General features: G+C 72.2%; 49 protein-coding genes and 1 pseudogene (1 of these 50 running past the window's edge). 16 read left to right on the top strand and 34 right to left on the bottom strand.

The features are described 5' to 3' along the window. Positions 1-135: 135 nt before the first annotated feature. A complete protein-coding gene (locus tag ACIRRU_RS25145; RefSeq protein WP_403684104.1) occupies positions 136-1089 on the bottom strand; it encodes a heme o synthase in 954 nt (317 codons plus the stop codon). Positions 1090-1375: 286 nt separating this feature from the next. Here ACIRRU_RS25145 and tkt point away from each other — a divergent pair, with 286 nt between their 5' ends. From tkt to pgl, 5 genes are read left to right on the top strand one after another with little or no spacing between them, the layout of a single operon-like run. Next, positions 1376-3478, top strand: a complete 2103-nt coding sequence (tkt, locus tag ACIRRU_RS25150; RefSeq protein WP_403684106.1) for a transketolase — start codon at positions 1376-1378, stop codon at positions 3476-3478. A 36-nt stretch (positions 3479-3514) separates the two neighbouring features. After that, positions 3515-4633 (top strand): transaldolase, encoded by a 1119-nt coding sequence (gene tal / locus ACIRRU_RS25155; RefSeq protein ID WP_403684108.1) that lies wholly within the window; start codon positions 3515-3517, stop codon positions 4631-4633. A gap of 5 nt (positions 4634-4638) precedes the next feature. After that, positions 4639-6171 carry a glucose-6-phosphate dehydrogenase gene (gene zwf, locus ACIRRU_RS25160; protein ID WP_363203241.1) on the top strand — a complete coding sequence of 511 codons (1533 nt, stop codon included), beginning with the start codon at positions 4639-4641 and terminating at the stop codon, positions 6169-6171. Beyond that, positions 6168-7208: a glucose-6-phosphate dehydrogenase assembly protein OpcA gene (gene opcA / locus ACIRRU_RS25165; RefSeq protein WP_403684111.1), complete on the top strand. Its 1041-nt coding sequence runs from the start codon at positions 6168-6170 to the stop codon at positions 7206-7208. The genes zwf and opcA overlap by 4 nt, the downstream gene beginning before the upstream one ends. Beyond that, entirely contained in the window at positions 7205-7987 is a 783-nt protein-coding gene (gene pgl, locus ACIRRU_RS25170) for a 6-phosphogluconolactonase (RefSeq protein WP_403684113.1), read from the top strand. The genes opcA and pgl overlap by 4 nt, the downstream gene beginning before the upstream one ends. Positions 7988-8078: 91 nt before the next feature. Here the strand turns inward: pgl and ACIRRU_RS25175 are convergent, their stop codons facing one another. The 15 genes from ACIRRU_RS25175 to ACIRRU_RS25245 all read right to left on the bottom strand — a co-directional run bounded on the left by ACIRRU_RS25175 (position 8079) and on the right by ACIRRU_RS25245 (position 23887). Continuing rightward, positions 8079-8861, bottom strand: a complete 783-nt coding sequence (locus tag ACIRRU_RS25175) for a barstar family protein (protein WP_403684115.1) — start codon at positions 8859-8861, stop codon at positions 8079-8081. Between the two features lie 113 nt (positions 8862-8974). Continuing rightward, complete coding sequence (locus ACIRRU_RS25180) at positions 8975-10528, bottom strand: PH domain-containing protein (RefSeq protein WP_403684117.1); 1554 nt, start codon at positions 10526-10528, stop codon at positions 8975-8977. Further along, a complete protein-coding gene (locus ACIRRU_RS25185; RefSeq protein WP_403684119.1) occupies positions 10525-11034 on the bottom strand; it encodes a PH domain-containing protein in 510 nt (169 codons plus the stop codon). Before ACIRRU_RS25185 ends, ACIRRU_RS25180 begins: the two co-directional genes overlap by 4 nt. Positions 11035-11038: 4 nt before the next feature. Next, entirely contained in the window at positions 11039-12697 is a 1659-nt protein-coding gene (gene pgi, locus ACIRRU_RS25190) for a glucose-6-phosphate isomerase (protein ID WP_403684121.1), read from the bottom strand. A 175-nt stretch (positions 12698-12872) separates the two neighbouring features. Further along, positions 12873-13208, bottom strand: coding sequence for an RNA polymerase-binding protein RbpA (locus ACIRRU_RS25195; protein ID WP_403684123.1), 336 nt, complete (start codon positions 13206-13208; stop codon positions 12873-12875). 111 nt (positions 13209-13319) lie between these two features. Next, entirely contained in the window at positions 13320-13553 is a 234-nt protein-coding gene (gene secG, locus ACIRRU_RS25200) for a preprotein translocase subunit SecG (RefSeq protein WP_363203234.1), read from the bottom strand. Positions 13554-13668: 115 nt separating this feature from the next. Continuing rightward, positions 13669-14445 (bottom strand): triose-phosphate isomerase, encoded by a 777-nt coding sequence (gene tpiA, locus ACIRRU_RS25205; protein ID WP_363203233.1) that lies wholly within the window; start codon positions 14443-14445, stop codon positions 13669-13671. 6 nt (positions 14446-14451) lie between these two features. Then, positions 14452-15663, bottom strand: coding sequence for a phosphoglycerate kinase (locus tag ACIRRU_RS25210; protein WP_403684126.1), 1212 nt, complete (start codon positions 15661-15663; stop codon positions 14452-14454). Between the two features lie 114 nt (positions 15664-15777). After that, positions 15778-16788, bottom strand: a complete 1011-nt coding sequence (gene gap, locus ACIRRU_RS25215; protein ID WP_403684128.1) for a type I glyceraldehyde-3-phosphate dehydrogenase — start codon at positions 16786-16788, stop codon at positions 15778-15780. A 237-nt stretch (positions 16789-17025) separates the two neighbouring features. Continuing rightward, positions 17026-18015, bottom strand: a complete 990-nt coding sequence (gene whiA / locus ACIRRU_RS25220) for a DNA-binding protein WhiA (RefSeq protein WP_363203230.1) — start codon at positions 18013-18015, stop codon at positions 17026-17028. After that, the gene (gene yvcK, locus ACIRRU_RS25225) at positions 18006-19040 is read right to left on the bottom strand and encodes a uridine diphosphate-N-acetylglucosamine-binding protein YvcK (RefSeq protein ID WP_363203229.1); all 1035 of its coding nucleotides are present in this window, start codon (positions 19038-19040) and stop codon (positions 18006-18008) included. Before yvcK ends, whiA begins: the two co-directional genes overlap by 10 nt. Continuing rightward, the gene (gene rapZ / locus ACIRRU_RS25230) at positions 19037-20113 is read right to left on the bottom strand and encodes an RNase adapter RapZ (protein WP_403684131.1); all 1077 of its coding nucleotides are present in this window, start codon (positions 20111-20113) and stop codon (positions 19037-19039) included. Before rapZ ends, yvcK begins: the two co-directional genes overlap by 4 nt. Further along, a complete protein-coding gene (uvrC, locus tag ACIRRU_RS25235; RefSeq protein WP_403684133.1) occupies positions 20110-22248 on the bottom strand; it encodes an excinuclease ABC subunit UvrC in 2139 nt (712 codons plus the stop codon). The genes rapZ and uvrC overlap by 4 nt, the downstream gene beginning before the upstream one ends. 119 nt (positions 22249-22367) lie before the next feature. Next, complete coding sequence (locus ACIRRU_RS25240) at positions 22368-23297, bottom strand: hypothetical protein (RefSeq protein WP_403684135.1); 930 nt, start codon at positions 23295-23297, stop codon at positions 22368-22370. Positions 23298-23302: 5 nt separating this feature from the next. Next, positions 23303-23887 carry a papain-like cysteine protease family protein gene (locus ACIRRU_RS25245; RefSeq protein WP_403684260.1) on the bottom strand — a complete coding sequence of 195 codons (585 nt, stop codon included), beginning with the start codon at positions 23885-23887 and terminating at the stop codon, positions 23303-23305. 366 nt (positions 23888-24253) lie between these two features. Here ACIRRU_RS25245 and ACIRRU_RS25250 point away from each other — a divergent pair, with 366 nt between their 5' ends. Next, positions 24254-25180, top strand: a complete 927-nt coding sequence (locus ACIRRU_RS25250) for a hypothetical protein (RefSeq protein ID WP_403684137.1) — start codon at positions 24254-24256, stop codon at positions 25178-25180. 88 nt (positions 25181-25268) lie between these two features. Here the strand turns inward: ACIRRU_RS25250 and ACIRRU_RS25255 are convergent, their stop codons facing one another. Then, on the bottom strand, positions 25269-25697 hold the full coding sequence (locus ACIRRU_RS25255) for a Rieske (2Fe-2S) protein (RefSeq protein ID WP_403684139.1): 429 nt from the start codon (positions 25695-25697) through the stop codon (positions 25269-25271). 323 nt (positions 25698-26020) lie between these two features. After that, a complete protein-coding gene (uvrA, locus tag ACIRRU_RS25260; protein WP_403684141.1) occupies positions 26021-29059 on the bottom strand; it encodes an excinuclease ABC subunit UvrA in 3039 nt (1012 codons plus the stop codon). 306 nt (positions 29060-29365) lie between these two features. Here uvrA and ACIRRU_RS25265 point away from each other — a divergent pair, with 306 nt between their 5' ends. Together ACIRRU_RS25265 and ACIRRU_RS25270 are read left to right on the top strand one after the other, a co-directional pair. After that, the gene (locus ACIRRU_RS25265; protein WP_403684143.1) at positions 29366-30055 is read left to right on the top strand and encodes a maleylpyruvate isomerase family mycothiol-dependent enzyme; all 690 of its coding nucleotides are present in this window, start codon (positions 29366-29368) and stop codon (positions 30053-30055) included. 23 nt (positions 30056-30078) lie between these two features. Beyond that, positions 30079-30735, top strand: coding sequence for an MBL fold metallo-hydrolase (locus ACIRRU_RS25270; protein ID WP_403684144.1), 657 nt, complete (start codon positions 30079-30081; stop codon positions 30733-30735). A 191-nt stretch (positions 30736-30926) separates the two neighbouring features. Here ACIRRU_RS25270 and ACIRRU_RS25275 read toward each other — a convergent pair whose 3' ends face one another. From ACIRRU_RS25275 to ACIRRU_RS25295, 5 genes are all read right to left on the bottom strand, one after another. Then, on the bottom strand, positions 30927-31955 hold the full coding sequence (locus ACIRRU_RS25275) for a TerC family protein (protein ID WP_403684145.1): 1029 nt from the start codon (positions 31953-31955) through the stop codon (positions 30927-30929). A 242-nt stretch (positions 31956-32197) separates the two neighbouring features. Then, positions 32198-34255 (bottom strand): TerD family protein, encoded by a 2058-nt coding sequence (locus tag ACIRRU_RS25280; RefSeq protein WP_403684147.1) that lies wholly within the window; start codon positions 34253-34255, stop codon positions 32198-32200. Between the two features lie 213 nt (positions 34256-34468). After that, positions 34469-35047: a TerD family protein gene (locus ACIRRU_RS25285; RefSeq protein ID WP_363203217.1), complete on the bottom strand. Its 579-nt coding sequence runs from the start codon at positions 35045-35047 to the stop codon at positions 34469-34471. 148 nt (positions 35048-35195) lie between these two features. Beyond that, positions 35196-37325, bottom strand: a complete 2130-nt coding sequence (gene uvrB, locus ACIRRU_RS25290) for an excinuclease ABC subunit UvrB (protein WP_403684149.1) — start codon at positions 37323-37325, stop codon at positions 35196-35198. Between the two features lie 60 nt (positions 37326-37385). After that, entirely contained in the window at positions 37386-38228 is an 843-nt protein-coding gene (locus ACIRRU_RS25295) for an MHYT domain-containing protein (RefSeq protein WP_403684151.1), read from the bottom strand. A 302-nt stretch (positions 38229-38530) separates the two neighbouring features. Between ACIRRU_RS25295 and ACIRRU_RS25300 the strand changes: the two genes are divergently transcribed. From ACIRRU_RS25300 to ACIRRU_RS25310, 3 genes are all read left to right on the top strand, one after another. Next, positions 38531-39409 carry a glycerophosphodiester phosphodiesterase gene (locus tag ACIRRU_RS25300; RefSeq protein WP_403684152.1) on the top strand — a complete coding sequence of 293 codons (879 nt, stop codon included), beginning with the start codon at positions 38531-38533 and terminating at the stop codon, positions 39407-39409. 142 nt (positions 39410-39551) lie between these two features. Then, positions 39552-40166 (top strand): methylated-DNA--[protein]-cysteine S-methyltransferase, encoded by a 615-nt coding sequence (locus tag ACIRRU_RS25305; protein ID WP_403684154.1) that lies wholly within the window; start codon positions 39552-39554, stop codon positions 40164-40166. 280 nt (positions 40167-40446) lie between these two features. Beyond that, complete coding sequence (locus tag ACIRRU_RS25310) at positions 40447-41646, top strand: MFS transporter (RefSeq protein WP_403684262.1); 1200 nt, start codon at positions 40447-40449, stop codon at positions 41644-41646. A 94-nt stretch (positions 41647-41740) separates the two neighbouring features. Here the strand turns inward: ACIRRU_RS25310 and ACIRRU_RS25315 are convergent, their stop codons facing one another. After that, a complete protein-coding gene (locus ACIRRU_RS25315) occupies positions 41741-42103 on the bottom strand; it encodes a cupin domain-containing protein (RefSeq protein WP_403684156.1) in 363 nt (120 codons plus the stop codon). Positions 42104-42404: 301 nt separating this feature from the next. Here ACIRRU_RS25315 and ACIRRU_RS25320 point away from each other — a divergent pair, with 301 nt between their 5' ends. Together ACIRRU_RS25320 and ACIRRU_RS25325 are read left to right on the top strand one after the other, a co-directional pair. Beyond that, entirely contained in the window at positions 42405-43304 is a 900-nt protein-coding gene (locus ACIRRU_RS25320) for a pseudouridine-5'-phosphate glycosidase (protein ID WP_403684264.1), read from the top strand. Then, entirely contained in the window at positions 43301-44221 is a 921-nt protein-coding gene (locus ACIRRU_RS25325) for a carbohydrate kinase family protein (protein WP_403684158.1), read from the top strand. The genes ACIRRU_RS25320 and ACIRRU_RS25325 overlap by 4 nt, the downstream gene beginning before the upstream one ends. 169 nt (positions 44222-44390) lie before the next feature. Here ACIRRU_RS25325 and ACIRRU_RS25330 read toward each other — a convergent pair whose 3' ends face one another. Then, a complete protein-coding gene (locus ACIRRU_RS25330) occupies positions 44391-45029 on the bottom strand; it encodes a uridine kinase (RefSeq protein ID WP_403684160.1) in 639 nt (212 codons plus the stop codon). Positions 45030-45054: 25 nt separating this feature from the next. Further along, positions 45055-45732: a winged helix-turn-helix transcriptional regulator gene (locus ACIRRU_RS25335; RefSeq protein WP_403684162.1), complete on the bottom strand. Its 678-nt coding sequence runs from the start codon at positions 45730-45732 to the stop codon at positions 45055-45057. Between the two features lie 86 nt (positions 45733-45818). On the opposite strand from ACIRRU_RS25335, the gene ACIRRU_RS25340 reads away from it, so the two are divergent. Further along, positions 45819-47030, top strand: a complete 1212-nt coding sequence (locus ACIRRU_RS25340) for a pyridoxal phosphate-dependent aminotransferase (RefSeq protein WP_403684164.1) — start codon at positions 45819-45821, stop codon at positions 47028-47030. 328 nt (positions 47031-47358) lie between these two features. Here ACIRRU_RS25340 and ACIRRU_RS25345 read toward each other — a convergent pair. The 4 genes and pseudogenes from ACIRRU_RS25345 to ACIRRU_RS25360 form a co-directional block, all read right to left on the bottom strand. Beyond that, positions 47359-47444, bottom strand: a pseudogene (locus ACIRRU_RS25345). Positions 47445-47478: 34 nt separating this feature from the next. Then, the gene (locus ACIRRU_RS25350) at positions 47479-48210 is read right to left on the bottom strand and encodes a hypothetical protein (protein ID WP_403684166.1); all 732 of its coding nucleotides are present in this window, start codon (positions 48208-48210) and stop codon (positions 47479-47481) included. An 80-nt stretch (positions 48211-48290) separates the two neighbouring features. Continuing rightward, positions 48291-49649, bottom strand: coding sequence for an SWIM zinc finger family protein (locus tag ACIRRU_RS25355; RefSeq protein ID WP_403684167.1), 1359 nt, complete (start codon positions 49647-49649; stop codon positions 48291-48293). Then, positions 49646-52744 (bottom strand): SNF2-related protein, encoded by a 3099-nt coding sequence (locus ACIRRU_RS25360; RefSeq protein ID WP_403684168.1) that lies wholly within the window; start codon positions 52742-52744, stop codon positions 49646-49648. The genes ACIRRU_RS25355 and ACIRRU_RS25360 overlap by 4 nt, the downstream gene beginning before the upstream one ends. A 276-nt stretch (positions 52745-53020) precedes the next feature. On the opposite strand from ACIRRU_RS25360, the gene ACIRRU_RS25365 reads away from it, so the two are divergent. Continuing rightward, on the top strand, positions 53021-53374 hold the full coding sequence (locus ACIRRU_RS25365; protein ID WP_403684169.1) for a hypothetical protein: 354 nt from the start codon (positions 53021-53023) through the stop codon (positions 53372-53374). Positions 53375-53481: 107 nt separating this feature from the next. Further along, the gene (locus ACIRRU_RS25370) at positions 53482-53820 is read left to right on the top strand and encodes a DUF6343 family protein (RefSeq protein ID WP_403684171.1); all 339 of its coding nucleotides are present in this window, start codon (positions 53482-53484) and stop codon (positions 53818-53820) included. 30 nt (positions 53821-53850) lie between these two features. Here ACIRRU_RS25370 and ACIRRU_RS25375 read toward each other — a convergent pair whose 3' ends face one another. The 4 genes from ACIRRU_RS25375 to rpsA form a co-directional block, all read right to left on the bottom strand. Then, positions 53851-54303 (bottom strand): tetratricopeptide repeat protein, encoded by a 453-nt coding sequence (locus ACIRRU_RS25375; RefSeq protein WP_403684173.1) that lies wholly within the window; start codon positions 54301-54303, stop codon positions 53851-53853. Positions 54304-54385: 82 nt separating this feature from the next. After that, on the bottom strand, positions 54386-54991 hold the full coding sequence (coaE, locus tag ACIRRU_RS25380) for a dephospho-CoA kinase (RefSeq protein WP_403684175.1): 606 nt from the start codon (positions 54989-54991) through the stop codon (positions 54386-54388). Positions 54992-55022: 31 nt separating this feature from the next. After that, positions 55023-55961 (bottom strand): PAC2 family protein, encoded by a 939-nt coding sequence (locus tag ACIRRU_RS25385; RefSeq protein WP_363203200.1) that lies wholly within the window; start codon positions 55959-55961, stop codon positions 55023-55025. Between the two features lie 303 nt (positions 55962-56264). After that, positions 56265-57671, bottom strand: the 3' portion of a protein-coding gene (gene rpsA, locus ACIRRU_RS25390) for a 30S ribosomal protein S1 (RefSeq protein ID WP_018512105.1). It continues 105 nt past the right edge of the window; the window shows 1407 of its 1512 coding nt (coding positions 106-1512); the start codon falls outside the window, past its right edge — the gene reads right to left on this strand; it ends in the stop codon at positions 56265-56267.

Consider the following 57671-nt stretch of genomic DNA (forward strand, 5'->3'; position numbering starts at 1 on the left):
GGGGGGGGGGGGGTGGGCGGGGTGGGGGGGCGTCGGGCCCGTTGCCGTGGGGCGGGGGGGGGGTTCCCCGGGGGGGGGGGGGGGGGGGGGGGGGCCCGCCCCCCCCCCCCCCGCCCGTCGGCGCTCGCGGAGTGCTCAGCGGAGGAAGGGGTCCACCGCCACGGCGAGGAAGAGCAGGGAGACGTAGGTGATGGACCAGTGGAAGAGCCGCATCTCCTTCAGCTTGCCGCCGGTCACCCCGGCCCTGGCCCGGTTCTGGAGGCCGTGGGCCTCCCAGAGCCAGAAACCGCCCGACAGCAGGGCCACCGCGGTGTAGAACCAGCCGGTGTAGCCGAGCGGGGTGAGCAGCAGGGACACGCCGACCATCACCCAGCTGTAGAGGACGATCTGCCGGGCGACCACCCGGTTGGAGGCGACGACCGGGAGCATCGGGACACCGACCCGGGCGTAGTCGTCCTTGACCTTCATCGACAGCGGCCAGTAGTGCGGCGGCGTCCAGAAGAAGATCACGGCGAAGAGGATGACGGCGGCCCAGGAGAGCGAGTTCGTCACGGAGGACCAGCCGATGAGCACCGGCAGGCAGCCCGCGATGCCGCCCCAGATGATGTTCTGCGAGGTGCGGCGCTTCAGCAGCATCGTGTAGACGACGACGTAGAAGAGGAGCGCCCCGAGGGCGAGGGCGGCGGACAGCCAGTTGACGAGGAGTCCGAACCAGAGGGTGGAGACCGCCCCGAGGGAGATGCCGAACACCAGGCATTCGCGCGGGCTGACCATGCCGGTGACCAGCGGGCGCTGCGAGGTGCGGTCCATCAGCGCGTCGATGTCGCGGTCGATGTACATGTTGAGCGCGTTCGCGCCGCCGGCGGAGAGGTACCCGCCGAGCGTGGTGGCGAGCACGAGCCACAGGTCGGGTACGCCCTGGGCGGCGAGGAACATCACCGGAACGGTGGTGATGAGCAGCAGCTCGATGATCCGTGGCTTGGTCAGCGCCACGAACGCCTTGACACGGGCCCCGAACGGGCGGTGGCCCCCTGGGCTGGGAGTCAAGGCGACCCCTGCGGGTCGGGACTCGACGGCCGTCACGCACACCCCTGACAGAGAAATCCCAGCAAGCTCCGGGGCAGAAGGCCCTTGTGAAGACTTGCGCGAACTCGACCACTCTAGACGTTGGGGATACACCGCCCTTCGCGGGGGTGGGGTCGTGTTGAGGGTGACTGTTCGCCTGATGTGCATTCCGCCGGGAGGCGAACTCGACGGGTCGCCCACACCCTGGAAAGTGCTCGGAAAGCGTCCCCGGCGACGGGGGTAGGCTCGACAGCGCCCGGTGCGGTAACAGCCACCGGTTTACAACAGTGGAGAGGAGCCCTGACTCAGGGTGAGCATCAAGCCGACCACCACAGACCTCCAGTGGACCGATTTGGACCAGCGGGCCGTGGACACCGTCCGCGTCCTCGCCGCGGACGCCGTACAGAAAGTCGGAAACGGCCACCCGGGCACGGCGATGAGCCTGGCTCCCGCCGCGTACACCCTCTTCCAGAAGGTGATGCGGCACGACCCGGCCGACGCCGAGTGGACCGGTCGCGACCGGTTCGTCCTCTCCGTGGGCCACTCCAGCCTGACCCTCTACATCCAGCTCTACCTCGCCGGTTACGGCCTGGAGCTGGACGACCTCAAGGCCTTCCGCACCTGGGGCTCCAAGACCCCGGGGCACCCGGAGTACGGCCACACCACCGGCGTGGAGACGACGACCGGGCCGCTCGGCCAGGGCGTCGCCAACGCGGTGGGCATGGCGATGGCCGCCCGCTACGAGCGCGGCCTCTTCGACCCGGACGCGGCTCCGGGCACCTCCCCGTTCGACCACATGGTGTGGGCCGTGGCGGGTGACGGCTGCCTCCAGGAGGGCATCTCGTCGGAGGCGTCCTCGCTGGCCGGACACCAGAAGCTCGGCAACCTGGTCCTGCTCTGGGACGACAACCACATCTCCATCGAGGGCGACACGGAGACCGCGGTCTCCGAGGACACCCTCAAGCGGTACGAGGCGTACGGCTGGCACGTCCAGCGCGTCGAGCAGCTGCCCAGCGGCGACCTGGACCCGGCGGGTCTGTACGCGGCGCTCCAGGCGGCCAGGGCGGAGACGGAGCGCCCCTCCTTCATCGCCGCCCGCTCGATCATCGCCTGGCCCGCCCCGAACGCCCAGAACACCGAGGCCGCGCACGGCTCGGCGCTCGGCGACGACGAGGTCGCGGCGACCAAGCGGGTCCTCGGCTTCGACCCGGAGAAGTCCTTCGAGGTGGCCGACGAGGTCATCGGCCACACCCGTCAGGCCCTGGACCGCGGCCGGGAGATCCGCGCCGAGTGGGACAAGACGTTCGCCGCGTGGCGCACCGCCAACCCGGAGCGCGCCGCCGCCTTCGACCGGATCTCCGCGGGCGAGCTGCCCGAGGGCTGGGAGGACAAGCTCCCGGTGTTCGAGGCGGGCACCTCCCTGGCCACCCGCGCCGCCTCCGGCAAGGTGCTCCAGGCGGTCGGCGAGGTCGTGCCCGAGCTGTGGGGCGGCTCCGCCGACCTCGCCGGCTCGAACAACACCACGATCGACAAGACGTCGTCGTTCCTCCCGGCGGGCAACCCGCTGCCGGAGGCCGACCCGTACGGCCGGACGGTCCACTTCGGCATCCGCGAGCACGCCATGGCCGCCGCCATGAACGGCATCGCGCTGCACGGCAACACCCGTATCTACGGCGGCACCTTCCTGGTGTTCTCCGACTACATGCGCAACGCGGTGCGGCTCTCCGCGCTGATGCACGCGCCGGTGACGTACGTGTGGACGCACGACTCCATCGGTCTCGGCGAGGACGGCCCGACGCACCAGCCGGTCGAGCACCTGGCCTCGCTGCGCGCCATCCCGGGCCTGAACATCGTGCGCCCGGCCGACGCCAACGAGACGGTCATCGCCTGGCGCGAGATCCTGCGCCGCTACACCAAGGTCTTCGGCGAGGGCACCCCGCACGGTCTGGCGCTCAGCCGGCAGGGCCTGCCGGTCTACGAGGCCAACGAGGACGCGGCCAAGGGCGGTTACGTCATGGCCGAGGCCGAGGACGCCTCCGGGCGGAGCACGACGCCGCAGGCGCTGCTGATCGCCACCGGTTCCGAGGTCCACGTCGCCGTCGAGGCGCGCGAGCAGCTCCAGGCGGCCGGAGTGCCGACCCGGGTGGTCTCGATGCCGTCGGTCGAGTGGTTCGAGGAGCAGGACCAGGCGTACAAGGAGAGCGTGCTGCCGCCCTCGGTGAGGGCGCGGGTCGCCGTCGAGGCGGGCATCGGGCTGACCTGGTACCGCTACGTGGGCGACGCGGGCCGGATCGTGTCGCTGGAGCACTTCGGGGCCTCGGCCGACGCGAAGGTGCTGTTCCGCGAGTTCGGTTTCACTCCGGAGAACGTGGCCGCCGCCGCGCGGGAATCTCTCGACGCCGCCGCGCGCTGACGCCGGTAGACACCACTAGTAGGAGTTGCAAACCACATGACAGACGCATTGAAGCGCCTCTCCGACGAGGGCGTGGCGATCTGGCTCGACGACCTGTCGCGCAAGCGGATCACCTCGGGGAACCTGGCCGAGCTGATCGACGAGAGCCACGTCGTCGGCGTCACCACCAACCCGTCGATCTTCCAGAAGGCGATCTCCTCGGGCGACGGTTACGAGCAGCAGCTCACCGACCTCGCCGCCCGCAAGGTGACCGTCGAGGAAGCGCTGCGGATGATCACGACGGCGGACGTCCGCGACGCCGCGGACATCCTGCGCCCGGTCTTCGACGCGACGGACGGCCAGGACGGCCGGGTCTCCATCGAGGTCGACCCGCGCCTGGCCCACGACACCGTGGCGACGGTCGCCGAGGCCAAGCAGCTGGCCTGGCTGGTGGATCGCCCCAACACCCTGATCAAGATCCCGGCGACGCGGGCCGGTCTGCCGGCCATCACCGAGGTCATCGGCCGGGGCATCAGCGTGAACGTGACGCTGATCTTCTCGCTGGAGCGCTACCGCGCGGTGATGGACGCCTACCTGGCGGGCCTGGAGAAGGCGAAGGCCGCGGGCCTGGACCTCTCCACGATCCACTCGGTGGCCTCGTTCTTCGTCTCCCGGGTGGACACCGAGATCGACAAGCGGCTGGACGCGGTCGGCTCGGACGAGGCGAAGGCGGCCAAAGGCAAGTCCGCGCTGGCCAACGCGCGCCTGGCCTACGAGGCGTACGAGGAGGTCTTCTCCTCGGACCGCTGGAGCGCGCTCGACAAGGCGCAGGCCAACAAGCAGCGTCCGCTGTGGGCCTCGACCGGCGTCAAGGACCCGTCCCTCAAGGACACCCTGTACGTCGACGACCTGGTCGCCCCCAACACGGTCAACACCATGCCGGAGGCGACCCTGGAGGCCGTGGCCGACCACGGCGAGATCACCGGCGACACCGTCTCCGGCGGCTACGACCAGGCGCGCGCGGACCTGGACGCGATCAAGAAGCTCGGCATCTCGTACGACGACGTCGTACAGGTGCTGGAGGACGAGGGCGTCGAGAAGTTCGAGGCGTCCTGGAACGACCTGCTCAAGTCGACCGAGGCGGAGCTCAAGCGCCTCGCCCCTTCGGAGGGCTGACCACTTTGTCTGGTGTTCCCGGAGCCAACCCGCTCCGTGACGCCCAGGACCGACGGCTCCCGCGTATTGCGGGGCCGTCGGGCCTGGTCATCTTTGGCGTCACGGGCGATTTGTCCCGTAAGAAGCTGATGCCCGCCGTCTACGACCTGGCCAATCGCGGCCTGCTGCCGCCGGGCTTCTCGCTCATCGGCTTCGCGCGCCGCGACTGGGAGGACGAGGACTTCGCCCAGGTCGTGCACGACGCGGTCAAGGAGCACGCCCGTACGCCGTTCCGCGAGGAGGTCTGGCAGCAGCTCATCCAGGGGATGCGCTTCGTCCAGGGCGACTTCGACGACGACGCGGCGTTCGAGACCCTGAAGTCGACCATCGAGGACCTCGACAAGGCGCAGGGTACGGGCGGCAACTTCGCCTTCTACCTGTCGGTGCCGCCGAAGTTCTTCCCCAAGGTCGTCGAGCAGCTCAAGAAGCACGGCCTGGCCGACCAGACCGAGGGATCCTGGCGGCGCGCCGTCATCGAGAAGCCGTTCGGCCACGACCTGGCCAGCGCGCAGGAGCTGAACCGGCTCGTGCACGCCGTCTTCCCGCCCAACGAGGTCTTCCGGATCGACCACTACCTGGGCAAGGAAACGGTCCAGAACATCCTGGCGCTGCGGTTCGCCAACACGATGTTCGAGCCGATCTGGAACCGGTCCTACGTCGACCACGTACAGATCACGATGGCCGAGGACATCGGCATCGGCGGCCGGGCCGGCTACTACGACGGCATCGGCGCGGCCCGTGACGTCATCCAGAACCACCTGCTCCAGCTGCTGGCGCTGACCGCGATGGAGGAGCCCGGCTCCTTCCACCCGAAGGCCCTGGTCGCCGAGAAGCTCAAGGTCCTCACCGCCGTCGAGCTGCCCGAGGACCTGGGCAAGCACACGGTGCGCGGCCAGTACGCGCACGCCTGGCAGGGCGGCGAGGAGGTCCTCGGCTATCTGGAGGAGGACGGCATCGACGCCAAGTCGAAGACCGACACCTTCGCCGCGATCAAGCTGACGATCAACAACCGCCGGTGGGCGGGCGTGCCCTTCTACCTGCGCACCGGCAAGCGGCTCGGCCGCCGGGTCACGGAGATCGCGGTCGTCTTCAAGCGCGCCCCCTATCTCCCCTTCGAGTCCGGCGCCACCGAGGAGCTGGGCGGCAACGCCCTGGTCATCCGGGTTCAGCCGGACGAGGGCGTGACCGTGCGCTTCGGCTCCAAGGTCCCGGGCACCTCGATGGAGGTCCGGGACGTCACGATGGACTTCGCGTACGGGGAGTCCTTCACGGAGTCCAGCCCGGAGGCGTACGAGCGGCTCCTCCTGGACGTCCTGCTCGGCGACGCCAACCTGTTCCCCCGGCACCAGGAGGTCGAGCTCTCCTGGAACATCCTCGACCCGATCGAGGAGTACTGGGACAAGCACGGCAAGCCCGCGCAGTACACGGCCGGGACCTGGGGCCCGGCCGAGGCGGACGAGATGCTCGCACGGGACGGACGGAGCTGGCGGCGGCCATGAAGATCGATCTCACGGAAACCACATCCAGCAAGATCAACCAGGCGCTGGTGTCGGCCCGCCGGGCCATCGGCACCCCCGCCATCGGCATGGTGCTCACGCTGGTCATCGTCACCGACGAGGAGAACGCCTACGACGCGCTCAAGTCGGCCGGCGACGCCTCCCGCGAGCACCCCTCGCGGCTCATCGCCGTGATCAAGCGGGTCAGCCGCTCGCCGCGGGCCCGCCGGGACGCCCGGCTCGACGCGGAGGTCCGGGTCGGTTCCGACGCGGGCACCGGCGAGACGGTCGTCCTGCGGCTCCACGGCGAGCTGGCCAACCACGCCCAGTCGGTGGTCCTGCCGCTGCTGCTGCCGGACGCCCCGGTCGTCGTGTGGTGGCCGCAGGACTCCCCCGCCGACCCGGCGAAGGACCCGCTCGGGGCCCTCGCCCAGCGCCGGATCACCGACACCTACGCCGCCGAGCACCCGCTGGAGGAGCTGGCGGTGCGCGCGGAGACGTACGCCCCGGGCGACACCGACCTGTCCTGGACCCGGATCACCCCGTGGCGTTCGATGCTGGCCGCGGCCCTGGACCAGCAGCCCGCCGAGGTGATCGGTGCGACCGTCGAGGGCGAGAGCGACAACCCGAGCTGCGAGCTGCTGGCCATGTGGCTCGCCGACCGCCTCGGCGTGCCGGTGGAACGGACGTACTCCGAGGGGCCGGGGCTCACCGCGGTCCGGCTGGAGACGAAGAACGGCGTCATCGTCCTGGACCGGGCCGACGGCGGCCTGGCGACGCTCTCCATGCAGAACCAGCCGGACCGCGCGGTGGCCCTCAAGCGGCGCGACACCGCGGAGCTGCTGGCGGAGGAGCTGCGCCGGCTCGACCCGGACAACACCTACGAGTCCGCGGTGAAGTTCGGCGTCGACAGGCTGCACCAGGGCGCCGAGGTCACGGCCACGCCGGCCGACGGTCCGGCGGAGAAGGCGGGCGGTGCCGCGGGCTCCAAGGCGCCCGCGGCGAAGAAGGCCCCGGCCAAGAAGGCGGCCGCCAAGTGACGCCTCCTCAGCTGGTCGTGCACCGCGACAAGGAGCTGATGGCACAGGCCGCGGCGGCCCGGCTGATCACGAGGATCGTGGACGCCCAGGCCGCCCGGGGCCACGCCTCGGTGGTGCTGACCGGCGGGCGCAACGGCAACGGCCTGCTGGCCGCGCTCGCCGAGGCGCCCGCACGGGACGCGATCGACTGGGCGCGGCTGGACCTGTGGTGGGGCGACGAGCGGTTCCTGCCCGAGGGCGACCCCGAGCGGAACGTCACCCAGGCCCGTGAGGCGCTGCTGGACTCGGTGCCGCTCGACCCGGCCCGGGTGCACGCGATGCCCGCGTCCGACGGCCCGCACGGCGAGGACGTGGACGACGCGGCGGCGGCGTACGCGGCCGAACTGGCCGCCGCCGCGGGGCCGGAGGACCACGGGCCGGTCCCCACGTTCGACGTGCTGATGCTGGGCGTCGGCCCGGACACCCACGTGGCCTCGCTCTTCCCGGAGCTGCCCGCGGTACGGGAGACCGAGCGCACCGTCGTCGGTGTGCACGGCGCGCCCAAGCCCCCGCCGGTCCGGGTCTCCCTCACCCTGCCCGCGATCCGCGCGGCGCGTGAGGTGTGGCTGCTGGCGGCCGGCGAGGACAAGGCGGAGGCGGCGGCCATCGCGCTGTCCGGCGCCGGGGAGATCCAGGCCCCGGCGGCGGGCGCGTACGGCCGCGGCCGCACCCTCTGGCTGCTGGACGCGCCGGCGGCCTCGCAACTGCCGCGCGCGCTGTACCCTCCGGCATCGGCCTGACTGTGAACGCCCTGAAGGCCCGGCCCGCTTTTCCCGAGCGGTCCGGGCCTTCGGCGTGACCGCCGCGCCGCTCGAAGAGCGGCGCGGAACATCACCCCGGGGACAGCTCGGTCTCCACACCGCACTCCTCGAACAGTGCGAGAACTCTTTCGGTGAAATCGCTGCCCAGTGCATCGCGGGAGACGGAAAAGTTCCACCACACCAGACGGAACGGAGGCACGTCGTCGCGCCGCATGGTCCGAAGGCAGTCGAAGACCGCGTCGAGGTTGGAACCGAAGTAACCACCGGGTCCGTTGACGGCTTCCCCCAGGGCGCAGTAGAAGCCGTGCTTCGTGGTGATCCCGGTGCCGTCGATGACCGCCGTCCGGCCGGTCTCGTAGCGGGTCGCCTCCCGCCCGGACTCGAACCAGGCGGTCTGCACGACGTGCAGCCAGCTCTCGTGCCAGTCGGACGGGTGGCGGGTCCATTCCCCGCGCTCCACGGGTGGCCCCGTGGCCCACTTCCGCCAGATCTCTCCGGCCCGGGGGTATTCGCAGGTATACCCGAAGGCGTAGTCGAGGTCGGGGCGGTCGGCGCCGGACGCCCCCGGCTCGTGCTGGAAAGCGGCGGACGCCCTCCCGATGAAGTACGTCCCGATCGTTCGCCCCTGCCGGTCGACGACCTGCAGCTCGGCGCGCTCGGTCTTCCGCCGGGCGCGGTCGACCTGGTGCGCTCGGACAAAGGTGACTGTGGCGGTCTCCGGCGGCTCCGGGTCCTCCTCCACGAAGTAGCCGAGAAGATCCTCGGCAGCCAGCAGAACCTCTCCGGACTCCTGATCGACAAGTCGATACAGAATGTCAGGTGAGTCGCCAAGGTCTTCGCTCTGGGGGCTCATGCGCATCCGTTTCCGTAAGAAGGGGGAAGGTCGAAGCGGTGGGCCGCCTGCGCCGGAACTGCCGACACCGGTCACACGGCTTCACCCCTGTCGGCGGCCGTCCGGCCCGCCGGTCACCCGGCTCTGGATGTCGGGCGCTTCGGGGCGGTCTCCGGGGAACGCTCCAGGAAGGGCTCCAGCAGCCCCGGGACCGCCTCGGCGGCGAAGGCCAGGCCCTCGGACGCGTCGGTGTCGTACGCCGTGTACGCGCCGCCCCCGGCGGCCGTGGTGGCCGTGATGCTCAGGAGTCCGGCGCGGCGCTGGAACACCGACTGCCTGACCGTCCAGCCGATCACCCCGGTCCTCTCCAGGACGGCCGTGGAGCGGCGGAGCGTGCCGGAGCGGGTGACCAGATAGCGGCCGGAAAGCGCGTGCCCGAGGCCCCGGTACGCGTCCAGGGCCAGCACCACCGCCAGCGGGACGGCCACCACCGCGCAGCCGAGCGCGATCCACAGCAGTACGGGCGTGAGCAGCGCCCCGAGGAGGGTCAGGACCAGGACCGGGCCGAGGGCGGCCGCGAGCGACCAGCGCAGTCGGCGGCCCTGGGCAGCACGCGGGTGCGGGGTGAGCGCGGCGCCGGTCGGGGTGTCCGTCTCGCGCAGCACGTCGGCGGCGACGGCGTCGGCCCGGGTGCGGGGGACGACCGGGAGCAGGGTGTTGTGGTCGGCGTTCCTCGCCTCGTGGTCCTGGGCGAGACCGGTGGTGATGGCGTCCAGGCGGGCCGCGCCGAGCAGCCGCACGCCGAGCGGTTCGACCAGGTCGACGCCGCGCAGCCGGGCCTCCTCGACGGAGATGGACCGGGAGGTGAACAGCCCGCGCCGCACCCGCAGCGTGCCGCCCGGCTCGCGCTCCAGGCGGTAGTTCCACCACATCTCGATCCAGAACCCGAGCGCCCCGACGACCCCCGCGACCAGGGCGGCCACCACCAGGGCGACGACCGTCCAGAGCAGCGGGGTCTGACGGAATCGGTCCCCGACCCAGGCGATGACCTCCCCCTGGGCCCCGACCCATTCGCTGACCTGCATGACGGCCCCGGCCGCCGCGCCCCCGAGCATCGGGGCGACGAAGGAGACCGGCGCGTAGCGGATCCAGCGCGGGTCCAGCACGGCCAGCTCGCCCTCGCGGTGGACGCCCGGGGACGGGGTGCGGGCGCGCTCCAGCAGGAGGCGGCGCAGCCGCTCGCCCTCGGCGCGGGAGACCGACTCCAGTTCGAGGGTGGAGTCGTTGCCGTGTTCGCCGGTGCCGATCCTGACGGTGACCAGGCCGAGGAGGCGCAGCAGCAGGTTGGCGGTGAGGTCGACGGTGCGGATGCGCTCCCGGGCCAGGGAGCGGCGCTTGACGAGGACGAGGCCGGTGTGGAGGTCGACGCGCTCCTCACCGATCCGGTAGCGGGTGCGGTGCCAGCGGACCCGGTCGGCGCCCGCCGCGACTCCGACGACCAGGACGCCCCCGGCCAGTACCCACAGCGCGGCCGGGGGAAGGCCGAGCCGGCTCGCCAGCCCGAGGGTCGCGGGGACGGCCGCGCCCGCGACGACGCCCGCCACGACGAGCGCGGTGACCAGGACCGTACGGGGGTCGAGGCGGCGCCAGTGCGGGGCGGGGGCGCCGTCGTCGTCCGGGGTACTCATGTGGCGTCGCCCGGGGTGTCGCGGGTGATGCGGGTGAGCCGTTGGGCGAGGTCGGCGGCGACCTCGTGGTCCAGCCCCTCGATCCGTACCGCGCCCTTGGCGGAGGCGGTGGTGACCGTGACCGTGGCGAGCCGGAAGAGCTGTTCCAGCGGGCCCCGCACGGTGTCGACGGTCTGGATGCGGGACATCGGGGCGATCCGCCACTCCTGCCAGAAGAAGCCGGTGCGGACGTACACCGCGTCCTCGGTGACCTCCCAGCGGTGCGTACGGAACCACCACAGGGGGAGGAGGACGGCGGCCGCCCCGCCCGCCGCGCCCAGGAGCGCGGCGGGCAGCAGCAGCCAGAGGCGGGCGGGCTCGATCAGCGTGCCCAGCACCACGAGCGGCACCACGGGCACGGCCGCCGTCAGCAGCAGCTGGACCCGCCACCAGCCGACGGTCCGCTCGTTCAGCGTGTTGCGCGGCGGCCGCAGCCGTATCGCCGTCCCCTCCTCCCCCCGTGGCACCGGCTCAGCGCCCGCGCAGCGAGCGGTAGGCGTCGACCAGGGCGGCGGTCGAGCTGTCGAGCTGACCGTCCTGCGCGCCGCCGTCACCGGTCAGCAGCGGCTCGATCTTCTTGGCGAGGACCTTGCCGAGTTCGACGCCCCACTGGTCGAAGGAGTCGATGTTCCAGACCGCGCCCTGGACGAAGACCTTGTGCTCGTAGAGCGCGATGAGCTGGCCGAGGACCGAGGGGGTCAGCCGGTCGGCGAGGATCGTCGTCGTGGGGTGGTTGCCCCGGAACGTCTTGTGCGGGACCAGCTCCTCGGGCACTCCCTCGGCGCGGACCTCCTCGGGCGTCCTGCCGAAGGCGAGCGCCTGGGTCTGGGCGAAGAAGTTGGCCATCAGCAGGTCGTGCTGGGCGATCAGGCCGGGCAGCAGGTCGTGCACCGGGGCGGCGAAGCCGATGAAGTCCGCCGGGATCATCTTCGTGCCCTGGTGGATCAACTGGTAGTACGCGTGCTGCCCGTTGGTGCCGGGGGTGCCCCAGACCACCGGTCCGGTCTGCCACTGGACCGGGTCGCCGTCGCGGTCGACGGACTTGCCGTTGGACTCCATGTCGAGCTGCTGGAGATACGCGGTGAACTTGGAGAGGTAGTGGCTGTAGGGCAGCACCGCGTGCGACTGGGCGTCGAAGAACGCCCCGTACCAGACACCGAGCAGGCCGAGCATGAGCGGGACGTTCTCCTCGGCCGGGGCGGTGCGGAAGTGCTCGTCGACGAGGTGGAAGCCGTCGAGCATCTCGCGGAACCGCTCGGGGCCCACCGCGATCATCAGCGAGAGGCCGATCGCGGAGTCGAACGAGTAGCGGCCGCCGACCCAGTCCCAGAACTCGAACATGTTGTCCGTGTCGATGCCGAACTCCTCGACCTTCTCGGCGTTGGTCGACAGGGCGACGAAGTGCTTGGCGACGGCGTCCTGGCCGGCCCTCAGCTCGGTCAGCAGCCAGTCCCGGGCGGAGGTGGCGTTGGTGATGGTCTCGATCGTGGTGAACGTCTTCGACGCGATGACGAAGAGCGTCTCGGCCGGATCGAGGTCACGGACCGCCTCGTGCAGATCGGCACCGTCCACGTTGGAGACGAAGCGGAGGGTGAGCGCGCGGTCCGTGTAGGAACGCAGCACCTCGTACGCCATGGCGGGGCCGAGGTCGGAGCCGCCGATGCCGATGTTGACGATGTTCCTGATGGGACGGCCGGTGTGGCCGGTCCACTCCCCCGCCCGGACCTTCTCGGAGAAGGCCGCCATCTTGTCGAGGACGGCGTGCACGGCCGGGACGACGTTCTCGCCGTCTACCTCGATCACCGCGTCGCGCGGGGCGCGGAGCGCGGTGTGCAGGACGGCCCGGTCCTCGGTGGTGTTGATCTTCTCGCCGCGGAACATGGCGTCCCGCAGCTCGGCGACGCCGGTCGCGACGGCCAGCTCGCGCAGCAGGCGCAGCGTCTCGTCGGTGACCAGGTTCTTGGAGTAGTCGACGGAGAGCTCGCCGACCCGCAAGGTGTAGGCGGCGGCGCGGTCCGGCTGCCGCGCGAACAGGTCGCGCAGCCGGGTCGCGGCGAACTCCTCACGGTGCTTGGCGAGAGCCGCCCACTCCGGCGTCTGGTTGAGCTTGGTTCGGCTTGCTGCGTTCATCCGGGACATCAGCCCACTTCTTCTCGTACCTCGGCATCCCCACTGCCTCTCCAACCTAATTGATCGAGGGGGCGGGTGACGTGGAGGCGGGGGGAACGCGAGCGGCCGGGCACCCGTGAGGCGGGTGCCCGGCCGGTGACGACTGGGTTCGTGGAGCGGTGCGGAGGGGGCGGGGTCAGATCTCGCCGCGGAGCTTGGCCAGCGCCTCGGCGAGGATCGCCTCGCCGTCGGCGTCGCTGCGCCGCTCGCGCACGTACGCGAGGTGCGTCTTGTACGGCTCGGTGCGCGGCGGGTCGGGCGGGCTGTCCTTGTCCTGGCCCGCGGGGAAGCCGCAGCGCGGGCAGTCCCAGGTGTCCGGCACCTGCGCGTCATGGGCGAAGCTCGGCTGCGTCTCGTGCCCGTTGGCGCACCAGAAGGAGATGCGCAGGCGCGGCGCGGACTCGCCGCGCTCGGCCTCGCCCATCGGGCCCGCTCCGACCCGGCTTCCCCGGATCGCGTTGCCACTTGCCACGGTCGTAACTCCCTGCGTGATGGTGCTCGGAGGATGCCCCAGTCTACGTAAGGCCCAACGCGCGTCCAGTGGAAGGAGTTACACCGTTACCGGAATCGCGGAACGGCTGGTTCAGTCCAGCTTGATGAGCAGACCGAGGACGACGATGCAGGCGAACCAGACCAGCCCGACCACGACGGTGATCCGGTCGAGGTTGCGCTCGGCGACCGAGGAGCCGCCGACGGAGGACTGCATTCCGCCACCGAACATGTCGGAGAGGCCGCCGCCCTTGCCCTTGTGCATGAGCACCAGCAGCATCAGCAGCAGGCTGAAGACGATCAGAGCGATCTGGAACGCCAAAACCACGGCTGGTCCCTACTTTCCGGAATTCTTGACTACTGCGTGTACGTACACCGGGGGCCGAAGGGCGTCCGCCCCTCCGGCCCCCGCAAGACTACGACGGATCGGCGCTACCGCATACTCACTGGTCGCGGAAGCGGACGATCTTGACGAACTCGTCGGCGTCCAGCGCCGCGCCGCCGATCAGGGCCCCGTCCACGTCGGGCTGCGCCATGATCGCCGCGACGTTCCCGGACTTCACCGAGCCGCCGTACTGGATACGGACGGCGTCGGCGAGCTCCGGCGAGTACAGCTCGGCCAGCCGGCGGCGGATCGCACCGCAGACCTCCTGGGCGTCCTCGGGGGTGGCGACCTCGCCGGTCCCGATGGCCCAGACCGGCTCGTAGGCGATGACGATGGTCTCGGCCTGCTCGGCCGGGACGTCCTTCAGGGCGCCGTCGAGCTGGGCCAGCGTGTAGGAGACCTGGTCACCGGCCTTGCGGATGTCCAGGCCCTCGCCGACGCAGAGGATCGGGGTCAGGCCGTGCTTGAAGGCGGCCTTCACCTTGCCGTTGCAGATCTCGTCGCTCTCGCCGTGGTACTGGCGGCGCTCGCTGTGGCCGACGGCCACGTACGTGCAGCGCAGCTTGGCGAGCATCGGGCCGGAGATCTCACCGGTGTACGCGCCGGAGTCGTGCGCCGAGATGTCCTGGGCGCCGTACTTGATCTTCAGCTTGTCGCCGTCGACCAGGGTCTGCACCGTGCGCAGGTCGGTGAACGGCGCGAGGACGGCGACCTCGACGTCCTCGAAGTCCTTGTCGGCCAGTGCGAAGGCGAGCTTCTGGACGTGGGCGATGGCCTCCAGGTGGTTGAGGTTCATCTTCCAGTTGCCCGCCATCAGCGGGGTGCGGGTGGTCATGAAAGGTCAGTCCTCCAGTGCGGCGAGCCCGGGAAGCGTCTTGCCTTCGAGGTATTCGAGGCTCGCGCCACCACCGGTCGAGATATGTCCGAAAGCATTCTCGTCGAAGCCCAGGATGCGGACGGCCGCGGCGGAGTCACCGCCGCCGACGACGCTGAAGGCCGGGGAGTCGACGAGCGCCTGGGCGACCGCGCGGGTGCCGTCGGCGAAGTCGGGGTGTTCGAAGACGCCCATCGGGCCGTTCCAGAAGACGGTGGCGGCGTCGGCGAGCTTCGAGGCGTAGAGCTTGTTGGTCTCGGGCCCGTTGTCCAGCCCCATCTGCCCCTCCGGCATGGCGTCGGCGGCGACGGTGGCGGGGTGGGCCGGGGCCTTGGTCTTCAGGTCGGGGAAGGCGGGGGCGACGACGACGTCGACGGGCAGGACGAACTCGACGCCCTTCTCCTCGGCCCGCCGCAGGTACTCCCGCACGGCGGGGATCTGGTCCTCCTGGAGCAGCGAGGTGCCGACCTCGTGGCCCTGGGCCTTGAGGAAGGTGTACGCCATGCCGCCGCCGATGAGGATGCGGTCGGCCCGCTCCAGCAGGTGGTCGATCACGCCGAGCTTGTCGGAGACCTTGGCGCCGCCGAGGACGACCGCGTACGGGCGCCGGACGTCGGTGGTGAGCTTCTTCAGGACGCCGACCTCGGTGGCGATGAGGTAGCCGGCGTAGTGCGGCAGCCGGGCCGGGAGGTCGAAGACCGAGGCGTGCTTGCGGTGGACCGCGCCGAAGCCGTCGCCCACGTAGACGTCGGCGAGTTCGGCCAGCCGGTCGGCGAAGGCGCCGCGCTCGGCGTCGTCCTTGGAGGTCTCACCGGCGTTGAAGCGGAGGTTCTCCACGACGGCGACCTGGCCGTCGGCGAGGCCGGTGACCGTGGCGCGGGCGGACTCGCCGACCGTGTCGGTGGCGAAGGCGACGTCGGCGCCGAGGAGTTCGCCGAGCCGGGCTGCGGCCGGGGCCAGCGAGAACGCCGGGTCGGGGGCGCCCTTGGGGCGGCCGAGGTGCGAGGCGACGACGACGCGCGCACCGGCTTCGGCGAGCTTGGCGACCGTCGGGAGGACGGCGCGGATGCGGCCGTCGTCGGTGATCGTGGTGCCGTCCAGCGGCACGTTGAGGTCGGCGCGGACGAATACCCGCTTGCCCGCGACCCCTTCGGCGAGAAGTTCGTCGATCGTCTTCATCTGGTCTTCCGTTGCTCCTTGCGAGGACGGGTGAACACGCCGAGAGGCCCGGCCGGCGCGTCGTTGCGCCGGCCGAGCCTCCCGCTCACATCGATGTGCCTGCCGACCCGAGGGTCAGAGCTGCTCGCCGACGAAGACCGTGAGGTCGACGAGGCGGTTGGAGTAGCCCCACTCGTTGTCGTACCAGCCGAGGATCTTCACCGTCGTGCCCTCCTGGACCATGGTCAGGGAGGAGTCGAAGGTGCAGGACGCCGGGTCGCCGACGATGTCCGAGGAGACGATCGGGTCCTCGGTGTAGGTCAGGATGCCCTTGAGGGCGCCGTCGTCGGCGGCCTTCTTGAACGCGGCGTTGACCTCGTCCTTGGTGACCTCGCGCGACAGCGTGACGACGAGGTCGGTGGCGGAGCCGGTCGGGACCGGGACGCGCATCGCGATGCCGTCGAGCTTGCCCTTGAGCTGGGGCAGGACCAGCGCGGTGGCCTTCGCGGCACCGGTGGTGGTGGGGATGATGTTCTCGGCGGCGGCGCGGGCGCGGCGCAGGTCCGAGTGCGGGAAGTCCAGGATGCGCTGGTCGTTGGTGTACGCGTGGACCGTCGTCATCAGGCCCTTGACGATGCCGAAGTTCTCGTCGAGGACCTTCGCCATCGGCGCCACGCAGTTGGTGGTGCAGGAGGCGTTGGAGATGACGTGGTGGCCGGCCGGGTCGTACTTGTCCTGGTTGACGCCCATCACGATGGTGATGTCCTCTTCCTTGGCCGGAGCCGAGATGAGGACCTTCTTGGCGCCGCCCGCGATGTGCTTCTCGGCGTCGGCCTTCTTGGTGAAGATGCCGGTCGACTCGATGACGATGTCGACGCCCAGCTCGCCCCAGGGGATGTCGGCCGGGTTGCGCTCGGAGAGCACCTTGATGGTGTGACCATCGACGGTGATGGTGTCGGCGGTGTGGCTGACCTCTGCCTTGAGGCGGCCCAGGATGGTGTCGTACTTCAGCAGGTGGGCCGTGGTCGCAGTGTCACCCAGGTCGTTGACAGCCACGATCTCGATGTCCGCACCCTGCTCCAGCAGCGCGCGGAAGTAGTTGCGACCGATGCGGCCGAAGCCGTTGATGCCTACGCGGATCGTCACGAACCGATCTCCTCGTTAGGTACGCCGGTTTTCGACGCCGGCGAGTTGTATAGGGATGTCCCCGACCGCTCTCGACCCTACCTCTCCACGGGCGCGGGAGTGACATCGAGAGGCCCCGTAAGCGCCGACGGACACGACCGGAGGCCCGTACTCACCAGTAGGGGTACGGGCCTCCGGTCGTGTCCGCCGGGCGTGCGGGCCGTCAGGCCGTCGGGCCCCGGGGGGGGGGGACGGCTCTCAGCCGACCAGGCCGTCGGCCATCTCGTCACTGAGGTTGGACTCCGTGCCCGGGATGCCCAGGTCCTGGGCCCGCTTGTCGGCCATGGCGAGCAGACGGCGGATCCGGCCCGCGACCGCGTCCTTGGTCAGCGGCGGGTCGGCCAGCGCGCCCAGCTCCTCCAGGGAGGCCTGCTTGTGCTCCATGCGCAGGCGTCCCGCGGCGGCGAGGTGCTCGGGCACCTCCTCGCCGAGGATCTCCAGCGCGCGGCCCACCCGGGCCCCGGCGGCGACGGCGGCGCGGGCCGAGCGGCGCAGGTTGGCGTCGTCGAAGTTGGCGAGCCGGTTGGCCGTGGCGCGGACCTCGCGCCGCATCCGGCGCTCCTCCCAGGCCAGCACCGACTCGTGTGCGCCGAGCCGGGTCAGCAGGGCGCCGATCGCGTCACCGTCGCGGACGACGACCCGGTCCACCCCGCGCACCTCGCGGGCCTTGGCCGCGATGGAGAGCCTGCGGGCCGCGCCGACCAGGGCGAGCGCCGCCTCCGGCCCGGGGCAGGTGACCTCCAGCGAGGAGGAGCGGCCGGGCTCGGTGAGCGAGCCGTGCGCCAGGAAGGCCCCGCGCCAGGCGGCCTCGGCGTCGCAGGTGGCCCCCGAGACCACCTGCGGGGGCAGCCCGCGGATGGGGCGGCCGCGGCCGTCCACCAGACCGGTCTGCCGGGCCAGCTGGTCCCCGCCCGCCACCACGCGCACCACGTAGCGCGAGCCGCGCCGCAGTCCGCCGGGGGCCATCACGATCAGCTCCGAGCTGTGCCCGAAGATCTCCAGGATGTCGCGCTTGAGCCGGCGCGCCGCCATCGCGGTGTCCAGCTCCGCCTCGATCACAATCCGGCCGCTCACCAGGTGCAGCCCGCCCGCGAACCGAAGAATCGCCGAGACCTCCGCTTTTCTGCAGCAGGTCCGGGTGACGGGAAGCCGAGAGATTTCGTCCTTCACCGCTGGCGTCATCGCCATGGGCCGATCCTTCCATGCATCCGAAAAATACGGTCGTACGCGGCGGCCAACAGCTCCTGGTCATGGACCGGAGCACCGTCGGGCGAGGCCACCGGCGCCAGCTCGACCGTGGCTCCGAGCCGCTTGGCGGCGTCGGCGAGGGACTCACGATCGGGCACGGCGGCCTCGTCGGCCAGCACCACGTCCAAGGCGAGTTTAGGGGCGTGTCGTCCCAAAACCTCCACATGACGCTGCGGTGAGAAGCCTTCGGTTTCACCGGGCTGCGGCGCGAGGTTCAGCGAGAGGACCTTGCGGGCCTTGGTGGTGACGAGCGCGTCGAGCAGCTCGGGCACCAGCAGGTGCGGGATCACCGAGGAGAACCAGGAGCCGGGACCGACCACCACCCAGTCGGCGTCGAGGACCGCTTCCACGGCCTCGGGGACGGCGGGCGGGTCCGGCGGGACGACGTGCACGGACTGCACCTCGCCCGGGGTGAGCGCGACGGTGGCCTGACCGCGCACGGTGACGATCGCGTCGGGCAGCTCCGGGTCGTGGCCCTTCACCAGCGCCTGGAGCTCCAAGGGCACGGCGGACATCGGCAGCACCCGGCCGTGCGCGCCGAGCAGCCTGCCGACCAGGTCGAGCGCCTGGACGTGGTCGCCCAGCTGCTCCCACAGGGCGACGATCAGCAGGTTGCCGACCGCGTGCTCGTGCAGGTCGCCCTTGGACTCGAAGCGGTGCTGGATGACCCGGGACCAGGTGCGGCCCCAGTCGTCGTCGCCGCACAGCGCGGCGAGCGCCTTGCGCAGGTCGCCGGGGGGCAGCACCCCCAGCTCCTCGCGCAGCCGTCCGCTGGAGCCGCCGTCGTCGGCGACGGTGACCACGGCCGTGAGGTCGCCGGTGATCCGGCGCAGCGCCGCCAGGGACGCCGAGAGTCCCATGCCGCCGCCGAGGGCGACGACCTTGGGCTGGGCACCGCGTTTGCGGCCCGAGAGCGCCGAGGTGGCGCGGCTCAGGCGCCGCATCCGCAGGTTGCGTCCGGTCACTCTCGCCCCATGTCCCGGTGCACGAGGACGGTCTCGATGCCTTCGCCCGCGAGCCGGGCCGAGAGCTTCTCCGACATGGCGACGGAGCGGTGCTTGCCGCCCGTGCAGCCCACGGCGATGGTCACGTACCGCTTGCCCTCGCGGCGGTAACCGGCGGCGATCAGCTGGAGCAGCTCGGTGTACTGGTTGAGGAACTCCTTCGCGCCCGGCTGGTCGAAGACGTAGTCGGACACCTCCTCGTTGACGCCGGTGAAGGGGCGCAGCTCGGGGACCCAGTGGGGGTTGGGCAGGAAACGGCAGTCGACGACCAGGTCGGCGTCGACGGGCAGGCCGTACTTGTAGCCGAAGGACATCACCGTGGCGCGCAGCTCCGGCTCCGACTCCCCCGCGAACTGGGCGTCCATCTTGGCCCGCAGCTCGTGCACGTTGAGGCTGGAGGTGTCGATGACCAGGTCGGCGTCGCCGCGCAGCTCGCGCAGCAGGTCGCGCTCGGCGGAGATGCCGTCGACGATCCGGCCGTCGCCCTGGAGGGGGTGGGGGCGGCGGACGGACTCGAAGCGGCGCACCAGGGCGTCGTCGGACGACTCCAGGAAGACGATCCGCCGGGTGACGTGCTTGGCCTCCAGGTCGGCGAGGGACTCGCGGAGGTTGTCGAAGAAGCGCCGCCCGCGCACGTCGACGACGACGGCGATCCGGGCGACGTTGCCCTGCGAGCGGGCGCCCAGCTCGACCATGGTGGGGATCAGGGCGGGCGGGAGGTTGTCGACGACGAACCAGCCGAGGTCCTCCAGACACTTGGCGGCGGTGCTGCGGCCCGCGCCCGACATCCCGGAGATGATCACCAGCTCGGGGATGGCCGCCTCACCCGTCTCGTTCGGGGTGTTCGTACTCACGTCTGCTGCTCCGTCTGCTCGGTGTGCTGGGTCCGTGCGGTCTGCCCGGACCGGGACGGCCGCGCTGCCCGGGGTGGCCCCGGGGTCCGCGGCGCCGGTGGGGTCCGTGATGTCGCTGGGGTCCCCGGTGGCCGCGGGGCCGGTGGGGTCGCGTGGGGTGTCGTGGGTGTGGTCGGTCATGAGCCGGCCCCGTCGTCCTCTTCCATGATCTCTCCTGTGGCCATGTTCACCGCAGGCGCGGCGGGAGCGGTCGTGGCGAGGGCGGCGGCCACCGATTCCGCCGTCCTGCGCCCTATCCCGGGGACCTCGCAGATCTGGTCGATCGTCGCCTGCCGGAGCTTCTTCACCGAGCCGAAATGCTTGATCAGAGCCTGCTTGCGGGTCTCGCCGAGGCCCGCCACGTCGTCAAGGGGGCTGGAGCGGATGCGCTTGGCCCGCTTGGCCCGCTGGTAGGTGATGGCGAAGCGGTGGGCCTCGTCGCGGACGCGCTGGAGAAGGTAGAGGCCCTCGCTGGAGCGGGGCAGGACGACCGGGTCGTCGTCATCGGGCAGCCAGACCTCTTCGAGCCGCTTGGCGAGACCGCAGACGGCGACGTCATCGATGCCCAGCTCGTCCAGGGCGCGCCGGGCGGCGGCGACCTGGGGCTGCCCGCCGTCCACGACCACGAGCTGCGGCGGGTAGGCGAACCGCTTCGGCCGGCCGTCGTCCTCCCGGGCCCCCTCGTCCTCCCGGGGCCCGTCCTCGTCCCGGGCCCCCTGGCCATCCCGGGCCCCGGTGCTCCCGGGGGGCGCGCCCGCGGCCGCTCCCAGCGGCTCGGCGTCACCGGCCGGCCCTGCGGGGACCGGTCCCGGCGGTCCGGCGTCGGAGGGCGCCCCTCCGGTCGTCTCCCGGGACTCCTCCCACTCCCCCGTGCGCTCCTTGTCCTGGAGGTAGCGCCTGAAGCGGCGGCCGATGACCTCGTGCATCGACCGGACGTCGTCCTGGCCCTCGAAGCCCTTGATCTGGAAGCGGCGGTATTCGCTCTTGCGGGCGAGACCGTCCTCGAAGACCACCATGGAGGCCACCACGTCGTCGCCCTGGAGGTGGGAGACGTCGTAGCACTCGATGCGCAGGGGGGCGGTGTCCAGGCCCAGCGCCTCGGCGATCTCCTCCAGGGCCCTGGAGCGGGTGGTCAGGTCGGAGGCGCGCTTGGTCTTGTGCAGGCCGAGGGCCTGCTGGGCGTTGCGCTGGACCGTGACCATCAGGTCCTTCTTGTCGCCGCGCTGCGGGATGCGCAGGCTGACCTGGGAGCCCCGGCGCTCGGCGAGCCACTGGGAGACCGCCTCGGTGTCCTCGGGCAGGGCGGGCACCAGGACCTCCTTGGGGACGGCTTCGCCGCGCTCCTCCCCGTACAGCTGCTGGAGGGCGTGCTCGACCAGGCCGGAGGTGTCGACCGCCTCGACCTTGTCGGTGACCCAGCCGCGCTGGCCGCGCACCCGGCCGCCGCGCACGTGGAAGATCTGGAGGGCGGCTTCCAGTTCGTCCTCCGCGACGGCGATCAGGTCGGCGTCGGTGGCGTCGGCGAGGACGACGGCGCTCTTCTCCATGGCCCGCCTGAGGGCCCCGGCGTCGTCGCGGAGGCGGGCGGCCCGCTCGTACTCCATCTCCTCGGCCGCCTGCGCCATGTCCTTCTCCAGGCGGCGGATGTAGGTGCCGGTGCGCCCGGCCATGAAGTCGCAGAAGTCCTCGGCCAGTTCCCGGTGTTCCTCCGGGGTGACCCGGCCGACGCAGGGGGCCGAGCACTTGCCGATGTAGCCGAGCAGGCAGGGGCGGCCGGTGCGCTCGGCGTTCTTGAAGACCCCGGCGGAACAGGTGCGGACGGGGAAGACCCGCAGCATCAGGTCGACGGTCTCGCGGATCGCCCAGGCGTGTCCGTACGGACCGAAGTAGCGCACGCCCTTCTTCTTGGCGCCGCGCATCACCTGGACGCGGGGGAACTCCTCGTTGAGGGTGACCGCGAGATACGGGTAGCTCTTGTCGTCCCGGTACTTGACGTTGAACCGGGGGTCGAACTCCTTGATCCAGGAATACTCCAGCTGGAGCGCCTCGACCTCGGTGGAGACGACCGTCCACTCGACGGAGGCGGCCGTCGTGACCATCGTGCGCGTGCGCGGGTGGAGTCCGGCGAGGTCCTGGAAGTAGTTCGCCACGCGCTGGCGGAGGTTCTTGGCCTTGCCGACGTAGATCACCCGGCGGTGCTCGTCGCGGAATCTGTAGACCCCCGGGGAGTCGGGGATCTGTCCCGGCTTGGGGCGGTAGCTGGAGGGGTCTGCCATGTCTCACACCCTACTTGCGGGCAGTGACAGTGCGTCGCCCTCGGGTGGTCCCGCGCCCCGGGACGCCGTGCGGTGACGGCGTTCCGGGGCGCGGGCCGACGGGCCGGTGCGGGGCCCGCTCAGGCGTCCGCGGCCGGGGTGTGCCGGGTGCGGTTCCGGCGGCGCAGGGCGGTGGCCGCGCACAGAGCGAGGGCGAGCAGCGCGCCGGATCCGGCGACCGCGGAGACGGCGGTCAGGGCGGTGCCGGGTGTCCGGGACGCCGCTCCGGCGAGCGCGGGGGACGCGGTGGGTTCCGCGGCCGGGCCGGGGACCCGCGGGTCCGTCGCCGCCCCGGGCGGGGCGGACCCCGGAGCGGTACCGGCCGCTCCCGGTCCGTAGCCGCCCGCCTTGCCGGACTTCGCGTATCCGGAGCCGGGCAGCTTGTCGGCGTACGCCTCCCGCACCCGGGCCCGGTAGGCGTCGAGCGTGGTGCCCTTCGCGCCCACGGCCACCGTCGCGTCCTCGTCCAGCGGGAGGACCCGGGAGGCGTCGTGGACGTACCAGGCGTCGGTCTGCGGCTCGCGGAACACGGTGCCGCCGGGGAGGATGCGGGCGCCCCGCGCGGTGTAGCGGGCCTCGTCGTCCCCGGTGGCGATGTTCACCACCCGCCACGGTGAGCCCTCGCCGGCTCCCGGGACCGTCCAGAGCGACGCCTTCCGGCCGTCGGAGGAGACAGCGGTGCTGGCGAGGAAGTCCAGGGTGCTGGGAGCGGCTCCCGGCTTCCCGGCGACGAAGGCGGCGGACAGCGAGCGTACGGGGACGGCCTTCCCGGTGATCCGGGGTGCCGCGTCCGCCCGGCTCACCGCGCCTTCCCGGGCGAAGAACCGGGACAGGGTCTCCAGGGTCGCGGGCTCGGCGGCCGCCTCGTGGGCCGCGTCCAGGGTGGCGGCGCTCAGCCGGGGCGCGGCGGCGGGCCCCTCGTCGGCGGTGGCCGGGGACGCGAGGGTGAACAGGGCGGCGGTGGCGGTGAGAGCGGTGGCGGCGGCGAGCCGCCGGGTGGTCGCGGTCATGGTCCTCACGCCCCGATCCGGTAGAGCGAGTGGGTCCAGGAGAACTCGTTGTTGTTCACGTACCAGGCGTGCGAGGCCCAGTTGTAGCGGTTGCTGGAGGGCCAGGGATCGCCCCAGTAGACCCAGCTGCCGGCGTCGTCGTAGCCGTAGATGACGTGCATGTGGCCACCGCCGGACGACCACTGGATACGGGTCTCGACGGGGCGCCGGGCCGTTATCTCGGCCTGCACGGTCGGGTAGCGCAGCCAGCCGGTGACGTAACTGCCGGGACTGACCCCGGCCCAGGAGAGGCCGGTCTGGACGTTGCCGAGGGTGGCCTGCGAGTTGGGGCACTCGGTGTTCTGGGCGCGGTTGAAGGAGGCGTTGCAGAACTGGTTCTGGGAGTAGGAGCGGCCGAACCAGGCGGCGATGGTGTTGCCTCCGGCCGCCCAGCACCAGTTGCTCTTCTGCTGCGCCTGCATCGTGATGTCCAGCCGCTGCGCCGCGGCGACGCCGACAGCGGTCTCGGCCGTCCCGGCGGAGCGGTCCGGGACCGTCGTGGCGGTCGCTGTGGCGGTGGCCGCGGGGACGGCGAGCAGGGCGGCGGCCAGGAGGGCGGTGAACGAGAACCGTCCGGCCCGGCCGTTTCCTGCGGGGCCTGCGAGGCCTGCGAGGCCTGCGAGGCCTGCGGGGCCTGCGGGGCCTGCGGGCCTTCCGTACCGTCCTGTGCTGACTCTTCGGTTGCGCATCGCGTTCCTCCCAAGGCGGGGGTGGGGATCGGAGGAGCGCGTCCGGACGCTGACGATGAGCATCCGGCGTTGTCCGGAGCAGGTCAACACGCTTCAATGCGAGGTGACATCGCGGTGTGAACGGCACGCCGTCCCTGTGAACGGCTCCGCCCCGGTCACCTGCTCCCCCGCACCCGGCGGGGGACGGTGTCGCCACTGCCCACGTGAACGTTCACCCGGAGGCCGGCCGTGCGGCAGACCGAGACCGAACTGGCCCAGGTGCTGCGGACCGGCCCGTTCCACCTGGCGTTGCGCACCGCCCTGGCGGTGCGCGGGCTGCCGCTCCAGCGGGTGCGGCACCATCTGGCGCATCGGGGGGTCAAGCTCGGGGTGACCAGCCTCAGTTACTGGCAGCAGGGCGTGCGCCGCCCCCGGCGCGCCGAGTCGCTGCGGGCCGTGGCCGCGCTGGAGGAGGTTCTCTCCCTCCCGGAGGGCTCGCTGCTGCAACTGCTGCGGGACGAGGACGTCCCGGCGGACACGGACCGCCCGGCGGGCCGCTCCTACCGTTCGCTGCTGGAGGCGTCGGGCTCGGTGGAGCGGCTTCTCGCGTCGATGGAGTCACCGGTGGACGGGGGGCTGCACACCGTGGGGCACCAGGAGCGGGTCCGGATCGGGGCGCGCCGGGAGCTGGCGGGCCGCACCTCCCGGCACGTGGTGCGCGCCCACCGGGACGGCGTCGACCGCTATCTCGCGGTGCACCGGGGCGACCCGGGCTGCGACCCTTCGCGGATCACGGTGCTGGCGCTGGAGAACTGCCGGACGGGCCGGGTCCGCTGGGACCGGGAGGCGGGGGTGCTGGTGGCCGAGCTGCTCTTCGACACCCGGCTGCGTTCCGGCGAGACGTACGTCTTCGGCTACGGCTTCGAGGACGGTACGGGCGGGGCCAGCGGCGAGTACGTGCGCGGCTTCACCTTCGGGGGCGGCCAGTACGTCCTCCAGGTCGGCTTCGACGAGGCCGCGCTCCCGGTGCGGTGCCGCCGGTTCGCCCAGGCCTCGGCGGGTGCGGCGCGCGGGGCCCGCGACGACCTCACGCTGACCGGCCGGCACCGGACCGTGCACCTGGTCGAGGAGGGCGTGGGGCCGGGGCTGATCGGGATCGACTGGGACTGGGAGTGATCCGTGGCTGGGCACCGGGCCGACGAGGGCCGCGGGGCGTCGGGTACGGCTTCGCGAGGCCGTGCGGGGTCCGGCCGCCGTGCCGCTGTCAGGCTTCGGGGCCCGCGACGAGCTTTCCGCCCTCGGCGGTGACCGGGACGGCGGGCAGCGGCACCGTGGCCGGGCCCCGGACGACCTCGCCGGTGGTGGTGTCGAAGCGGCTGCCGTGGCAGGCGCAGTGCCCCTCGGTGCCTTCGACCTTGGTCAGGACGCAGCCGCCGTGGGTGCACTGGGCGCTGAACGCCTTGTACTCGCCCTTGGCCGGGCAGCTGACGACGAGCCGCTGTTCGCGGTAGAGCCTGGCCCCGCCGACGGGGACGTCGGCGGCCGATCCGAGGTCGACGGGCGCGGTCGGGGTGGGGTTCTTGGCGTGGCCCAGCTTGGACTCGGTGGAGCAGGCGGCCGCTCCCAGCCCGGCGGCACCGGCGAGCGCGGCGCCCTTCAGCACGGTTCGGCGGGCGGCGGGCAGGCCGGGCATGCGGACTCCACGGGTGTCGTTCCAGACGGGTCGCGGTGGATCACCGGTCGCCGGGGTCGGGGTCGCCGGACGCGCACGAGGCGGCGACGGCGGCCGCGTGCACCGGTGACAGAACCGACGATACCGACCGGGAACGCAAGCCCGGCGACCGGGCCGGGCGACGGGCCCGCACCGCGTCTCGCATCGCCCTCGCCGGGGCTGGAACCGAGACCGGGGCCACGCGCCGAGGCCGGGCCACGCGCCGAGGCCGGGGCCGTACGCCGACGGCGGCGGCCCCCGTCGTCCTGCGGGGCCGCCGCCGTCCGTGCCGGTGTGCTCGGGACTCAGGCCTTGCGGGCCCGGGTCGTCTTCTTCGCGGCGGCGGCCTTGGTGCCGGTGGCCTTCGCCTGGGCCGACGTCGCCTTCCTGGGAGCGGCGGCCGTCTTCTTCGCCGCCGCCTTCTTCGTGGGGGCGGCCTTGCGGGCGGCCGTCCTGCGGGAGGTCCCGCCGCCCGAGGGCACCGCGGCCTCGCTGATCCGGTCCGGGTCCAGGATGGACTGGAGGAACTTCCCGGTGTGGCTCCCGGGGACCGAGGCGACCTGCTCGGGGGTGCCCTCGGCGACGACCAGGCCACCGCCGTTGCCACCCTCGGGACCCATGTCGACGACCCAGTCGGCGGTCTTGATGACGTCGAGGTTGTGCTCGATGACGATGACCGAGTTGCCCTTGTCGACCAGGCCGGAGAGGACCGTGATCAGCTTGCTGATGTCCTCGAAGTGCAGACCGGTGGTCGGCTCGTCCAGGACGTAGACCGTGCGGCCGGTGGAGCGCTTCTGGAGCTCGCTCGCCAGCTTGACGCGCTGCGCCTCGCCCCCGGAGAGGGTCGGCGCGGACTGCCCGAGCCGGACGTAGCCGAGGCCGACGTCGTTGAGCGTACGCAGGTGGCGGGCGATGGCCGGGACGGCCTCGAAGAACTCCAGACCCTCCTCGATCGGCATGTCCAGCACCTCGGCGATGGACTTGCCCTTGTAGTGGACCTCCAGGGTCTCCCGGTTGTAGCGCGCACCGTGGCAGACCTCGCACGGGACGTACACGTCGGGCAGGAAGTTCATCTCGATCTTGATGGTGCCGTCGCCGGAGCAGTTCTCGCAGCGCCCGCCCTTGACGTTGAAGGAGAAGCGGCCCGGCAGATAGCCGCGCACCTTCGCCTCCATCGTCTCGGCGAACAGCTTGCGGACGTGGTCGAAGACCCCGGTGTACGTCGCCGGGTTGGACCGGGGGGTCCGGCCGATCGGCGACTGGTCGACGTGGACCACCTTGTCGACCAGGTCGTCGCCGTCGACCCGGGTGTGACGGCCGGGGACCGACTTGGCGCCGTTCAGCTCGCGGGCCAGGTGGGTGTAGAGGATGTCGTTGACCAGGGTCGACTTCCCGGACCCGGAGACGCCGGTGACGGCGGTGAGGACGCCGAGCGGGAAGGAGACGTCGATGTCCTGGAGGTTGTTCTCCCGGGCGCCGTGGACCGTGAGGTTCCGGGCCGGGTCGACCGGGCGGCGGGTGTCCGGGGTCGGGATGGACCGCTTCCCGGAGAGGTACTGCCCGGTGATCGACGCCTTGTTCCCCAGGAGCTCCTTGAGCGAGCCGGAGTGGACGACCTTGCCGCCGTGCTCACCGGCTCCGGGGCCGATGTCGACGACCCAGTCGGCAACCTTGATGGTGTCCTCGTCGTGCTCGACGACGATGAGCGTGTTGCCCATGTCGCGCAGCCGGACCAGGGTCTCGATCAGGCGGTGGTTGTCGCGCTGGTGGAGCCCGATGGACGGCTCGTCCAGGACGTACAGCACGCCGACCAGGCCGGAGCCGATCTGGGTGGCGAGCCGGATGCGCTGGGCCTCGCCGCCGGAGAGGGTGCCCGCCGCGCGGTTCAGCGAGAGGTAGTCCAGGCCGACGTCGACGAGGAACCTCAGCCGCTCGTTGACCTCCTTGAGGACCCGCTCGGCGATCTTCTTGTCGCGGGCGTTCAGCCTGAGGCGCCCGAGGAACTCGGCGCATTCGCTGATCGACATCGCGGAGACCTCGGCGATGGACCTCTCCATCACCGTCACCGCCAGCACGATCGGCTTGAGGCGGGTGCCTTCACAGGTCGGGCAGGGCACCTCACGCATGTACCCCTCGAAGCGCTCCCGGCTGGAGTCGCTCTCGGCCTCGGTGTGGCGCCGCTTGACGAACTGGACCGCACCCTCGAAGGCGGGGGTGGTGTAGGCGCGCTCGCGTCCGTAACGGTTGCGGTAGCGGACCTCGGTCTGGATCTTGTGGCCGTGGAGCAGGGCCTTCTTGGCCCGCTGCGGCAGCCCGGCCCAGGGGATGTCCGTACGGAAGCCGAGGGCCTTGGAGAGCGCGCCGATCAGCCGGCCGAAATACTCCTTGGTGTGGCCGTGGGACCAGGGGTGGATCGCGCCCTCGTCGAGCGACTTCTCCTCGTCCGGGACGATCAGCTCGGGGTCGACCTCCATACGCGTCCCGATGCCGGTGCAGTCGGGGCAGGCGCCGAAGGGCGAGTTGAAGGAGAAGGAGCGCGGCTCCAGCTCCTCGAAGGAGAGGTCGTCGTAGGGGCAGTAGAGGTGCTCGGAGTACATCCGCTCACGCTCGGGGTCGTCCTCGGGGAGGTCTACGAAGTCGAGCACGACCATGCCGCCGGAGAGGCCGAGCGCGGTCTCGACCGAGTCGGTCAGCCGGCGCTTGGCGCTGTCCTTGACGGTGAGCCGGTCGATGACCACCTCGATCGTGTGCTTCTCCTGCTTCTTGAGCGTGGGCGGCTCGGCGAGCTGGATGGTGGTGCCGTCGACGCGGGCGCGGCTGTACCCCTTGGTCTGGAGGTCGGCGAAGAGGTCGACGAACTCCCCCTTGCGCTCGCGCACCAGCGGCGAGAGCACCTGGAAGCGGCTGCCCTCGGGCAGTCCGAGGACCTTGTCGACGATGGCCTGCGGCGACTGCCGGGAGATGGGGCGGTGGCACTCGGGGCAGTGCGGCTTGCCGATCCGGGCGAAGAGCAGCCGGAGGTAGTCGTAGACCTCGGTGATGGTGCCGACCGTCGAGCGCGGGTTGCGCGAGGTCGATTTCTGGTCGATCGAGACGGCCGGGGAGAGCCCCTCGATGAAGTCGACATCGGGCTTGTCCATCTGACCGAGGAACTGCCGGGCGTAGGAGGAGAGCGACTCGACGTAGCGGCGCTGCCCCTCGGCGAAGATCGTGTCGAACGCGAGGGACGACTTGCCCGACCCGGAGAGCCCGGTGAAGACGATGAGGGAGTCACGGGGCAGATCGAGCGAGACGTTCTTCAGGTTGTGCTCGCGCGCGCCACGGACGATGAGACGGTCGGCCACGCCGGTCCGCACCTTTCTAGAGAGAAGCGGGGGAACTGAGCCCCCGTCCAAGGGTATGGGGGCGCCACAGTGGTGGAGGAGGCTTTTCGACTCCGAGCGTATAGCACGCACATTCGATTTACGGTCGCTCTTCCTCTCCTTCACCCGAATGAGTGGCGGAGCCAGGGGTGTCGGTCCGGTGTCGCACGTCGCCGGGCGTAGGGAGTGGACACGGAGCGTCGGCGACCGACGACAGCGCCGCGAAGTGCGGTACCAGACTCCCGCGAACCCGGCATGACCAGCGACACACCCCCTAGGCTCGGCCGCATGATGGATCATGCGCACGACCTGGGAGCTGTACGCGAAGCGACCGCACGGCTGCTCGACGCGGCCGTCACACTGGACAACGCCGCCGTCACCGAGCCGTCACGGTTGCCTGGATGGAGCCGGGGCCATGTCCTGACCCACCTCTCACGTAACGCCGACGCGCTCGGAAATGTTCTCCGCGGACTCCCGATGTACGCGAGCAGCGAAATGCGGGACGCCGACATCGCCGCGGGCGCCCGGCGCCCTCTGGCCGAGCAGCTGGCCGATGTCCGGGAGAGCGCGGACCGCCTCTTCGCGGTCGCCGCGGAACCGGCCGACTGGACCCGTACCGTCGTCCTGCGCAACGGCGTGACGGACTCCGCGGCCCGGATTCCCTTCCGCCGCTGGATCGAGGTGGCCGTCCACCACGTCGACCTCGGCATCGGCCACGAGCTGGAGGACCTGCCCGGGGAGTTCGTGGAGCGGGAGATCGCCTTCCTCACCGAGCGTTTCAGCGGCCATCCCGATGTGGCCGCCACGGCGCTGACCGACGAGGACGGCCGCACCTGGAGCACCGGCGGCGGCCCGCGAAGCGCCCTGGTGACCGTGCAGGGGCCGGCGGCCGAGCTGATGGGCTGGCTGGCGGGGCGGCGCGACGGCTCGGCTCTGACGGTGGCCGGAGGGGCGCTGCCCGCCCTGCCGCCGCTGTAGGCCCCCGCTATAGGCTGAGCCGTATGACGTACAGCGGAGCGGTGAAGGTCGGCGGACCTGCGAGCGTGCACGAACTGACGGACCTGATGATCTCCAAGGCAGCCGTCGGCGCGATGAACAACAACGCCTATCTGCTGCGCTGCCGGGCCACCGGCGAGCAGCTGCTGATCGACGCGGCGGCCGAGCCGGAGACGCTGCTCGCCCTGATCGGTGACGACGGCATCACCTCCGTCGTCACCACCCACCAGCACGGCGACCACTGGCAGGCGCTGGCCCAGGTGGTCGGGGCCACCGGCGCCCGGACGTACGCGGGCCGCTACGACGCCGAGGGCATCCCGGTGCCGACCGACGTCCTGGTCGAGGACGGCGACACGATCACCGTGGGCCGGGTGGAGCTGACCGCCCGGCATCTGACCGGCCACACCCCGGGCTCCATCGCCCTGGTCTACGACGACCCGCACGGCGCCCCGCACCTGTTCACCGGGGACTGCCTCTTCCCCGGCGGGATCGGGAACACGCAGCAGGACCCGGAGGCGTTCGCGAGCCTGCTGCACGACGTCGAGACGAAGCTGTTCGACCGGCTGCCCGACGAGACGTGGGTCTACCCGGGCCACGGGAACGACACCACGCTCGGTGAGGAGCGGCCCCAGCTGCCCGAGTGGCGCGCCCGCGGCTGGTAGCCCGCCCCCCGGGACACACCGGCCCCGGAAGCACGGCGGGCGCGGGACCCGGTGCGGCGGCGCGGGACCCCGGAAGCACACAGCGGCCGGGACGGAACGGCTCTCGCCGTGTCCGTCCCGGCCGCTGCCGGTTGTCTCCCTGGTGCCGCTCCGGGCCACTCCGGGCCGACGGCCCGGCACCCGAGCCGGAGTCAGCTGCCGACGCGCTCGCTCTCCTCGTCGGAGGAGCCGACGGCCCCGGTCCCGCCGGCCTGACCGGCCTTCTCCGCCTCGGCCGCCGCCTGCTTCTTGCTGGCGATGAGACTGGTGATCGTGGTGATCACCAGCACGCCGCAGATGACGGAGAGCGAGAACGGGATGGAGATCGACGGCACGTGCACCCCGGACTCGTGAAGGGCGTGCAGCACCAGCTTGACGCCGATGAAGCCGAGGATCACCGACAGGCCGTAGCTGAGGTGGACCAGCTTCTTCAGCAGACCGCCGATGAGGAAGTACAGCTGGCGCAGGCCCATCAGCGCGAACGCGTTGGCCGTGAAGACGATGTACGGGTCCTGGGTCAGGCCGAAGATCGCCGGGATGGAGTCCAGCGCGAAGAGCACGTCGGTGGTGCCGATGGCGAGCATGACCACCATCAACGGGGTCATGATGCGCTTGCCGTTACGCTGGATGAAGAGCTTCGTGCCGTGGTACTGGTCGGAGACGCCGAAGCGCTGCTCGATCGACTTGAGCAGACGGTTCTCCTCGAACTCCTCTTCCTCCTCGCCCGCACGCGCCTCCTGGATGAGCTTCCAGGCGGTGTAGATCAGGAACGCGCCGAAGATGTAGAAGACCCACGAGAAGTTCGCGATCACGGCGGCACCGGCGGCGATGAAGATCGCCCGGAGCACCAGCGCGATGAGCACACCGATGAGCAGGACGCGCTGCTGGAGGTGGGAGGGCACCGAGAACTTCGCCATGATCAGGACGAAGACGAAGAGGTTGTCGACGCTCAGCGACTTCTCGGTGATGAATCCGGCGAAGAACTCGCCGGACGCCTGGCTGTTGCCAGACACCAGCAGGCCGATGCCGAAGACGACGGCCAGCGCGATCCAGACGATCGTCCAGATCCCGGCTTCCTTGGTCGACACGTCATGGGGCTTGCGCCCGATGAAGAAGTCGACGGCGATCAGGGCTGAGAGACCAAAGATGGTCAGGGCCCAGACGGTCCATGAAACGTCCACTGCGCCTCCGGCAGTTCGCTACGGCTACTGATTCAGCGTCGTCGCTGCCGGAGGTCTCTTCCACCCTCGCCCGCACCGCGCGGACATGGGCCGACGCCCCGGGACCGGCCTGCGGTCCGTATTGACGGGACGTCGCGTAAGGAGTACTCCCCTCCGTGATCCGAACAGTACAGGCATGCCCAAGGGTAGGTAAAGAAAAGCGTAAAGAAGTCGTAAAAACCGCAGGCGGGAGCTGTGTTCCGTCAACGACCGGCGGCTCGGCGGGCGGCCGCGACCGCCGCCAGCACCTGTCCGAGGATCCGGCTGCCCGGCGGCACGGTCAGGGGCTCGTACGTCCAGGTGTGACCGACCCAGGGGTCGGCGAGGTGGCTGTCGGCGACGGGGGTGATGCGCAGCAGCGAACGCCACAACGGGTCGAGCACCGGCCCGTACCCGGCGGCGTCCTCCCGGTCCGCGACCATCAGGAGGTGCACCCCGACCGAGGGCCCTTCGTCGGCGAGGTAGCGGAGCTGGTTGACGGCCCGGTCGTCGAAGCCGTGCGGGAAGTCGTTGACGACGAGGAGCTGTTCCGCGGTGTCCAGGTCGGGCGGGAGCGAGTCGGCGGCTCCGGCCCGGACCGCCATCTGCACCAGGTCCACGCGCCGGGTCAGGTGCGCGAGGACCGAGGCCACTCCCCCGGCTCCGGCGGCGGGCGGCCCGGCGAGGACACCCGCTTCCACCAGCGGCGCCAGCGGACCGGCCGCGGCGCCCGCGGCGTCGATGACGTGGACCGCGAACTCGCCGGGCGGATACACCGCGAGCAGCCGGGCCGCGTGGGTCACCGCGGTCTCCATCGCCAGGCGGCGCAGCTGGGTGGAGTCCAGCTCGGCGGCAGCCTCGGACGCCGTCCGGCCGCTGTCCACCCACATGCCGCGCTCCAGCGGCAGCCGGACGAGCAGCGGGATGCGCAGGCCGGTGCGCTCGGGCAGGTGGAGGTCGCCGACGCGCAGGGCCATCGGTATCTCCATGGGGATGCGATGGGCGTGCCAGACGGGGTTGTCCCACCCGGCGTAGGCGGCGGGGAGCGCGGGCTCGACGACGGCAGCCTCGGCCGCCAGTTGGCCCAGGTCCCGGTCCAGGGCCTCCTTGGCCCGGCCGGTCAGCTCGTCGCGCTTGGCACGGGCCTCCGCACGGGCCCGGTCGCCCGCGCCGCCCATCCGGTCGCGCGGGTCGGACAGGGCCCGGTCGAGCTCCTGGCTCATCCGGGACTCGGCGAAGTCCACGGCGCTGCGGTAGGCGGCCACCGCACGGGCCAGGTCCTCGAACATGCCCCAGATCTGGTTGTAGAGACGCTCGTCCATCGACCAGCCCGAGGCGTCCCCGGCGACCGGCCGGGGGGCCTGTCCCGGCGGGGCCTCCGGTGCGGTTGGCGGCGGCGACGGGGGCGCGGCGTGCCCGCGTCGCGGGTGCGCGTAGTCGATGGGCCCGCCCGCGCGGCCACCGGCGTGGCCGTCGGCGGGCCCGCCGACGGGGTGCGACCCGGGAGCGGGCGGCTCGGCGCTCCCGGCAGCGGGCGGCGGCGGGGCGGCGGGACCGGTCGCCGCCCCGGGGGGCTGGACGGCCGGGGACGCCTGGGCCTGCCGGGCAGCCGTGGCCGTGTCGGCTGCCGGGGACGTCCGGGGTGGGGCCGGGCGGTGGCCGGTGGGGCCGTCGGGGCGTATGCGGTCGCCGCTCCGGGGCCGGGGCGGCGGCGGGGCCACGGAGCGGGCCAGGCCCCGGGTGACGGCCTCCTGGATGGACCCGGCCAGGGTGGCGGCGTCGGCCAGGCCCTGGTCGGCCAGCATCTCGGCGAGCCCGGCGGCGTACCCCTGGCCTACGGCGCGGACCTTCCAGGCTCCCTGGCGGCGGTAGAGCTCCAGGGCGCTGACCGCGGACTCCACGTCGAGCCCGGTCAGCGTGAAGGTGGCGATCTCCTCGCCGTCCAGGCCGGTGACGGCGACGAACGGGGAGGGCACCGCGCCGAACTTCTCCGGGCCGCCGACCCCCACGGGCAGCGCCAGCAGCACCGTGAGCCGGTGCACCTCGGCGGGCAGGGCCTCCAGGTCGACGGCGAGCCGGTGGTCGGCCGCCGCCTGCTGGGAGACCTCTACCCCGGGGAGCTGGGGCGAGCCGGGGTGGGCGATCCACTCCGCGCCGCGCACCGTGCCCCGTTCGTCGCCGAGGGTGGCCCCGGCCACGACGGGCGTCCCGGCCGAGACCCGGATCTCCAGACGGGTCCGGGGCAAGGGGTGGTTCTGTCCCCGGACCAGTTCGGCCGTCATGTGCGCTGTCCCCCTGGACGATGGACCGCGCCCACCCGGGCGCGGTGCCGTGTTCGTGCGATGCGGTGCTGTGTTCGTACGGTGCCGTGCCGTGCCGTGTTCGTGCGGCGCCGGTCGAGCTGTGCTGGTCGCGCGGCGCGGTACGGCACTCGCTCGTGCCGAACGCTGTCGTGCCCGGGTGCCGGACCGGCCCGTCCCCGGGCCGGTCCGGGCCTACAGGTGCGGCAGGATGGACGGCATCAGGTCCTGGAAGGTGCGGCCGTTGGCCGGGTTGCCGAGGGCGGTCATCTGCCATCCGCCGCCCACGCGGTGCACCTTCGCCATGATCTGGGCGGTGTACTGGCCGCCGCCGTCCAGGGTGTACCGGGCCAGCTCCTGGCCGTTGGTCTCGTCGACGATCCGGCAGAAGGCGTGCCGGACCTCCTGGAAGGTCTGCCCGGTGAAGGAGTTCACCGTGAAGACGATCTGGTCGATGTGGACGGGCACCCGCTGGAGGTCGACGAGGATCGCCTCGTCGTCCCCGCCGGAGCCCGCGCCGCCGACGAGGTTGTCGCCGGTGTGCTTGACCGAGCCGTCGTCGCTGACGAGGTGGCGGAAGAACACGACGTCGACCGGCTGCTTGTCGGCGAAGAGCACCGCCGAGGCGTCCAGGTCGATCTCCCGGGTGCGCGAGCCGAACAGCCCGCGGCGCGGAGCCGCCTGCCAGCCGAGCCCCATCCGTACCGCGGTCAGGGTCCCCCCGTCGCTCTTCTCCAGGCTGATGGCCTGACCCTTGGTCATGTTGACCGTCACGCGCTGTCCCCTCTCGGCGTTGCCCCGCAACCGTCCGTCGTGCGGTTTCCCCGCACCCTACGCATTCCACCCGGCGCGGCAGCAGGCTCCGTCCGGTTTCGTGTCGGTCTTGCAACACACCGGCGCGGTGGCACCGGCGTGACGGAAATCAGGCCAGGCCCGCCTCCTTCATCTGGCGCAGCTCCTTCTTCAGCTCGCCGACCTCGTCCCGCAGCCGGGCGGCGACCTCGAACTGGAGGTCGGCGGCGGCGGCGCGCATCCGCTCGGTCATCTCCTCGATGATCCCGGCCAGTTCGGTCGCGGGCCGGTCGCCGGTGACCGCACCGGGCCGGGCCGCCTTGCCCTTCGCCCCGCCCTTGGCCGCCTTGCCGCCGAGGGCGGGCACGGGGGCCTTGGCCTCCTTGCCCTGCCGGTATCCGGTGCCGAGGAGCTGTTCGGTGTCGACCTCCTCGCGGGCGATGGTGGCGACGATGTCGTTGATCTTCTTGCGCAGCGGCTGCGGGTCGATGCCACGCTCGGTGTTGTACGCGATCTGCTTCTCCCGGCGGCGGTTCGTCTCGTCGATCGCCTGCTCCATGGCCGGGGTGATCTTGTCGGCGTACATATGGACCTGGCCGGAGACGTTTCGGGCGGCGCGGCCGATGGTCTGGATGAGCGAGGTGCCCGAGCGCAGGAAGCCCTGCTTGTCGGCGTCGAGGATGGCCACCAGGGACACCTCGGGGAGGTCGAGGCCCTCGCGCAGGAGGTTGATGCCGACCAGCACGTCGTACTCGCCGGAGCGCAGCTCGCGCAGCAGCTCGATGCGGCGCAGGGTGTCGACGTCGCTGTGGAGATAGCGGACCTGGATGCCCAGCTCCAGGAAGTAGTCGGTGAGGTCCTCCGCCATCTTCTTGGTGAGCGTGGTGACCAGGACCCGCTCGTCGCGTTCGGTGCGCTCGCGGATCTCGTGCACCAGGTCGTCGATCTGGCCCTCGGTGGGCTTGACCACGACCTCGGGGTCGACGAGGCCGGTGGGGCGGATGATCTGCTCCACGAATCCGTCGCCGCGCGAGAGCTCGTACTTGCCCGGGGTGGCGGAGAGGTAGACCGTCTGGTCGATGCGCTCCAGGAACTCCTCCCACTTCAGCGGCCGGTTGTCCATCGCGGAGGGCAGCCGGAAGCCGTGGTCGACCAGGGTCCGCTTGCGGGAGGCGTCGCCCTCGTACATCGCGCCGATCTGCGGGACGGTGACGTGGGACTCGTCCAGGACGAGCAGGAAGTCGTCGGGGAAGTAGTCGAGGAGGGTGTTGGGGGCGGTGCCCGGGGCGCGGTCGTCGAAGTGCATCGAGTAGTTCTCGACGCCGGAGCAGGTGCCGATCTGGCGCAGCATCTCGATGTCGTACGTGGTGCGCATCCGCAGCCGCTGGGCCTCCAGCATCTTGCCCTGCTTCTCCAGCTCGGCCAGCCGCTGCTCCAGCTCCCGCTCGATGCCGCCGACGGCCTTCTCCAGCCGCTCGGGTCCGGCGACGTAGTGGCTGGCGGGGAAGACGTGGACGACGGGGTCCTCGCTGATGACCTCGCCGGTCAGCGGGTGGAGCGTGGACAGGGCCTCGATCTCGTCGCCGAACATCTCGATGCGGACCGCGAGCTCCTCGTAGACCGGGAAGATCTCGATGGTGTCGCCCCGGACCCGGAAGGTGCCCCGGGTGAAGGCCAGGTCGTTGCGCGCGTACTGCATCTCGACGAAGCGGCGCAGCAGCAGGTCGCGGTCGATCTCCTCGCCGACCTTGAGCTGGACCATGCGGTCCACGTACTCCTGGGGCGTGCCGAGGCCGTAGATGCAGGAGACGGAGGCGACGACGACGACGTCACGCCGGGTGAGCAGCGAGTTCGTCGCGGAGTGGCGCAGCCGCTCGACCTCCTCGTTGATGGAGGAGTCCTTCTCGATGTAGGTGTCCGACTGGGGGACGTACGCCTCAGGCTGGTAGTAGTCGTAGTACGAGACGAAGTACTCCACGGCGTTGTTCGGGAGGAGCTCGCGGAACTCGTTGGCCAGCTGGGCGGCGAGCGTCTTGTTCGGCGCCATCACCAGGGTGGGGCGCTGGAGCTTCTCGATCATCCAGGCCGTGGTGGCCGACTTGCCCGTACCGGTCGCGCCGAGCAGGACGACGTCCTTCTCGTCCGCGCGGATACGCCGCTCCAGGTCGGCGATGGCCGTCGGCTGGTCGCCGCTGGGCTGGAAGGGACTGACGACCTCGAAAGGCGCCACCGAACGTTCGATCTTGGAAACGGGCCGCATGCAACCACCGTACGACCCCCCACTGACAACAGCCGCGAATCGGCCGTAGGCAGCCCCGGATCAGCGACGGCCGGACCCTGCGGCGGCCCGCCCCGCCCCCGGGTTCCGCTCCGCCTCGTCCGTCACCGCACCCGGGTCGAACAGGAGCACCACCGCGGCCAGCAGCAGGAAACAGCCGGGACCGATCAGCATCGGGCCGATCGACTCGGCTCCCCCGCCGGTCGGCAGGAGGTCCGGGGTCGTGGGCGGCAGATGCAGGTGCACGTCCATGGCCGCCATTCCGGTGTAGTGCATTCCGGTGACCGCGGCGGCCATCAGGGCACTGGCTCCGAGGCTGGCCAGGAAGCCGCGGAGGGACACGGCCGCCCACAGCGCGGCGGTGGCGGCGCCCACCGCGATCAGCACCGAGAGGGCCACCAGGGGCGTGTCGTACGTCAGCCGCCCGTCCAGACGCATGCCCGCCATGCCGAGATAGTGCATCGACGCCACACCGAGGCCGGTGATGGTCCCGCCCGTGATCAGCGCCATGCGAGTCGCGCCCCGGTACCCGACAATGAGGATGCCGATGCCGACCATGACGACGGCGAGCGCCAGTCCGGCGTAGGTGAGGGGCTTGTCGTAGGAGATCGGTGCCTCCTTGACGGTGAAGCCCGTCATCGCGACGAAGTGCATGCTCCAGATGCCGGAGCCGATGGACAGCGCGCCGAGAGCCAGCCAGACGGCCGTGAAGGAGCGTGCGGTGCGCAGAGATCTGATGGTGCAGCGAAGTCCGAGGGCGGCCCCCAGGCCGGCCATGAGGAACGCCACGACCGGAGTCACCAGTCCGTAGGTGAATCCGTCGACCGTTCCCTGGTCGCCGACCGATGCCGTCGCCGTGACGACCCTGTCGAGGGTTCGCTGCATGTCGACCGTTTCCAGCACGCGGATATGCCTTTCGAAAGACCCCCGGGTCGAGGGGATCCCCGAAGGGCGAATCCCGGCAGGCGGATGAAGGACGTGCATTTTATCGGCACGGCGGTCGGAGGGACGAACGCACTCCCCGGACCGCGCCCCCGGGCGGTCCGCTCCGTCGGCTGCACACGCCGCCGAGGCCCCCACCCCGTGACGGACCTTCCGTTCATGCCGCGGCCACCGCCTCCCCGCCCGGCGTTGGCAAGCCGCTGTCAGTCTCGGCCTGTCCGCACCCCGCGATGCGAGGAGTCCCCGTGTTCGTACGCTCCGTCACCGCCTCGACCACCGCCGCCGCCGTGCTCGGCGCAGGCGCTCTGCTGCTGCCGGCCGCCGACCGGACGGAGGCCGCGACGCAGCGGGCGAACCCGGTCGTCGTCGCCCACCGGGGAGCGTCGGGCTACGCACCGGAGAACACCCTCGCCGCCGTCGACGCCGCCGACGCGCTGGGCATCGACTGGGTGGAGAACGATGTCCAGCGGACCCGCGACGGCGTTCTCGTCGTCCTCCACGACACCGACCTGAAGCGCACGACGGACGTGGAGCAGGTCTTCCCGGACCGGGCGCCCTGGGCGGTGAAGGACTTCACGGCGGCGGAGCTGGCGAAGCTCGACGCGGGCAGCTGGTTCGGCGCCCAGTTCACCGGAGTCCGGGTGCCGACCCTCACGCAGTTCCTGCACCGTCTGGAGCGCAACCGCCAGAAGCTGCTCCTGGAGATCAAGAGCCCGGCGACCTACCCGGGCATCGAGCGGGACATCGTCCGCGTCCTGCGGAAGGAGGGGTGGCTGGACCGCTCCCACGTACGGAACCGGCTGGTCATCCAGAGCTTCGGCGCCGACAGCGTCAAGAAGGTGCACGCCTTGCGCCCCGACGTCACGACCGGGTTCCTCGGTAACCCGGCGGTGGCCGATCTGCCCGCCTACGCGGCGTTCACCGATCAGATCAACCCCTCGTACACGACGCTCAGCGCCGACTACGTAGCGGCCGTCCAGCGGCTGAAGGGTGCCCACGGCAAGCGGCTGCGGGTCAACACCTGGACGGTCAACGACGCGGAGAAGGCGGCGAACGCCCAAGCGCTCGGGGTCGACGGCATCATCACCAACTACCCGGACGTGGTACGCGACGCGACGAGCTGAGCCACGCCGGGGCTGGACTGGACTGGACTGGACTGAACGGAAGGCTGGCCGCGCAAGGCTGCCCCGGGGGGGCTGAGCCCTTGGACCGAGCTGCGGGCCGGGCCCCCGGGCGTTGTCAGTGGTGGGTCGTACGGTGGTCGGCATGGACAGCGAAGGCGGTGTGACGGGCGGCGGAGCCGGTTCCGCGGGCTCGGAGGCGGGCACCGGGGGCGCCGGTGGACCGACGACCGTGGAGTGGTGCGTCGAGGCGAGCCCCATCGGCCCGCTGCTGCTCGCCGCGACCTCCGCCGGTCTGGTGACCGTGGCCTTCCACGCCCGCCCCGCCGCCCGGGACGCGGCGCTCGGTCAGCTGCGGGCCCGGCTCGGCGCCGAGCCGGTCGAGGCGCCCGGCTCCGAGCGTCTGACCGAGGCGATACGCGCGCTCGCGGCGTATTTCGCGGGCGAGCGGCGGGACTGGTCGGGCCTGCGGCTGGACTGGTCGCTGACGGCCGGATTCCAGCGCGAGGTGCTGCGTGAGCTGGCCTCCTCGGTGCCGCACGGCACGGTCGTCGGATACGGGGAGCTGGCGGCCCGGGTGGGCAGGCCGGACGGCGCTCAGGCGGTGGGGGCGGCCATGGGGGCCAACCCGCTGCCGGTGGTGGTGCCGTGCCACCGGGTGGTGGAGAGCGACGGCGGTCTCGGTGGGTTCGGGGGCGGCCGGGAGACCAAGAGGCAGTTGCTGGCGCTGGAGGGGGTTCTGCCGCGACCGCTGTTCTAGCCGGGTCTCACGTGCCCGGGGGTCGCGTGCTCGGGGTTCACGTTCCCCGGGTTCGCGTGTCCGGGTCTCGCGTGCTCCCAGGGGCCCACACGTTTTGGGGGGTCGTGTGTTCTCGGCGGGGCTCGCGTGGTCCGGGAGTGTCTCGCGGTGACCGGTTCACCCGATCGGGTGTATCGCGGGGCGCGGCCGATGGCACACTGCGCCGGTGACGACGCCATCTCTCCCCCGCCCCCCGGTCACCGCTGCCGAGCTGCCCGCACTCCAGCGCCGGACGTCCGCCGTGCTCATCGTCAGCCAGATACTCGGCGGCCTCGGGGTGGCCGTAGGTATCGCGCTGGCCCCGATGCTGGCCGTCGAGGTGAGCGGGTCCGAGGCGCTGTCCGGCCTGGCGCCCACCGCGTCCGTCGCGGGCACGGCACTGCTGTCGCTGCCGCTGGCCGCGCTCATGGCGTCCCGGGGCCGACGGCCGGGGCTGGTGCTCGCCTACCTGATCGGTGCGCTGGGCGGCGGTCTGGTGGTGCTCGCCACGACGCTGTCGAGCTTCCCGCTGCTGCTGCTCGGCATGGCGGCGTTCGGTGCGGGGTCCTCGGCCAACCTCCAGGCCCGGTTCGCGGCCGCCGACCTGGTGGGGCCGGACCGGCGGGGGCGGGCGATCTCCACCGTCGTCTGGGCCTCCACGATCGGTTCGGTGCTGGGCCCCAACATCTCGGCCCCGGCGAGTCGGCTGTTCCGCGGTACGCCGGTGCCCGAGGCCGCGGGACCCTACCTCTGTTCGGCCGTCGTCTTCCTGGTCGCGGGGCTCGTCGTGGCCCTCGCCCTGCGGCCGGACCCGCTGCTCACGGCCCGCGCCCTGGCCCCGGAGGGGACGTCGGGCACCGGGAAGCGGTCCCTGCGCGCCGGGGTCGAGGCCGTCCGGGAGTCCCCGATGGCGCGGCTGGCCCTGGTGACGATCACCGTGTCCCACACCGCGATGGTCTCGATCATGGTCATGACCCCCGTCGATCTGGGGCACCACGGCGCGGACCTCCAGCTGATCGGGCTCGTCATCAGCGGTCACATCGCGGGGATGTACGCGTTCTCACCGCTGATGGGCAGGCTGGCGGACCGGTTCGGGCGGCTCACCGTGATCGGTCTGGCGGTCGGTCTGCTGAGCTGTGCCGCACTGCTCGCCGGGACGGCCGGGCCGCGGCACGGGCAGACGGCCGCGGGGCTGTTCGTGCTCGGTCTGGGCTGGTCGGCGGGCATGATCGCCGGTTCCGCGCTGCTCACCGACGCGGTGCCGCAGGCGGCGCGGGCAGCCGTGCAGGGGCTGTCCGACCTGACCATGAACGCGGCCGCGGGTATCGGTGGAGCGGTCGCGGGCGTGATCGTCGCGCAGTGGGGGTACGGCCCGCTGAACGCGGTCGGCGCCGCGCTGGTGCTGCCCGTGGCCGCGCTGGCCCTGCGCCGGAGCCTGCGCCCCGGAGCCGTCGGCGGCTGAGGGCTCCGGCGCCGTAGCCGCGAGTCGGGGGCGTGGCGATAGCCGTGGCGGTGGCCCCTGTCCCTGTCCCTGTCCCTGTCCCTGTCCCTGTCCGTCAGAGGCTGATGTGGTACGCCTTGCGGAGCGTTTCGTGGACGGTCCAGGTCGTCCGGTCGCCCTCGCGCAGGACGCAGGCGTCCCCCGGGCCGATCTCCAGCGTCGCGCCGCCCTCGACCGCGACGGTCGCCCGTCCGCTGACGACCACGAACAGCTCGTTCGCCTCGGTGTCGGTGACCACGCCGGGCGTGATCTGCCAGATCCCCCGGATCTGCGTGCCGTCGGCCGACTCCCACAGCACCTTGCCCGTGACCACGGGATCGCCCGAGACGACCTGTGCCGGATCGAGCAGCTCCGGAACGAGTTCGGCGTCCGGGATGTGCACGGCGAAGGAGGCAGGGGCCTGGTCATGTGTGGTCATGGCCGGTCACCTTAGCGACCCGATCCGGCCGACTCGCGGGCAGGACCGGCGCGGCTCCGCCCATCGTGGTTTGCCCGCGCCCCGGCCGCGACAGGGATGGGGCATGCCACAGAACCCACCGGAACAGAGCCCGACGGACACCCGGAGCGGGGGCATCCGGAACGAAGGCGCCCGGAACGCGGACACCCGGAACGCGGACAGCCGGAGCGCGGACGCGCGAAACGCGGACGCGCCTCGCGGCACGGACGCGCGGCGGGCCCCCGCCCAGCCGCGTCCAGCGGCCACGGGCTCCTACGAACCGGTGCTCTCGGTGGACGTCCGCGCCGCGCTGAGTGCCCGGCTGCCTGTCGTGGCCCTGGAGTCGACGATCATCGCGCACGGTCTGCCACGCCCCCGCAACCTCCGCGTCGCGGTGGAGCTGGAGGAGCTCGTCCGGTCCGCGGGCGCGGTCCCGGCCACCGTCGCGGTCCTGGACGGACGGGCCCATGTGGGCCTGGACGCTGATCAGTTGGAGCGGGTGGCCGCGGATCCGGCGGTACGGAAACTGGGGCACCGCGACCTCGCCCCCGCTCTCGCGGCCGGGGCGAGCGGGGCGACGACGGTCTCCGCGACGGCGTTCCTGGCCGCACGGGCGGGGATCGGCGTCTTCGCGACGGGCGGACTCGGCGGAGTGCACCGGGAGTGGGCCGCGGACCAGGACGAGTCGGCGGACCTGCGGCTGCTCGCGCGCACCGGGATCACCGTGGTCTGCGCGGGCGTGAAGTCGATCCTGGACGTCCCGGCCACCCTCCAGCGGCTGGAGACCCTGGGCGTCGGCGTCCTCGGCTACCGCACCGGTCACTTCCCCGGCTTCTACCTCAGCAGCTCCGGCCACCCCGTCGACTGGACGGCGCACAGCCCCGAGGACGTGGTGGAGGTCATGCGGGCGAAGGACGCGCTGGGCGGCCCGCGGTCCGCGCTGATCGTCGCCAACCCCGTACCGGAGAGCGAGCAGTTGGACCCCGCGCTGCACGACCGGGTGCTGGCCGAGGCGCTGGAGGCGTGCCGGGCGCAGGGCGTTTCCGGGCAGGGCGTCACCCCGTTCCTGCTGGACCAGTTGATGCGGCGGACCGGGGGCGCGTCGCTGGAGGCGAACCTCGCGGCGGTACGCGGAAACGTACGCCTCGCGGCCCGGGTCGCCGTCGCCGCGGCCGCCCGGTGAACCGTCCGGCCGACCGTCCCGCCCCGGGCGGCGGACTCCTGGTGGTGGGGGACGTGGTCACGGACGTGGTGGCGCGCCACGGGCCGGACCTCGCACGCGGTACGGACACGGCTGCCCGCATCCGTACCCTGCCGGGCGGCGCGGGGGCCAACGTCGCCTGCTGGGCGGTGCGTTCGGGCTGCGCGGACGCCCGGCTGCTCGCCAGGGCGGGGGCCGGGTCCGCAGACTGGCACCGGGAGGCGCTGGAGCGGGCGGGGGTACGGACGTTCCTGGCCGTGGACGAGGAGGCGCCGACGGCGACGGTCATCGCCCTGGTGGACCGGGCCGCCGAGCGTACGTTCCTCACCGACAGCGGGGCGGCGCTGCGGCTCACCGTCGAGGACTTCTCTCCCTCGATGCTCGACGGGGCCGGGCGGCTGCACCTCTCCGGCTACCTCCTGTTCGCCGCGACCAGCCGGGCCGCCGCCCTGCTCGCCCTGCGGACCGCCGTGGAACGGGGTGTGGCGGTGAGCGTGGACCCGGCGTCGGCCGGGTTCCTCGCCGAACTGGGCCCGGAACGCTTCCTGGAGTTCGCCGAGGGCGCGGAGCTGCTGCTGCCGAACGCGGACGAGGCCCGCCTGCTCACCGGGCTGCCCGGAGCCGAGGCTGCCGCGGCCGCGTTGAGCCGTCGCTTCCCGCGGGTCGCGGTGACGCTGGGCGGTCGGGGAGCCGTGCTGGCCGCCGAGGGCCGGGTGATCGGCCGCGTCCCCGCCCGGCCGGTCCGCGACCCGGTCGACTCGACGGGCGCGGGGGACGCGTTCACGGGCGGGTTCCTCGCCTCTCTGCTCGCCGGGGCGGACGAGGTGACGGCGGCCGCGGAGGGCTGCCGGGCCGGCGCGTTGGCGGTGACCACGGTGGGCGCCCGCCCACCCGGATGACCTCGGGGGGCCGACGCCTTCGCCGACCGATGACCACGGCGCACGGGCCCCTCGCGCAGGACCACGGCCGGGGCCCCGCCCACCCGGATGACCACAACGGGCCGACGCCATCGCCGACCGAAGACCAGGGCGCGCGGGCCCCTTGGCGGACGCGTCCGGGTGCCCCGCCCTACCGCACCCCCGACCAGGCCGGATGGGCCGGGTCGTCCGCCCGCACCACCACGTCCGCGCGCTCGGCGGGCGCCACCTCCTCCTCGTACCGGGCGAAGGCGGGCAGGGTCCAGCGCTCCGACTCCTCCGTGCGCCGCCGCAACGCCCCCGGCGACAGCCGCAGATGGACAGCGAGCGCGAACGGGAACCAGTGCCCCAGCAGCAGCGGACCGTGCACGACGGCGACTCCGCCTTCCGGCAGCGGGTGGTACGGCGTGCGCGTGGCCCGGTCGGTCACCGGGTCCCACAGGTCCGGCAGGACCCGGCCGGAGCCGCCCGCCTCCAGCGGCCCGAGCACCTCGCGCCACAGCGCCCCGGTGTCGAACCAGCTGTCGGCGTACGCGTCCGGGTCCTGCTTCCCGTACTCGAACCGCAGGCTCGCCGGGCGCAGAAAGCCCGCGGTGGGGACGGTGAGCACCGCCCGGCCGCGCAGTCTCAGCTCTTCCGCCAGCCGTTCGGCCAGGTCGCCGGTGCGGGCGGCCGGGGCTCCGTCGATGCCGAGGGTGAGCCAGGGGGAACCGTCGGCGGCGGACAGCCCGTCGGTGTGCCGGGCCAGCTCGGCGGCCAGCCGTTCCCAGGAGATCGCTTCGAGTCGCACGCCACCATCATCCCCGCCCGGCGCGTCAGGCGCCCCGCAGCTCGGCGGCGAGAGCGCCCTCCCCCGTCACCTCGATCCGCCCGTCCTTGACCGCCTCCGCGAGGGTGACCCGGCCGCTCACCAGCTCCAGGCAGAGGGCGGAGTCGAGGGTGATGCGGGCGTCGGCGTGGTCGGCGGGCCCGAAGCCGTACGGCTCGCCGCCGGATCCGGGGGCCGCCCCGCTGCCCGTTCGGACATGGAACTCGCCCTCGTCGAGGCGTACTTCGAGGATGCCGTCCTGGGTGAGTGCGGCCAGCGCGCGCAGCAGCGGCAGGGCGAACCAGTGGGCCCGCACCGCGTCGGTGGGGCGGCGTTCGGCGAGGGCGGGGGCGCCCCAGTCGGCGAGTGCGGCGAGGACGGGGAGCAGTCCGTGGCCACGCCCGGTCAGTTCGTAGACCGACGCGGAGGCGGGGGGCGGGAGCCTGCGGCGTACGGCGAGGCCGCCCTGTTCCATGTCCTTGAGGCGGGAGGCCAGCACGTCCGTGCTGACGCCGGGCAGGTCGGCGTGCAGGTCGGTGTACCGGCGCGGCCCGCCCAGCAGTTCCCGCACGATCAGCAGCGTCCACCGGTCACCGACCTGGTCGAGGGCACGGGCGGCGGCGCAGAACTGGTCGTAGCTGCGACGTCTGACGGGGCGTTGGGCGGCGGGCTGCTGACGGGGCATGTCCCGCAGTCTAGACAGGTTGTTGGACTTTCCAAGCTCAAACTTGGTAAAACCAAGTATCGCAGTTCGGCTCGGGGAGGCACCGCATGGAGTTCCGGCAGTCCAGCAAGCTCAACGAGGTCTGTTACGAGATCCGGGGCCCGGTCATCGAGCACGCCAACGCCCTGGAGGAGGCGGGCCACAGCGTGCTCCGGCTCAACACCGGCAATCCGGCGCTCTTCGGCTTCGAGGCGCCGGAGGAGATCGTCCAGGACATGATCCGGATGCTGCCGCAGGCTCACGGCTACACCGATTCGCGCGGCATCCTCTCCGCCCGGCGAGCGGTGGCCCAGCGCTACCAGGCCATGGGGCTGACCGACGTCGGCGTGGACGACGTCTTCCTCGGCAACGGGGTCTCCGAGCTGATCTCGATGGCCGTGCAGGCGCTGCTGGAGGACGGCGACGAGGTGCTGATCCCGGCGCCGGACTTCCCGCTGTGGACGGCGGTGACCACGCTCGCGGGCGGCAGGGCCGTGCACTACGTCTGCGACGAGGAGTCGGACTGGAACCCGGACCTCGCCGACATGGCCGCCAAGATCACCGACCGGACGAAGGCCGTCGTGATCATCAACCCGAACAACCCCACCGGCGCGGTCTACTCCCGCGAGATCCTCGAAGGGATCCTGGATCTGGCCCGCCGGAACGGGCTGATGGTGTTCGCCGACGAGATCTACGACCAGATCCTGTACGACGGGGCCGAGCACCACAGCGCCGCCGTCCTCGCCCCGGACCTGGTCTGCCTCACCTTCAGCGGCCTGTCGAAGACGTACCGGGTGGCCGGGTTCCGCTCCGGCTGGATGGTGGTCTCCGGTCCGCAGCAGCGCGCCCGCAACTATCTGGAGGGCCTGACCATGCTGGCCTCCATGCGGCTCTGCCCCAACGCCCCCGCGCAGTACGCCATCCAGGCCGCGCTCGGCGGGCGGCAGTCCATCCGGGAACTGGTCGCGCCGGGCGGCAGACTGCACGAGCAGCGCGACCGGGCCTGGGAGCGGTTGAACGAGATCCCCGGCGTCTCGTGCGTGAAGCCGAAGGGCGCGCTGTACGCGTTCCCGCGCATCGACCCGAAGGTCCACCCGATCGTCGACGACGAGAAGTTCGTCCTGGACCTGCTGCTCCGGGAGAAGATCCAGGTGGTGCAGGGCACCGGCTTCAGCTGGCCCCGCCCGGACCACTTCCGCATCCTGACCCTCCCGCACGCCGACGACCTCGACGCGGCGATCAGCCGTATCGGCCGCTTCCTGACCGGCTACCGCCAGTGATGTGACGGCCTGTCGGCCTGCCGCCCGGTGGGAGGACGGCCCGCGGAAACGGGAGCGGACCCGGAGGCGTAGCCGGCCTCCGGGCCCTGTGAGTGCCGCCCATCTCGCACGCCGGCACGTTTAAGGACCCGGGTCAGTCATGATGTCGTCGCGTCCTGCCTTTGGACCACCGCAGATCGGAGCTCTGCGGGCCGGACTTGAACCGGCATCTCGACGCGCGCGGGCCCGAGCCCGTTCGATCCGGCGATCGGCGGCGAATGCTGAGTCTGGAGCAAGAGTCTGAGATTGACGGCGGTCTGCCTCTGCCTGCTTGGGCTACTCCGGCCCGTGCCGGAGGGAGGAGTCGAACCTCCACGGGAACCGCGCCTTCACGACAAGCTTCAGTTTCAGCTTGCGCTCCTCGCGCACCCCGGCCACCGTCACCGGCGGCCGGGGAATCCATGGTCGGTCACCCGAAGAGGTAACCGAATACCGCATCACCCACCCGCTGGTCGGTGACCTCCGCGCCGTTGGCCTCCTCGCGGGCGAACTTCACGGCCTGCTGGAGCTTCTCGATCCGGTCCAGCAGTTCGTTGACGCGCCGCGCGGGCAGCGCCCCGGAGAACTTCACCGTCGTCCAGTACCCGATCGGGACGTCCTCGTAGTACACCTCGACCTGCGCCGGGTGCTTCTCGGTGGCCTCCGCCTTGACGTGGTTGCGGGGCACCTTCTTCGTACGGAGCGTGCGGACCGGCTCGGTCTTCCAGGAGTCGGTCGACGGGTCCTGCGCCCAGGCCTCGGCGGCGTCCAGCACGGGCAGCTTGCGGACGAAGGTGTTGAGGTCGGTGAGCTGCTTCTCCAGGAAGAGCAGGTACGACACCGGCACCTCGCTCACCAGCACCCGGCCGTCGACGGACACATCGGCCCTGGCCGAGCAGTTCGCCCAGTCCTTGGTGGCGGTCACGTCGAAGAGCCGGGTCAGCGTGGCGGCGGTGTTCCGCAGCACGTCCTCCGCCTTGACCTGGACCAGCGTCGACTCGGGCGGAAGCTGCTCGCCCTCCTCGTCCTTGGGCTGGTAGGTCCGGGAGATCCCGGCCAGCAGTCCGGCCTTCTGGAGGCCGTGATGCGCCGCCGTCAGGTCCTGGTGTGCCTTGGACTTGACGCCCTTCTCCACTGCGATGATCTGATTGAGTTTCGCCACGGACAGGAACCTAACAGCGCCAACGGGGCGCTGCCCAAGGGTTTTACGGGACGTTGCCCGTGGCCGGAGGCCCGCCCGCGCTACCGGACGTACGACGGATCCTGGCCCGAGGCGTGGTCGTCCGGGGCGCGGTCGCCCGCGAGCAGCGCTTCGAGGGCGGTCACCGGATCGGGGGCCGGGGCGGCACGGGGCCACCAGTCGTCGGCGCCCGGCTCCGATTCGTAGCCGTACCAGCGGCCGTCCGGGCCGAAGCGGAGCTGGAGCGAGCCGTCCGGGTGGGTGAGGTGGTTGCGCCAGGGGGTGAACCGCGGGAAGTCGGCTGCGGCGAGCGCCGGGCGGGCCCGGTCGAAGGGGCCCGCCGGAGGGTCCCAGGGCTCCTCCAGGACCGCGAGCCCCTGCGCGCCGCTCTGCCGCCAGGCGGCGACGGCGCGGGCGAGGTCGGTGGTGGTGCGGCCGGTGGCGTACGCCAGCTCGCGGTAGAGGGCGCGGGTGGTGGCGGTGAGTCCGGCGGTCGGGCGGGCGGCGGCGAGCCGGACCGCGTCCTGCCAGACGGTGAGCCCGGCCAGCGGATCGCGGCCACCGGTCAGCAGGGCGTGGGCGCGGGCGGCCGCGTCGGTGGCGAGGTGGTCCAGGCCCAGCGGATCGCGAGCGCCGGGCAGCTCCGGATACGACGGCGGCTGGCCCGGGTGCGGGGGTACGGGGAGGGGCGCCGGGAGCGGAGGCAGGAAGCGGGCGACGAGCGCCTCGGCCGCGGGGACCGAGGGGGCCGCGGGCGCGGCGGGGCGCTCCCGGGCGGAGTGCTCGGCGTTGCGGCGGCCCAGTTCGTCGAGCAGGTCGCGCTCGCCCCGGCCCCGGATGAGCAGCAGGACGAACGGGTCGCCGTCCAGGAGCCGGGCGGTCTGGTAGCAGAGGGCGGCGACGTGCTTGCAGGGCAGTCCGTGGTCGGGGCAGGAGCAGCTGGGGTCGAGGTCGTCGGCGGCGGGCAGCAGCCGGACACCGGCCTCCTCGGCGGTGGCCGCCAGCGAGTGCGGCATCTCCTTCGCCAGCAGCGCGGAGAGGTCTCCGGGGCGGACGGCGACCGCGTCGAGCAGGGTCTCCCAGCCGGGGTCGGTGAAGGTGCGCAGGCGCAGTTCGGCGCGGTAGGGGCGGACCCGGCTGCCCTGGACGTAGGCGATGACGCGGCCCGGGGTGACGGTGATCGCCGCGACCTTCCCCTCGTCGGCGTACGCGCGGCCGCGGGCGAGCCGCGCCTCGTCCATGGACAGCGACTCCAGGGCGTCCACCCAGGCCCGGCCCCACCAGCTGTCCGCGAAGGGCTCCCCCGCGGCGGAGGTACGGGCGGGCACCGCCTCGAACGTGCGCCGCAGGTCGTCCGGGCCGGGCCGGGCGCGGGGGGCGGATCTGCGGGCGGCGGGACCGGTGGTGGGGCGGGGGCTCACGCGGGCCTCCGCAGCGAGACGAGGTCGGCGAGGTCGCGGTCGCTCAGCTCGGTCAGCGCGGTCTCACCGGTGCCGAGCACCGCGTCCGCCAGGGCCCGCTTGGACTCCAGCAGCTCGCCGATCCGGTCCTCCACGGTGCCCTCGGCGATGATGCGGTGGACCTGCACGGGCTGGGTCTGGCCGATCCGGTAGGCGCGGTCCGTGGCCTGTTCCTCCACGGCCGGGTTCCACCAGCGGTCGTAGTGGACGACGTGGGCGGCGCGGGTGAGGTTGAGCCCGGTGCCCGCGGCCTTGAGGGAGAGCAGGAAGACGGGGACCCCGGCGGACTGGAAGCGGTCCACCATCCGCTCCCGCTCGGCCACCGGCGTACCGCCGTGCAGGAGCTGGGAGGGGATCGCGCGGGAGGCGAGGTGCGCGGACAGGAGCTTCGCCATCGTCACGTACTGGGTGAAGATCAGGACCGAGCCGCCCTCGGACAGGATCGTGTCGAGCAGTTCGTCCAGCAGGGCGAGCTTGCCCGAGCGGCCGGTGAGCCGGGTGGGCTCCTCCTTCAGATACTGGGCGGGGTGGTTGCAGATCTGCTTGAGCGAGGACAGCAGCTTCATGACGAGGCCCCGGCGGGCGATGCCCTCGGCCCCTTCGATCTGCGCCATCGTCTCGCGGACGGCGGCCTCGTAGAGGGTGGCCTGTTCGCGGGTGAGGGAGACGGGGTGGTCGGTCTCCGTCTTGGGCGGCAGTTCGGGGGTGATGCCGGGATCGGACTTCCTGCGGCGCAGCAGGAAGGGGCGCACCAGCCGGGACAGCCGCTCCACCGCCTCCTCGTTGCCGAGGCCCGCGGCGGTGTCCGTGCTCTCCACGATCCGGGCGTGCCGGGCCCGGAACGCCTTGAGCGGGCCGAGCAGTCCGGGCGTGGTCCAGTCCAGGAGCGCCCAGAGCTCGGAGAGGTTGTTCTCGACGGGGGTGCCGGTGAGGGCGACCCGGGCCGGTGCGGGGATGGTGCGCAGCGCCTTGGCGGTGGAGGAGTGCGGATTCTTGACGTGCTGGGCCTCGTCGGCGACGACCAGGCCCCAGCTCCGCTCGGCGAGCTGGGCGGCGTTGGAGCGCATCGTGCCGTAGGTGGTGAGGACGAAGCCGCCGTCCGGGCCGGTCAGTGTCCGGCCCGTGCCGTGGAAGCGCCGCACGGGGACGCCGGGCGCGAAGCGGTTGATCTCGCGGTGCCAGTTGCCGAGGAGGGAGGCGGGGCAGACCACCAGGGTGGGTGAGGGGTGTGCGCGGTGCAGGTGCAGGGCGATCAGGGTGATCGTCTTGCCGAGGCCCATGTCGTCGGCGAGGCAGCCGCCGAGCCCGAGCGCGGTCATCCGGTCCAGCCAGGCCAGGCCCCGCAGTTGGTAGTCCCGCAGGGTGGCGTGCAGGCCGGGCGGCGGTGCGATCGCCGTGTCGTCGGCGAGGAGCCGGGTGCGGAGCGCGGCGAGGGCCCCGGCGGGGACGGCGTCCACCCGCTCCCCGTCCACCTCGGCGCTGCCGGTGAGGGCGACGGCCAGGGCGTCCACCGGGTCCAGCAGGCCCAGCTCCCGCTTGCGCGCCCTGCGGACGAGCGCGGGGTCGACGACCACCCACTGGTCGCGCAGCCGCACCACCGGGCGGTGGGCCTCGGCGAGGGTGTCCATCTCGGCCTCGGTCAGCCGGTCCTCCCCCAGCGACAGCTGCCAGTCGAAGGTGAACAACTGCTCGGCGTCGAAGAACGAGGTGCCGTCGGTGGCGGAGCCCGGCGCGGGCCGCACGACGGCGGACGCGGTGAGCGAACGGGCCAGCTCGCGGGGCCAGTGGACGTGGACCCCGGCTTCACCCAGCCGGGCCCCCGCGTCGCTCAGCAGCTCGTACAGCTCGTCCTCGGTGACCGCGAGCACGTCGGGCACCGGCTGCTCCAGCAACCGCGCCAGCGGGGCCCAGACCCGGGCGGCCCGGCGCAGCGCCAGCACCGCGTCGACCCGGGCGCGGGGTCCGAACGGCTCGCCCGCCCCGCCGTGCCACAGGGCGGCCGCGTCCACCACGTACGTCGGGTCGGCGAGGCTGTGGACCTGGACGATCGCGGCCGCGGCGTGGCGGACCGCCGGGTCGTCGGGGTGGGCCGTGTCCTGCGCGCCGTCGGCGGGCTCCCCGGCGGCTTCCCGGGCGGCCGTGACCGCGTAGGTGTCGGCGGTGTCGAACAGCTCGTACGCGGAGAGGTCAAGGCGCAGCGAGACCCGCACGCCCGCGTCCAGCCCGGAGGCGACCTCGACGGCCCAGGCGGCGGCGTGCGGCAGGTGCTGGGGCTCCTGGGCGGCGAAGGGCGCGCCCATCGCGGAGGCCGCGGCCGGGGTGCGCGGCAGGGTGTCGGCGACGGCGTCCAGGAACGCCCCGATCAGCGCCTCGGGGTCGGGGAGGCGGGGCGGCCCGGACGCCGGGAGGGGCACCGCGTAGCCCTCGGGCGGCATGGCGGCGGCGACGGCCCGCAGATGCGCGACGTCCTCGGCGTCCCTCGGCCCGGCCCGCCAGGCGTCGTGGCCGTCGGCGGTGAGGCCGGGCAGGAGGCGGCCGCGAGCGACGAGCTGGAGGGCGTGCAACGCGGCCGCGCCCCAGCAGCGGGCGGCGGGGTGGGCGGACGCCTGCTGCCGGGCCCGGACCAGCACGGGCAGGGCGTCGGCCACGGAGAGCAGCGCGGCGGGTGTGCGCGACGGGCGTACGCGTCCCGCGCCGGACGCCGGGTCCGGCCGGACGACGGTCAGCGCGGCGGGGGTGTACTCCACGGTGTCGCCGGAGCGGCCCGAGCCGTCGGCGTACGTGAAGGGGTCCGCACCCCGCGCCGTCGCCTCGGGATGCGGGCGGACCGGCCCGTCCGCCGCGGGGTCACCGGCGGACGCGGACGGCGAGGACGAGACGGTGTCCGGCTCCGTGCGCGCGCCCGGTGGAAGGCCGCCGTCCGCCGCGGGGTCCCAGAAAGCGATGAGGCCCTCTCTGGGGACCGGGCCGGGCAGAAAGACCGCGGCGCAGTGCAGCAGGCGCCCGATGTCCGCGCTCCCCACCCTGCTCTCGTCCTGACGGGGCCGTGCCGCCATGTCCGCCCACCCCCTTCCCACCCTGTCCACGGTCTCGCCCAGCACGGAATGTGCTGATACCGCGAGTCTAGGCGGGAGGTCCGACAACGCCCGCTCCGCCCACATTGCCGGGAGGGAGGCGGCGGGGTCTCCGGTCGCCCGACGCCTCTGACGGCGGCACGGCTCGCCCGGTCGGCCGCGCACCGGGTGCCGGGACGCGCCCGCACCGGCAGGGTGGCCAGCGCAGCACGTCTTCCGACGTACCGATGAACCGGACGAACAGACGAGGACCCGCCCATGTCCGTGACCGCGACCGTTACCCGCCGCCGACGCCGCCTCGGTATCGCCGCCGGAGTCTCGCTCCTCGCCCTGGCCGCCTCCGGCTGCTCGGGACTCGGCCGCACCGCGGTCGGCCCGGTGACGTACACGACCGAGCGCGAAGCGGTGGTGCAGGTGAACAGCCCGTCGGTACGCGGCTGCCACCGGATCGACCCGGCCGGAGCCCACGAGGTCGAGAACGGGACGCTGGTCGACATCATCCTGTACCCGACCCGCGACTGCACCGGCAAGGGATCGGCCTACGTGGCCACCAAGTTCAGCGACGTGACCCCGCCGGGCGGCGTGTGGCACAGCTACAGCTTCGTGCACTGACAGCCGCGGGGACGGCACGAGGCGAGGCAGCGGGCACGGGTTCCGTGTGGTGGCCGCCGCGCGGGGCCCGTCTCCTGTTCCGTTTCCGTCCACCGCCGCGCGGGTCCATGCTGGGAGTGAGGCGATGGACCGTGCGTACCGGCAGTGAACCCGTGACCGCCCGCAGTGCGCTGCGGATGCGGCTCGCGCTGAGCCTGTGGGGGACGCTCTGGGCCCTCTTCGGCCTGGTGGCGTTCGCTCTCTCCGGGCGGCCCGGGTGGGCCGTGGCCTGCGGGGTGGTGCTGGTCGTCGCCGTCCTGGACCTCGGGGTGATCGCGTGCCGGATGCGCCAGGGGCCGCACTACCAGCCGGGCCGGGACGTCCCACCGTACGAACCGGACCTCGGCGACGGCGGGCCGAAGCGGGCCGGACCGCCGAGCGAGCGACGGTCCGGCGACACGCCCTAGCGGGCGGCCGGCCCGGGTCCGGCGACCCTCCTAGAGGGTGCCCCGGCCGCCAGGGGTGTCGCGGTCGTCGGAGGCGTCCCGATCCTGATCCTGGTCGGGGGTCCGGTCGTCGGAGGCGCCCCGGTCGTCGAACTTCGCCGCCCGCAGATACTCCGGCTTCGGGTCGAGCGCCGCCGCGAGCCGGAAGTGGCGGGTCGCCTGGTCCGGGCGTCCGGCCCGCTCGAAGGTGCGGGCCAGAGCGAAGTGGGCGAACGCGTTGTCCGGCTCACGCTCCAGCACCAGCTCGAATTCCAGCTCGGCCGGGCGCAGTTGGGCGGCGGCGAAGAAGGCGCGGGCCCGCAGCAGCCGGGCGGCGGTGTTCTCCGGGTGGGCGGCGATCACCGAGTCGAGCAGCTTGACCGCGCCCCGGGGGTCCCGGGCGTCGAGCAGTTGCTCGGCCGCACGGAAGTCGATGACGTGGGTTTCCGGGTTCCTCTCGGGCACGATCGCATCCTTCCCTTCGCTCGCGCACTTGCAACGTCCGCCCCGGCTCTCCTGTTCCGGCCGGAGCGTCCGCTGCGCGGGCTCAGCCGGTGGCGGCGGCCCGGCGGAGCAGTTCGTCCCAGACCTCACGGACCTGCGGTTCCAGCGCCTCCAACGGCCCGTCGTTGTCCACGAGCAGATCGGCGATCGCCCGGCGCTGCTCGCGGGAGGCCTGGGCGGCCATTCTCGCGCGGGCGTCGGACTCGGCCATTCCGCGCAGCGTCACCAGACGGTGGAGCTGGGTCCCGGGGGACGCGTCGACAACGACGACCAGATCGTACAGCGGGGCCAGGCCGTTCTCGGTGAGCAGCGGCACGTCGTGCACGACGACGGCGTCCGGCGGAGCGGCCCGCTCCAGTTCGGCGGCGCGGGCGCCGACCAGCGGGTGGACGATCGCGTTGAGCGCGGCGCGCCGGCCGTCGTCGGCGAAGACGAGCGCGCCGAGCGCCGGGCGGTCCAGCGTGCCCTCGGGGGTCAGGACATCCGGACCGAACTCCTCGACGACGGCCGCGAGTCCGGGCGTACCGGGCTCGACGACCTCGCGGGCGATGCGGTCGGAGTCGATCAGCACCGCCCCGTACGAGACGAGGAGCCGGGACACTTCGCTCTTGCCGGCGCCGATCCCGCCGGTCAGGCCCACCTTCAGCATGGACGGCAGCCTACGGGTGCGGCGCGGACGGTCAGCCGTCGCCCTCCCGCTCGGCGAGGAAGCGCTCGAACTCGCGGCCGATCTCGTCGGCGGAGGGCAGGTCGGCGGGCTCGGCGACCAGGTTGCCCCGCGTCTCGGAGCCCGCGACGGCGTCGTACTGGTGCTCCAGGCCCTCGACCAGGGAGACCAGCTCCTCGTCGCCCTGGCCGATCTGCCGGTCGATCTCGGTCTGGGTCCGGTGTGCCTCGGTGCGCAGGGAGTGCGCGAGGGCGGGCAGGACCAGGCCGGTCGCCGCGGTGATGGCCTCCAGCGCGGTCAGCGCCGCGTCCGGGTAGGCGGAGCGGGCCACGTAGTGCGGGACGTGCGTGGCTACCCCGAGGACGTCGTGGCCGGACTCCATCAGCCGGTACTCGACGAGCGCCTCGGCCGAACCGGGCACCTGGGCCTCGTCGAAGGGGCTGCGGTGGCCCGGCATCAGGTCGGTGCGGTTGCCGTGCGGGGTGATGCCGACGGGGCGGGTGTGCGGGACGCCCATGGGGATGCCGTGGAAGTTGACCGCAAGGCGGACGCCGAGACGCTCGACGATCTCCTCGACGGCGGCCGCGAACCGCTCCCACTCCACGTCCGGCTCCGGGCCCGACAGCAGCAGGAAGGGGGCCCCGGTGGCGTCCTGCACCACTCGGACCTCCAGGGTGGGGGCCTCGAAGGACGTCCAGCGGTCGCGCCGGAAGGTGAGCAGGGGGCGCCGTGCGCGGTAGTCGACGAGCCGGTCGTGGTCGAAGCGGGCGACGACCTGGTGCGGCAGCGTCTCCAGCAGGCCGTCGACGATCTGCTCGCCGGTCTCCCCCGCGTCGATGTATCCGTCGAAGTGGTAGAGCATCACCAGACCGGCCGACTCCTGCGCCAGCGCCATGTCGACGACGGCCAGGCCCTTCGGCTCCCATTCGTACAAACTCTGCGGATCAGCCACGGTTACCGCTCCTCCTCGTGTTCAGAGAGGAGAACACGGCCGGTTCCCGCCGCATTCCCGCACCGGTACTTTCCGGCCCCGCCGACGACCGGCGGCCGCCGTCAACGTCAGCACCCGCGGCTCCCGTTGCGGCGCCACCATCCACGCGGGCGGCGCCGTCACCGGCGGCACGGGGCCGACCGGCACCGCCGTCGCCCGGTCCCCCGCCGGAGACGCGAGTGAGGCCCGCCCCCTAAGGGGACGGGCCTCACCTACCGCTCTACAGCTCTACCGCAGCCGATGGGCCACGCGGGGTCCGGAGCCTCAGCTCTGGCCGCCCGCGAGCTTCTCGCGCAGCGCGGCCAGGGCCTCATCCGACGCCAGGGCGCCGGAGTTGTCCGCCGACTCCGAGGAGTACGAACCGCCACCGGAGCCACCCGAGGCGGCGGGGGCGGCGCCGGCCGGGGCGGCAGCGCCCTCGGCAGCGGCGGCCTCGTCGGCCTCGCGGGACTTGATGACCTGGGCCTGGTGCTGCTCGAAGCGCTGCTGCGCCTCGGCGTACTGGGTCTCCCAGACCTCGCGCTGCGCCTCGAAGCCCTCGAGCCAGTCGTTGGTCTCGGGGTCGAAGCCCTCGGGGTAGATGTAGTTGCCCTGGTCGTCGTAGGACGCGGCCATGCCGTACAGGGTCGGGTCGAACTCGACCGAGGCCGGGTCGCCACCGAAGGACTCGTTGGCCTGCTTCAGCGAGAGGCTGATGCGGCGGCGCTCCAGGTCGATGTCGATGACCTTGACGAAGATCTCGTCGTTGACCTGGACGACCTGCTCCGGGATCTCCACGTGGCGCTCGGCCAGCTCGGAGATGTGGACCAGACCCTCGATGCCCTCGTCGACGCGGACGAACGCACCGAACGGAACGAGCTTGGTGACCTTGCCCGGGACGACCTGACCGATCTGGTGCGTGCGGGCGAACTGCTGCCACGGGTCTTCCTGCGTCGCCTTGAGCGACAGGGAGACACGCTCGCGGTCCATGTCGACGTCGAGGACCTCGACGGTGACTTCCTGACCGACCTCGACAACCTCGGAGGGGTGGTCGATGTGCTTCCAGGACAGCTCGGAGACGTGCACGAGACCGTCGACGCCGCCCAGGTCCACGAAGGCACCGAAGTTGACGATCGAGGAGACGACGCCGGAGCGGACCTGACCCTTCTGGAGGGTCGTGAGGAACGTCTGGCGCACCTCGGACTGCGTCTGCTCCAGCCAGGCGCGGCGGGACAGGACCACGTTGTTGCGGTTCTTGTCCAGCTCGATGATCTTCGCCTCGAGCTCCTTGCCCACGTAGGGCTGGAGGTCGCGCACGCGGCGCATCTCGACCAGCGACGCCGGGAGGAAGCCACGGAGGCCGATGTCGAGGATGAGACCACCCTTGACGACCTCGATGACGGTACCGGTGACGATGCCGTCCTCTTCCTTGATCTTCTCGATGGTGCCCCAGGCACGCTCGTACTGAGCGCGCTTCTTCGAGAGGATCAGGCGGCCTTCCTTGTCCTCCTTCTGGAGAACCAGGGCCTCGATCTCGTCGCCGACCTTGACGACCTCGTTGGGGTCGACGTCGTGCTTGATCGAGAGCTCGCGGCTCGGGATGACACCTTCGGTCTTGTAACCGATGTCGAGGAGAACCTCGTCCCGGTCAACCTTGACGATGACACCGTCAACGATGTCGCCGTCGTTGAA

The sequence above is a fragment of the Streptomyces sp. NPDC101181 genome, from assembly GCF_044767975.1.
Lineage (GTDB): Bacteria > Actinomycetota > Actinomycetes > Streptomycetales > Streptomycetaceae > Streptomyces.

Bases quoted from the DNA above. Each gene is read 5' to 3' on its own strand.
- ACIRRU_RS25340 (WP_403684164.1), top strand. From the start codon at position 45,819: ATGGAGTTCCGGCAGTCCAGCAAGCTCAACGAGGTCTGTTACGAGATC.
- ACIRRU_RS25335 (WP_403684162.1), bottom strand. From the start codon at position 45,732: ATGCCCCGTCAGCAGCCCGCCGCCCAACGCCCCGTCAGACGTCGCAGC.
- tal (WP_403684108.1), top strand. From the start codon at position 3,515: ATGACAGACGCATTGAAGCGCCTCTCCGACGAGGGCGTGGCGATCTGG.
- ACIRRU_RS25255 (WP_403684139.1), bottom strand. From the start codon at position 25,697: ATGCCCGGCCTGCCCGCCGCCCGCCGAACCGTGCTGAAGGGCGCCGCG.
- ACIRRU_RS25175 (WP_403684115.1), bottom strand. From the start codon at position 8,861: ATGAGCCCCCAGAGCGAAGACCTTGGCGACTCACCTGACATTCTGTAT.
- ACIRRU_RS25240 (WP_403684135.1), bottom strand. From the start codon at position 23,297: ATGACCGCGACCACCCGGCGGCTCGCCGCCGCCACCGCTCTCACCGCC.
- whiA (WP_363203230.1), bottom strand. From the start codon at position 18,015: ATGGCGATGACGCCAGCGGTGAAGGACGAAATCTCTCGGCTTCCCGTC.
- ACIRRU_RS25210 (WP_403684126.1), bottom strand. From the start codon at position 15,663: ATGAAGACGATCGACGAACTTCTCGCCGAAGGGGTCGCGGGCAAGCGG.
- ACIRRU_RS25295 (WP_403684151.1), bottom strand. From the start codon at position 38,228: ATGCAGCGAACCCTCGACAGGGTCGTCACGGCGACGGCATCGGTCGGC.
- ACIRRU_RS25180 (WP_403684117.1), bottom strand. From the start codon at position 10,528: ATGAGTACCCCGGACGACGACGGCGCCCCCGCCCCGCACTGGCGCCGC.
- ACIRRU_RS25305 (WP_403684154.1), top strand. From the start codon at position 39,552: ATGGACAGCGAAGGCGGTGTGACGGGCGGCGGAGCCGGTTCCGCGGGC.
- ACIRRU_RS25360 (WP_403684168.1), bottom strand. From the start codon at position 52,744: ATGGCGGCACGGCCCCGTCAGGACGAGAGCAGGGTGGGGAGCGCGGAC.
- opcA (WP_403684111.1), top strand. From the start codon at position 6,168: ATGAAGATCGATCTCACGGAAACCACATCCAGCAAGATCAACCAGGCG.
- tpiA (WP_363203233.1), bottom strand. From the start codon at position 14,445: ATGACCACCCGCACCCCGCTGATGGCGGGCAACTGGAAGATGAACCTC.
- ACIRRU_RS25315 (WP_403684156.1), bottom strand. From the start codon at position 42,103: ATGACCACACATGACCAGGCCCCTGCCTCCTTCGCCGTGCACATCCCG.
- ACIRRU_RS25270 (WP_403684144.1), top strand. From the start codon at position 30,079: ATGACGTACAGCGGAGCGGTGAAGGTCGGCGGACCTGCGAGCGTGCAC.
- ACIRRU_RS25265 (WP_403684143.1), top strand. From the start codon at position 29,366: ATGATGGATCATGCGCACGACCTGGGAGCTGTACGCGAAGCGACCGCA.
- ACIRRU_RS25365 (WP_403684169.1), top strand. From the start codon at position 53,021: ATGTCCGTGACCGCGACCGTTACCCGCCGCCGACGCCGCCTCGGTATC.
- coaE (WP_403684175.1), bottom strand. From the start codon at position 54,991: ATGCTGAAGGTGGGCCTGACCGGCGGGATCGGCGCCGGCAAGAGCGAA.
- uvrB (WP_403684149.1), bottom strand. From the start codon at position 37,325: ATGCGGCCCGTTTCCAAGATCGAACGTTCGGTGGCGCCTTTCGAGGTC.
- ACIRRU_RS25370 (WP_403684171.1), top strand. From the start codon at position 53,482: ATGCTGGGAGTGAGGCGATGGACCGTGCGTACCGGCAGTGAACCCGTG.
- rapZ (WP_403684131.1), bottom strand. From the start codon at position 20,113: ATGACCGACCACACCCACGACACCCCACGCGACCCCACCGGCCCCGCG.
- pgi (WP_403684121.1), bottom strand. From the start codon at position 12,697: ATGAACGCAGCAAGCCGAACCAAGCTCAACCAGACGCCGGAGTGGGCG.
- ACIRRU_RS25280 (WP_403684147.1), bottom strand. From the start codon at position 34,255: ATGACGGCCGAACTGGTCCGGGGACAGAACCACCCCTTGCCCCGGACC.
- uvrC (WP_403684133.1), bottom strand. From the start codon at position 22,248: ATGGCAGACCCCTCCAGCTACCGCCCCAAGCCGGGACAGATCCCCGAC.